The 57,671-nt window shown below is 46.8% G+C and carries 58 protein-coding genes and 1 other annotated feature; of the genes, 31 read left to right on the forward strand and 27 right to left on the reverse strand.

Going from position 1 to position 57,671, the window contains the following annotated elements; genetic code table 11:
- Window positions 1-269: 269 nt before the first annotated feature.
- The 3 genes from B4C70_RS12420 to B4C70_RS12430 all read right to left on the reverse strand — a co-directional run bounded on the left by B4C70_RS12420 (window position 270) and on the right by B4C70_RS12430 (window position 4,432).
- Window positions 270-1,385 (reverse strand): NADH-dependent flavin oxidoreductase, encoded by a 1,116-nt coding sequence (locus B4C70_RS12420; protein WP_023469665.1) that lies wholly within the window; start codon window positions 1,383-1,385, stop codon window positions 270-272.
- A gap of 92 nt (window positions 1,386-1,477) precedes the next feature.
- A complete protein-coding gene (locus B4C70_RS12425; protein ID WP_290779874.1) occupies window positions 1,478-3,568 on the reverse strand; it encodes an MMPL family transporter in 2,091 nt (696 codons plus the stop codon).
- Between the two features lie 69 nt (window positions 3,569-3,637).
- Complete coding sequence (locus B4C70_RS12430; protein WP_290779876.1) at window positions 3,638-4,432, reverse strand: hypothetical protein; 795 nt, start codon at window positions 4,430-4,432, stop codon at window positions 3,638-3,640.
- A gap of 115 nt (window positions 4,433-4,547) precedes the next feature.
- Between B4C70_RS12430 and B4C70_RS12435 the strand changes: the two genes are divergently transcribed.
- Complete coding sequence (locus B4C70_RS12435; RefSeq protein WP_069201452.1) at window positions 4,548-4,721, forward strand: YycC family protein; 174 nt, start codon at window positions 4,548-4,550, stop codon at window positions 4,719-4,721.
- A gap of 47 nt (window positions 4,722-4,768) precedes the next feature.
- Here the strand turns inward: B4C70_RS12435 and B4C70_RS12440 are convergent, their stop codons facing one another.
- Window positions 4,769-5,251, reverse strand: coding sequence for a site-2 protease family protein (locus tag B4C70_RS12440; RefSeq protein WP_290779878.1), 483 nt, complete (start codon window positions 5,249-5,251; stop codon window positions 4,769-4,771).
- A 181-nt stretch (window positions 5,252-5,432) separates the two neighbouring features.
- Complete coding sequence (pulA, locus tag B4C70_RS12445) at window positions 5,433-7,439, reverse strand: type I pullulanase (protein WP_290779881.1); 2,007 nt, start codon at window positions 7,437-7,439, stop codon at window positions 5,433-5,435.
- A gap of 111 nt (window positions 7,440-7,550) precedes the next feature.
- Here pulA and B4C70_RS12450 point away from each other — a divergent pair, with 111 nt between their 5' ends.
- The gene (locus tag B4C70_RS12450) at window positions 7,551-8,045 is read left to right on the forward strand and encodes a YajQ family cyclic di-GMP-binding protein (protein WP_023469671.1); all 495 of its coding nucleotides are present in this window, start codon (window positions 7,551-7,553) and stop codon (window positions 8,043-8,045) included.
- Between the two features lie 80 nt (window positions 8,046-8,125).
- Complete coding sequence (locus B4C70_RS12455) at window positions 8,126-8,719, forward strand: metallophosphoesterase family protein (RefSeq protein WP_290719432.1); 594 nt, start codon at window positions 8,126-8,128, stop codon at window positions 8,717-8,719.
- Window positions 8,720-8,781: 62 nt separating this feature from the next.
- Here B4C70_RS12455 and B4C70_RS12460 read toward each other — a convergent pair whose 3' ends face one another.
- Entirely contained in the window at window positions 8,782-9,387 is a 606-nt protein-coding gene (locus tag B4C70_RS12460; RefSeq protein WP_290779884.1) for a hypothetical protein, read from the reverse strand.
- Window positions 9,388-9,417: 30 nt separating this feature from the next.
- Window positions 9,418-11,100, reverse strand: coding sequence for an arginine--tRNA ligase (gene argS, locus B4C70_RS12465; RefSeq protein ID WP_290779887.1), 1,683 nt, complete (start codon window positions 11,098-11,100; stop codon window positions 9,418-9,420).
- Window positions 11,101-11,159: 59 nt separating this feature from the next.
- Window positions 11,160-11,378 (reverse strand) — a binding site (T-box leader).
- 129 nt (window positions 11,379-11,507) lie between these two features.
- On the opposite strand from argS, the gene B4C70_RS12470 reads away from it, so the two are divergent.
- A complete protein-coding gene (locus tag B4C70_RS12470; RefSeq protein WP_290779891.1) occupies window positions 11,508-13,184 on the forward strand; it encodes a GGDEF domain-containing protein in 1,677 nt (558 codons plus the stop codon).
- A gap of 15 nt (window positions 13,185-13,199) precedes the next feature.
- Window positions 13,200-13,982: an alpha/beta hydrolase gene (locus B4C70_RS12475; protein ID WP_290779894.1), complete on the forward strand. Its 783-nt coding sequence runs from the start codon at window positions 13,200-13,202 to the stop codon at window positions 13,980-13,982.
- A gap of 59 nt (window positions 13,983-14,041) precedes the next feature.
- Here B4C70_RS12475 and B4C70_RS12480 read toward each other — a convergent pair whose 3' ends face one another.
- On the reverse strand, window positions 14,042-14,956 hold the full coding sequence (locus B4C70_RS12480; RefSeq protein ID WP_396136368.1) for a rhodanese-related sulfurtransferase: 915 nt from the start codon (window positions 14,954-14,956) through the stop codon (window positions 14,042-14,044).
- 238 nt (window positions 14,957-15,194) lie between these two features.
- Between B4C70_RS12480 and B4C70_RS12485 the strand changes: the two genes are divergently transcribed.
- From B4C70_RS12485 to B4C70_RS12500, 4 genes are all read left to right on the forward strand, one after another.
- Window positions 15,195-15,842: a TVP38/TMEM64 family protein gene (locus B4C70_RS12485; RefSeq protein WP_023469681.1), complete on the forward strand. Its 648-nt coding sequence runs from the start codon at window positions 15,195-15,197 to the stop codon at window positions 15,840-15,842.
- 263 nt (window positions 15,843-16,105) lie between these two features.
- The gene (locus tag B4C70_RS12490) at window positions 16,106-16,432 is read left to right on the forward strand and encodes a DUF485 domain-containing protein (protein ID WP_023469682.1); all 327 of its coding nucleotides are present in this window, start codon (window positions 16,106-16,108) and stop codon (window positions 16,430-16,432) included.
- Complete coding sequence (locus B4C70_RS12495) at window positions 16,429-17,985, forward strand: solute symporter family protein (protein ID WP_214729068.1); 1,557 nt, start codon at window positions 16,429-16,431, stop codon at window positions 17,983-17,985. Before B4C70_RS12490 ends, B4C70_RS12495 begins: the two co-directional genes overlap by 4 nt.
- A gap of 114 nt (window positions 17,986-18,099) precedes the next feature.
- Complete coding sequence (locus B4C70_RS12500; RefSeq protein WP_290779900.1) at window positions 18,100-18,957, forward strand: sulfite exporter TauE/SafE family protein; 858 nt, start codon at window positions 18,100-18,102, stop codon at window positions 18,955-18,957.
- A gap of 55 nt (window positions 18,958-19,012) precedes the next feature.
- Here the strand turns inward: B4C70_RS12500 and B4C70_RS12505 are convergent, their stop codons facing one another.
- Window positions 19,013-20,389, reverse strand: a complete 1,377-nt coding sequence (locus tag B4C70_RS12505) for an alanine/glycine:cation symporter family protein (RefSeq protein ID WP_290779903.1) — start codon at window positions 20,387-20,389, stop codon at window positions 19,013-19,015.
- Window positions 20,390-20,533: 144 nt separating this feature from the next.
- Here B4C70_RS12505 and B4C70_RS12510 point away from each other — a divergent pair, with 144 nt between their 5' ends.
- From B4C70_RS12510 to B4C70_RS12520, 3 genes are all read left to right on the forward strand, one after another.
- The gene (locus B4C70_RS12510) at window positions 20,534-21,751 is read left to right on the forward strand and encodes a PucR family transcriptional regulator (protein WP_035395605.1); all 1,218 of its coding nucleotides are present in this window, start codon (window positions 20,534-20,536) and stop codon (window positions 21,749-21,751) included.
- A 121-nt stretch (window positions 21,752-21,872) separates the two neighbouring features.
- Window positions 21,873-22,997, forward strand: coding sequence for an alanine dehydrogenase (ald, locus tag B4C70_RS12515; RefSeq protein WP_023469687.1), 1,125 nt, complete (start codon window positions 21,873-21,875; stop codon window positions 22,995-22,997).
- Between the two features lie 173 nt (window positions 22,998-23,170).
- Window positions 23,171-24,031 carry a tetratricopeptide repeat protein gene (locus B4C70_RS12520; protein ID WP_290779906.1) on the forward strand — a complete coding sequence of 287 codons (861 nt, stop codon included), beginning with the start codon at window positions 23,171-23,173 and terminating at the stop codon, window positions 24,029-24,031.
- Window positions 24,032-24,034: 3 nt separating this feature from the next.
- Here B4C70_RS12520 and B4C70_RS12525 read toward each other — a convergent pair whose 3' ends face one another.
- Window positions 24,035-24,682 (reverse strand): diacylglycerol/polyprenol kinase family protein, encoded by a 648-nt coding sequence (locus B4C70_RS12525; protein WP_290779909.1) that lies wholly within the window; start codon window positions 24,680-24,682, stop codon window positions 24,035-24,037.
- 115 nt (window positions 24,683-24,797) lie between these two features.
- Between B4C70_RS12525 and B4C70_RS12530 the strand changes: the two genes are divergently transcribed.
- Window positions 24,798-25,421 carry a DUF1836 domain-containing protein gene (locus B4C70_RS12530; RefSeq protein WP_149428005.1) on the forward strand — a complete coding sequence of 208 codons (624 nt, stop codon included), beginning with the start codon at window positions 24,798-24,800 and terminating at the stop codon, window positions 25,419-25,421.
- 45 nt (window positions 25,422-25,466) lie between these two features.
- Here B4C70_RS12530 and B4C70_RS12535 read toward each other — a convergent pair whose 3' ends face one another.
- Window positions 25,467-25,943 carry a hypothetical protein gene (locus B4C70_RS12535; protein WP_023469691.1) on the reverse strand — a complete coding sequence of 159 codons (477 nt, stop codon included), beginning with the start codon at window positions 25,941-25,943 and terminating at the stop codon, window positions 25,467-25,469.
- 171 nt (window positions 25,944-26,114) lie between these two features.
- Window positions 26,115-26,642, reverse strand: a complete 528-nt coding sequence (locus B4C70_RS12540; RefSeq protein WP_214729078.1) for a restriction endonuclease — start codon at window positions 26,640-26,642, stop codon at window positions 26,115-26,117.
- A 162-nt stretch (window positions 26,643-26,804) separates the two neighbouring features.
- Between B4C70_RS12540 and B4C70_RS12545 the strand changes: the two genes are divergently transcribed.
- Window positions 26,805-28,940 carry an ATP-binding protein gene (locus B4C70_RS12545; RefSeq protein WP_290779915.1) on the forward strand — a complete coding sequence of 712 codons (2,136 nt, stop codon included), beginning with the start codon at window positions 26,805-26,807 and terminating at the stop codon, window positions 28,938-28,940.
- Window positions 28,940-30,004 carry an SDR family oxidoreductase gene (locus B4C70_RS12550; protein ID WP_290779917.1) on the forward strand — a complete coding sequence of 355 codons (1,065 nt, stop codon included), beginning with the start codon at window positions 28,940-28,942 and terminating at the stop codon, window positions 30,002-30,004. Before B4C70_RS12545 ends, B4C70_RS12550 begins: the two co-directional genes overlap by 1 nt.
- A 52-nt stretch (window positions 30,005-30,056) precedes the next feature.
- Here the strand turns inward: B4C70_RS12550 and B4C70_RS12555 are convergent, their stop codons facing one another.
- Complete coding sequence (locus B4C70_RS12555) at window positions 30,057-31,448, reverse strand: TrkH family potassium uptake protein (RefSeq protein WP_290779919.1); 1,392 nt, start codon at window positions 31,446-31,448, stop codon at window positions 30,057-30,059.
- Between the two features lie 160 nt (window positions 31,449-31,608).
- Here B4C70_RS12555 and B4C70_RS12560 point away from each other — a divergent pair, with 160 nt between their 5' ends.
- The 3 genes from B4C70_RS12560 (at window position 31,609) to motB (ending at window position 33,474) form a co-directional block, all read left to right on the forward strand.
- Complete coding sequence (locus B4C70_RS12560) at window positions 31,609-31,848, forward strand: hypothetical protein (protein ID WP_023469697.1); 240 nt, start codon at window positions 31,609-31,611, stop codon at window positions 31,846-31,848.
- A gap of 98 nt (window positions 31,849-31,946) precedes the next feature.
- Window positions 31,947-32,732 (forward strand): flagellar motor stator protein MotA, encoded by a 786-nt coding sequence (gene motA, locus B4C70_RS12565; protein WP_053452108.1) that lies wholly within the window; start codon window positions 31,947-31,949, stop codon window positions 32,730-32,732.
- Window positions 32,707-33,474, forward strand: coding sequence for a flagellar motor protein MotB (motB, locus tag B4C70_RS12570; protein ID WP_029342904.1), 768 nt, complete (start codon window positions 32,707-32,709; stop codon window positions 33,472-33,474). The genes motA and motB overlap by 26 nt, the downstream gene beginning before the upstream one ends.
- A gap of 42 nt (window positions 33,475-33,516) precedes the next feature.
- Here the strand turns inward: motB and B4C70_RS12575 are convergent, their stop codons facing one another.
- The 6 genes from B4C70_RS12575 to B4C70_RS12600 all read right to left on the reverse strand — a co-directional run bounded on the left by B4C70_RS12575 (window position 33,517) and on the right by B4C70_RS12600 (window position 39,249).
- Complete coding sequence (locus tag B4C70_RS12575; RefSeq protein ID WP_029342905.1) at window positions 33,517-34,050, reverse strand: DUF420 domain-containing protein; 534 nt, start codon at window positions 34,048-34,050, stop codon at window positions 33,517-33,519.
- 3 nt (window positions 34,051-34,053) lie between these two features.
- Window positions 34,054-35,481 carry a dihydrolipoyl dehydrogenase family protein gene (locus B4C70_RS12580; RefSeq protein ID WP_290779924.1) on the reverse strand — a complete coding sequence of 476 codons (1,428 nt, stop codon included), beginning with the start codon at window positions 35,479-35,481 and terminating at the stop codon, window positions 34,054-34,056.
- Window positions 35,478-35,855 carry a DUF1499 domain-containing protein gene (locus B4C70_RS12585; protein ID WP_290779927.1) on the reverse strand — a complete coding sequence of 126 codons (378 nt, stop codon included), beginning with the start codon at window positions 35,853-35,855 and terminating at the stop codon, window positions 35,478-35,480. The genes B4C70_RS12580 and B4C70_RS12585 overlap by 4 nt, the downstream gene beginning before the upstream one ends.
- A gap of 93 nt (window positions 35,856-35,948) precedes the next feature.
- Window positions 35,949-37,334 (reverse strand): sensor histidine kinase, encoded by a 1,386-nt coding sequence (locus B4C70_RS12590; RefSeq protein WP_290779930.1) that lies wholly within the window; start codon window positions 37,332-37,334, stop codon window positions 35,949-35,951.
- Window positions 37,331-38,023 carry a response regulator transcription factor gene (locus tag B4C70_RS12595; RefSeq protein WP_290779933.1) on the reverse strand — a complete coding sequence of 231 codons (693 nt, stop codon included), beginning with the start codon at window positions 38,021-38,023 and terminating at the stop codon, window positions 37,331-37,333. The genes B4C70_RS12590 and B4C70_RS12595 overlap by 4 nt, the downstream gene beginning before the upstream one ends.
- Window positions 38,024-38,043: 20 nt before the next feature.
- Complete coding sequence (locus B4C70_RS12600; RefSeq protein ID WP_251138014.1) at window positions 38,044-39,249, reverse strand: hypothetical protein; 1,206 nt, start codon at window positions 39,247-39,249, stop codon at window positions 38,044-38,046.
- Window positions 39,250-39,427: 178 nt separating this feature from the next.
- Here B4C70_RS12600 and B4C70_RS12605 point away from each other — a divergent pair, with 178 nt between their 5' ends.
- Window positions 39,428-40,258 carry a Cof-type HAD-IIB family hydrolase gene (locus B4C70_RS12605; protein ID WP_290755363.1) on the forward strand — a complete coding sequence of 277 codons (831 nt, stop codon included), beginning with the start codon at window positions 39,428-39,430 and terminating at the stop codon, window positions 40,256-40,258.
- 51 nt (window positions 40,259-40,309) lie between these two features.
- Here the strand turns inward: B4C70_RS12605 and ung are convergent, their stop codons facing one another.
- A complete protein-coding gene (ung, locus tag B4C70_RS12610; protein ID WP_197026245.1) occupies window positions 40,310-40,969 on the reverse strand; it encodes a uracil-DNA glycosylase in 660 nt (219 codons plus the stop codon).
- Between the two features lie 80 nt (window positions 40,970-41,049).
- Between ung and B4C70_RS12615 the strand changes: the two genes are divergently transcribed.
- Window positions 41,050-41,775, forward strand: a complete 726-nt coding sequence (locus B4C70_RS12615; protein WP_149428012.1) for a WecB/TagA/CpsF family glycosyltransferase — start codon at window positions 41,050-41,052, stop codon at window positions 41,773-41,775.
- Window positions 41,776-42,005: 230 nt separating this feature from the next.
- Here the strand turns inward: B4C70_RS12615 and B4C70_RS12620 are convergent, their stop codons facing one another.
- Complete coding sequence (locus B4C70_RS12620) at window positions 42,006-42,638, reverse strand: NAD(P)H-dependent oxidoreductase (RefSeq protein WP_290779938.1); 633 nt, start codon at window positions 42,636-42,638, stop codon at window positions 42,006-42,008.
- A 147-nt stretch (window positions 42,639-42,785) separates the two neighbouring features.
- Window positions 42,786-43,244, reverse strand: a complete 459-nt coding sequence (locus tag B4C70_RS12625) for a MarR family winged helix-turn-helix transcriptional regulator (protein ID WP_029342913.1) — start codon at window positions 43,242-43,244, stop codon at window positions 42,786-42,788.
- A gap of 171 nt (window positions 43,245-43,415) precedes the next feature.
- Between B4C70_RS12625 and B4C70_RS12630 the strand changes: the two genes are divergently transcribed.
- Both B4C70_RS12630 and B4C70_RS12635 read left to right on the forward strand, forming a co-directional pair.
- A complete protein-coding gene (locus tag B4C70_RS12630; protein WP_087681642.1) occupies window positions 43,416-43,676 on the forward strand; it encodes a hypothetical protein in 261 nt (86 codons plus the stop codon).
- A 17-nt stretch (window positions 43,677-43,693) separates the two neighbouring features.
- The gene (locus B4C70_RS12635; RefSeq protein ID WP_290779943.1) at window positions 43,694-44,647 is read left to right on the forward strand and encodes a LacI family DNA-binding transcriptional regulator; all 954 of its coding nucleotides are present in this window, start codon (window positions 43,694-43,696) and stop codon (window positions 44,645-44,647) included.
- Between the two features lie 54 nt (window positions 44,648-44,701).
- Here the strand turns inward: B4C70_RS12635 and B4C70_RS12640 are convergent, their stop codons facing one another.
- The 5 genes from B4C70_RS12640 to cbpA form a co-directional block, all read right to left on the reverse strand.
- A complete protein-coding gene (locus tag B4C70_RS12640) occupies window positions 44,702-45,355 on the reverse strand; it encodes a C40 family peptidase (RefSeq protein WP_050678422.1) in 654 nt (217 codons plus the stop codon).
- Between the two features lie 219 nt (window positions 45,356-45,574).
- The gene (locus B4C70_RS12645) at window positions 45,575-48,754 is read right to left on the reverse strand and encodes an efflux RND transporter permease subunit (protein ID WP_290779948.1); all 3,180 of its coding nucleotides are present in this window, start codon (window positions 48,752-48,754) and stop codon (window positions 45,575-45,577) included.
- A 14-nt stretch (window positions 48,755-48,768) separates the two neighbouring features.
- The gene (locus B4C70_RS12650; RefSeq protein ID WP_214729105.1) at window positions 48,769-49,326 is read right to left on the reverse strand and encodes a TetR/AcrR family transcriptional regulator; all 558 of its coding nucleotides are present in this window, start codon (window positions 49,324-49,326) and stop codon (window positions 48,769-48,771) included.
- A gap of 209 nt (window positions 49,327-49,535) precedes the next feature.
- Entirely contained in the window at window positions 49,536-50,306 is a 771-nt protein-coding gene (locus tag B4C70_RS12655; protein ID WP_214729119.1) for a pyrroline-5-carboxylate reductase family protein, read from the reverse strand.
- 60 nt (window positions 50,307-50,366) lie between these two features.
- A complete protein-coding gene (gene cbpA / locus B4C70_RS12660; protein ID WP_023469717.1) occupies window positions 50,367-51,005 on the reverse strand; it encodes a cyclic di-AMP binding protein CbpA in 639 nt (212 codons plus the stop codon).
- A 341-nt stretch (window positions 51,006-51,346) separates the two neighbouring features.
- Here cbpA and B4C70_RS12665 point away from each other — a divergent pair, with 341 nt between their 5' ends.
- The 9 genes from B4C70_RS12665 (at window position 51,347) to queF (ending at window position 57,504) form a co-directional block, all read left to right on the forward strand.
- On the forward strand, window positions 51,347-51,964 hold the full coding sequence (locus tag B4C70_RS12665; RefSeq protein WP_023469718.1) for a DUF47 domain-containing protein: 618 nt from the start codon (window positions 51,347-51,349) through the stop codon (window positions 51,962-51,964).
- Between the two features lie 16 nt (window positions 51,965-51,980).
- The gene (locus B4C70_RS12670) at window positions 51,981-52,985 is read left to right on the forward strand and encodes an inorganic phosphate transporter (RefSeq protein ID WP_023469719.1); all 1,005 of its coding nucleotides are present in this window, start codon (window positions 51,981-51,983) and stop codon (window positions 52,983-52,985) included.
- Between the two features lie 131 nt (window positions 52,986-53,116).
- On the forward strand, window positions 53,117-53,932 hold the full coding sequence (locus B4C70_RS12675) for a bifunctional hydroxymethylpyrimidine kinase/phosphomethylpyrimidine kinase (protein ID WP_290779956.1): 816 nt from the start codon (window positions 53,117-53,119) through the stop codon (window positions 53,930-53,932).
- A 61-nt stretch (window positions 53,933-53,993) separates the two neighbouring features.
- Window positions 53,994-54,362 carry a YojF family protein gene (locus tag B4C70_RS12680; protein ID WP_023469721.1) on the forward strand — a complete coding sequence of 123 codons (369 nt, stop codon included), beginning with the start codon at window positions 53,994-53,996 and terminating at the stop codon, window positions 54,360-54,362.
- The gene (bshB2, locus tag B4C70_RS12685) at window positions 54,359-55,009 is read left to right on the forward strand and encodes a bacillithiol biosynthesis deacetylase BshB2 (RefSeq protein WP_023469722.1); all 651 of its coding nucleotides are present in this window, start codon (window positions 54,359-54,361) and stop codon (window positions 55,007-55,009) included. The genes B4C70_RS12680 and bshB2 overlap by 4 nt, the downstream gene beginning before the upstream one ends.
- Before the next feature lie 171 nt (window positions 55,010-55,180).
- Complete coding sequence (queC, locus tag B4C70_RS12690; RefSeq protein ID WP_290779959.1) at window positions 55,181-55,837, forward strand: 7-cyano-7-deazaguanine synthase QueC; 657 nt, start codon at window positions 55,181-55,183, stop codon at window positions 55,835-55,837.
- Entirely contained in the window at window positions 55,834-56,289 is a 456-nt protein-coding gene (gene queD, locus B4C70_RS12695) for a 6-carboxytetrahydropterin synthase QueD (RefSeq protein WP_023469724.1), read from the forward strand. Before queC ends, queD begins: the two co-directional genes overlap by 4 nt.
- Window positions 56,286-57,002 (forward strand): 7-carboxy-7-deazaguanine synthase QueE, encoded by a 717-nt coding sequence (gene queE / locus B4C70_RS12700; RefSeq protein WP_290779962.1) that lies wholly within the window; start codon window positions 56,286-56,288, stop codon window positions 57,000-57,002. The genes queD and queE overlap by 4 nt, the downstream gene beginning before the upstream one ends.
- A gap of 13 nt (window positions 57,003-57,015) precedes the next feature.
- Window positions 57,016-57,504, forward strand: coding sequence for a preQ(1) synthase (gene queF, locus B4C70_RS12705; protein ID WP_023469726.1), 489 nt, complete (start codon window positions 57,016-57,018; stop codon window positions 57,502-57,504).
- The last annotated feature ends 167 nt before the right edge of the window (window positions 57,505-57,671 follow it).

A 57,671-nucleotide genomic window follows, 5' to 3' on the forward strand; every position in this document is an offset into this window, starting at 1 on the left:
TTTTGGGGAGCATATCAGAGTGGTGTGAAACGCGTTTTTTTCTAGAAGAAGGATTCGAGAAGCGTTTTGTTCACTCGACATCGCTTCCTAGGGAAAAACAAGCAAGAGCGACCCTGCAGCGAAGCGAAGCGGCGCGATGCTTGTCCCAGGAAAACGATGCGAGACGAACAAAAAAGCGCAATCCTTCTCGTTAGAGAAAAATTGCACTTTACCTTCAGTCTCAAAGCACTCTAGACACGAAATCTAGAGTGCTTTTTGATGCTGTTCTATTATTTGCTTGTTTGTTTGATCGGGAACCAGCCTGGACGACTTGTGATGCCTGCCCATAATGCATCTGGAACGACGAGTTCTGCTTGTGCTTCTGGATCAAGTTCGGTCCGGATTGACGCAAGGTCACCCGCTTCGACTTTTTCAACCCATTTCGGTTCCATGATCAGTTCACGACCGAGAGCGATCATTGGAACGACAGCCAAACCTTGTTCGACTTCGTCCGCTGTGTGCAGCGATCCGACACCGATGACAGGTACTTGTTCGCCAACCCGTTCTTGGACGAGCGTGATTGGTGATGTCGTTGCATTTTCGTCACGAATCGAACCTGCGAAGAAGTCCATCACGGAAACGTGCAAGTAATCGAGGTCTTTTTTCGCTAGCTCATCGACGAGGCGCATCGTATCATCGAGTGTGATTCCTGGATTTTCGATCTCTTCTGGAGAGAAACGGTATCCGACGATGAACGAAGGATCCTGTTTCGCGACAGCTTCGACTGCATCTACGACCGCTAATGGGAAGGCGAGACGTTTTTCTAAGCTACCGCCCCATTTGTCTTCGCGACGGTTTGAGTGTGGTGAGAAGAATTGTTGAATCAAGTACGTGTTCGCACCGTGAATCTCAACACCATCAAATCCAGCTTCCATCGCACGACGTGTCGCTTGACCGAATGCTTCAATGATTGCTTCAACTTCTTCCGCCTCTAGCGCACGAGGTGTCATTGCCCCTTCACGTACGGGTGCGACAGCACTTGCACTGACTGTTTGTCCACCGACGAGTTCTGGTGGTGCCATACGACCAGCGTGGAAGATTTGTAAGATCGCTTTTGCGCCTTTATCTTGAATCGTTTTTGCGAGTCGCTTCAGACTTGGAACGAGATCGTCACGATGCGCACCGAACTCATTCGGGAATCCTTGACCGTCTGCCGTGACGTTCGCACATGCTGTAATGACCGCACTGACGCCGCCTGAACGTTCTGCATAGTACGCGAGTTCCGCATCCGATACTTCGCCGTTCTCTTGTGCCGCATAGTTCGTCATCGGTGCCATCAAGACGCGGTTTTTCAGCGTCACACCGTTTGGTAATGTAAATGGTTCAAACATTGCTTGAGTTGCCATGAGTGAAGTGCCTCCTCTAGTTTCTTGAATTGAATATCGACAGTATACGCTCGTCTTCCTCTGAATAGCTACTGATGTGCTTACGCAATGTGTCACTTGCGGATTGCTTTACGGCGCCCCCCCGGCCACCACCAGTTCCAGTGACCAAATAGTTTCATCAGTGCGGGGACGAGGAGCATCCGGACGATCGTAGCATCAATAAAAATCGCAAGCGCGATACCGACGCCTAGTTGTTTGATTGGACTGACGCCCGTGAAGGCAAACGCTCCTGTGACGACGATCATGATCAAGGCAGCAGACGTAATGATCTTACTCGTCTTCGCAAGCCCCATCTCGGTCGCGTAATCGTTATCGCCTGTCTCGTCATAATATTCTTCCATTCGCGAGACGAGGAACACTTCATAATCCATCGATAAACCAAAGACGAGTGAGAAGATGAAGACTGGTGTCAGAATGCCGATCGTCTCCTGCGGAAGAACTGCGCCGGACTCGAACAAGATGACGAGTAACCCGAATGTCGCTCCTAGACTAAGCAAATTCATCAGAATCGCCTTGATTGGGATCAAGATGGACCGGAACGCAATCAGCAGGATGATGAACGTTGCCAAGACGACGACACCGACTGCTAGTGGGAGTTTCGATTCAATGGCATCATAAATTTCCTGATTGAAGGCTGCCGGTCCCCCGACAAGATAACCGTCCGCTTGCATCTTTCGCACCCAGTCTTGCGAAGCAGCATCGCCGGGATCTCCTTTTAAGTTAACATCAATTCGTGCTTGGTCGTTCTCTGATAGAAATGCCGTCAAAGCTTCGCGCCCGGCCGGAACAGCGACTAACTGCTCGAGCGGCACTTGTTGCTGTTCGGTAATCGTTGCGGCGGATACGACGGAACGTACATCGGGATCCGACTCGAGTCGAATCGTCACGTCTTCGATTTTTTCTCGTCCCACCTCTGAGGAAGCATCAGCAGATAAGATGAGGACGGCGTCCGTTCCATCGTTTCCGAATGTTTTTTCCCACGACTCAAAGGCGAGACGCGACGGATAGGATTCCGGCAAGGCAGTTGCTTGCGGAATGTTCAACGTCAAGTCACGTAACGGCAATAAACAAGGTAACAACAGCAATAAGGACAAAATCGTAACTGCGACCGGGCGCTTCATGACGAAACGTGCGAGGCGGCGCCAACGATCTTCTCCACGACCTGCTTGTTGCCGGAAAAGTCGTCCTTTTTCTATTACCTTCCCGAAAACGATTAATAGTGCCGGTAATAATGTCAACGCACTGACGACTGCCCCGAGTACCGAAACGAGTGTCCCGATTGCGACAGCGCGGAAGACATCAACATCAATCAACAACAATCCGGCAAGTCCGACGAATACACAGATTCCGGAAAATAAAATCGAGCGTCCTGCCGTCTCGACCGAACGAATCGCTGCCGACCGAATCCCTTGTCCGTCCTGCCGTTCTTCACGGAACCGATTAACGTATAACAACGAAAAATCAATGCCGAGTGCCAGCGAAATCATTGCGACCGCATTCAAGACGAAGATCGATAACTCTTGTTGTCCGGCAACGAAATAAAGAATACCGGCTCCCAAAACAAAAGTGACGAGTCCCATGATCAAGGGTAAGATGGCGGCAACGGGTGTACCGAAAACGAGTAGTAAGACGATCAATGCTGCCGGAATTCCGATTAACTCAGCTCGGATGAGGTCATTTTTGGACGCTGTATTCAAATTATCAACGACGACCGGTTCACCCGTTAGCCGAATCATCCCGGTACCATCCAGTTGACGTGTGACCGCTGTTGCCCATTTCGCATCAAGTGTTGGTACACCGACTGTCACGTATCCCTTATCGTCCCGCATCGCTCGCGGATTTTCGACGGGACCAATGACGTTCCCGACTCCTTTGATGTCACGGAAGCGCTCGACATGTTGTACCATCGTTTGTCGTAGATTCTCTTGATTCTCAAATAGGACGATGATCGTATGTGGATCCTGCCCAAAATCTTGAGCGAGCACCGTTTCGACACGTTGAAAATCACCGTCACGTGTAAATCCATTTCCTTCTAGACGATCGGGTAATTGATATGCAAAATAACCAAGCACGACGAGTAGAAGCCCCCAAACGATCAACACTCCTCGAAAATACGCACTAATCAGATGACCAAGCCGTTCCATGATGCGTCTCCTTCCTGTATAAACGTACAAAAAACATCCTTCTTGCTGAAAAGCGAAAAGGATGTTTCATTACGTCTTTTGAAAAATTTGAATCCATGTGTTGCCGAATGTCGCCGATGTCGACACGATCGCAAGACGCCGCGCCTCTTCATCGAGTAACACACTTTTGAGTAAAACGGAGGAGTAGCATCCCTCGAACTTATATTTCAGCTGACTCTTTTCATACAAGTAAAACCGAGAGGAATCGGTGATCGAAAACAATTGGTGCCGGTGGTCAACGAGTGAATACTCCGCGTAATCCGAAAAAGGAATGATTGATTCCTGATTCGTCGCGGCATCCCAAATCACATACCGTTCTTGTAGATCATCATAGGAGATGATCGTCGTAGGTGCGATGAATCGCTCGAACGTCAAACGTGTATCATATCCTCGCTCAACTAATCGTCCGAACAGCGGCGCCTCTTCATAGTTTGAGTACCGCCAGTCCCCTGTTTGAACGTTCACACAGACGACGTCCGTTTCTGCCGTGTATAGGAAGATTTCATCATCTTGCCACAAGAATAAATTACTGAACCATGCTTCGGAAAAAGCAGCGGGTCGCTTAATGTAATTTAAATGCCCTTGCTCTAAATCCAATAAACCAAAATAAGCTGACTCTTCAAATACGATGAACAATCGTCCACCGCCTGGCTCAATGTACCAGGAGAATGGAACATACGCACATGCTGTTTCCCACAGTGGTCTTAAATCCGCATCACATTTCATAAATCCGTGGCGATCTCGAAAAAGAAGCAAATCCTCCCCGATGCGATCAAACAGTGAGACGGATTCATGGAGTAACAGCTCTGCAGCAGGTTTATACATATGCATCACTTCCTACTTCATACGGTATCAACCTTCTCAGTTTCTCGCTACTATTGATGCGCTCGGCTTGCACCTCCTGTTATACTAACTTCATGGAAAAAGGAGGACGAACACGATGAAACCTTTACAATTATCCGCAGAGACAGCTGTCGAACTTGCGAAACGTCTGAACGTACCACTTGAACAACTAATGCATATGCCACGCCATATCTTGATTCAAAAGCTCGTCGAACTCGAGCAGGAACAAGCGAACACGGAACCTGATTCGTCTAGCGAATCGGAATCTTGAGTAAGTAGCCTCTTTTCCAACGGTGGAAGGAGGCTTTATTTTTCACCTTAGGATTGCGGATGATATTCTGATTTACCATACTGGAAGACGTTAATGATTGCTTTCCCATCACTCGGATAACCGTTCGGATGATCGATCGGGAAGAGGGAGAAAAAGACGAAATAAAACGAAAAATACGCGAATTGATAGGTAAAGATTGATGCTTCGAACACACCGGCGTAAATCAGACCATTGATTGCTAAGATACTCGCCACGTTTGCAATCGATCCACCGGCATAAACCAGAATGTTGGCGAATTTCGTCTCCTTACGTAGTGCCTCATATTGACACCAACCATCCCAAAAATAGACGCGATTCAAACGAATCGGACCAACACGAAGCAACGACTTTCCTGAACCGATATTGATCTCCATGTTTCCGCCGAATAATCGGGCAAAAAAGTAATGTCCCATCTCATGAATCAATGTCACGATAGGCAATAGTAAAAAGAACGACAAAAAGAATTTCCATAAATCACCGAAACCGAACATACAACGTACATCCTTTCACGTCAAAACAACATTTAAAATACTACATATGAATTGTTCCCGAAAGATGTATGTTCAAACAATCTTTCAATGATTTTCGTAAATCAATTGTATGACAGGCTGACATCGGACTGTCATCCACGCAAAAAAGGACGAAGCCTTATAGCGCTTCGTCCTTTTTGATTTAATCGGTTTTCTTACGACGCTTGTTCGCTGCGTACAACAATCCGATGATCGTCAGTGCTGCACCACCTGCTACCGCGTATTTCTTGTAATCTGCTTTTCGTTCCGCAATAACCGTAGTCGTCAATGCTGGAACGACTAACTGTTTTTCTTCGTGCAACCGTGGTGCGTGTAATTTAACGGCACCCGACTCCACTAACACCTCGAATTCACCATTTGGCAATTCAATCGTGATATCTTTTTCCGTCGCATTGTGATAGACACGCTGCCGTTCGACGTATCCTTCATATGTTCGCTTCAGTTCAAAGGCAATGACACCTTCCTCTTCTTCAAGGAAACGAAGATGTTTTTTGATCATCGCCGCGTTTGCGAGACGGAACATCGGATACTGACGACGAAGGGCAATCAATCCTTTGACGTACTCGACTGCTGGACGCTCTGTTTCTGCCCGTTCATAGTCGAGACGATTCACGACCTCTCCGGCATTGAAGCTGTCACGAATACCGTCTTTCGTCCGGAAGAACTCTTGTCCGGCATGGAGGAAAGGAATCCCTTGTCCCGTCAAAATGATCGCATTTGCAAGCATTTGCCGTTTCCGACGAATCTCTTCCGTGTCTTCTGGACGAGACACCGTCAATTTATCCCAAATCGTCAAATCATCGTGCGCCTCGACGTACGAGACGACTTGATTCGGCTCATCGGCAAACCCTTGCGAAGAGACGTTACCAGCGATTCCCCGTTTGACTTCACTCGTCCGGTCAAATGCACCACTGATGAAACCACGGTCTTCTGGCGTTTGGACGTCGCCTTTGACCCCGTCCCGTAAACCGTTGTTGAAATGAGCGATTCCTGGCATCTTCGGTGCGTTGAAATAGTTCGCTTTTTCTTCCGGATCAAGTGGCGTATCGAGATCCCAGCCTTCACCGATGATCAGAATCGATGGATCAATCCGGTCAAGTGCATGGCGCACTTGATTCATCGTCTCGACATCATGAAGTCCCATTAAGTCGAAGCGGAACCCATCGAGATGGTATTCTTTCGCCCAGTACGTCACACAATCAAGAATGAACTTTCGCATCATCAGACGTTCAGATGCAGTATCATTTCCACAGAAACTACCGTTTGAGAGACTCCCATCCGCCTCTTGACGATAAAAGTATCCAGGAACGAATTGACCGAGCGGAACCGTTGCTGCATCATACGTATGATTGAAGACGACGTCCATGATGACACGGATCCCACGATCATGTAACGCTTGTACCAATTGCTTTAACTCAAGGATCCGCGTTCGTGGATCATCCGGATTCGATGAGTACGAACCTTCCGGCGCAAAGTAGTTCATCGGATCATACCCCCAGTTATAGTTATCCGGGTCGTTCGGCGCTGTCTCATTGACTGAGCCAAAATCATAGATCGGCAGCAACTGGACATGCGTCACACCAAGATCCGCTAAATAATCAAGTCCTGTCAATCCGCCATTTGGTGTCCGTGTCCCTGCTTCCGTCAATCCAGTGAACGTACCACGTGCGACGACACCACTAGCCGGATGACTCGTTGCATCGCGTACATGTAATTCATACACAACTGCGTCTTGCGAAGAATGGAACAGTGGGCGTTCTTCGATCCATCGTTCTGGTGTCACACTTGTCGGGTCGATCAACGCACCGCGTTTTCCATTCGTTCCGACGGCTTTCGCATACGGATCGACCGCCTCGACCTTTTGTCCGTTGATGCTCGCTTGAAACGTATAGAAATAACCTTCATATGCCGCTCGATCGAGTTCAACGACGTACGTTCCCCGTTCGCCTGCCACCATCTCGACCTCTTCGACTTTTCGTGCGCGTAGTGTCTTGTAGAGACGAATCACGACACGTTCTGCCGTCGGCGCCCACAAGCGCACGCGAATTGCTGTCTCTGAGAAGGTCGCTCCTAAATCATTTCCACTATAGGCAAATCGCTCATCCAGTTCTTGCGGTGTGAGCGTCAACATGTCTGCTGTTTGTTTCAAAGCTAAGCACCCCTTTCATTTCATGGTTTTTATTATAACAAAATTTCAAAGCAGTGGACGCTTCCGGTATTCCTCTCTAAAATAGAGAGTGGAATGAAAGGGGAGATTAACATGGCAGCAAAAGATAATTCATTTGATATCGTGTCACAAATCAACATCGAGGAAGTCAAGAATGCCGTTCAGATCGCACTAAAAGAAATCACGAACCGCTTCGACTTCAAAGGTTCAAAGAGCGACATGAAGCTCGAAAAAGAGGATTTGATTCTAATCTCAGATGACGATTTCAAACTCGATCAAGTCAAAGATGTCTTAACAGCAAAATTGATTAAGCGCGAAGTCCCGACAAAAAACCTGCAGTACGAAAAAGTCGAACAGGCTGCTGGCAATACGGTTCGCCAACGCGTCATCCTTAAGAGCGGGATTGATCGTGACGATGCGAAAAAGATCAACAATGCCGTCAAGGAATCGAAATTAAAAGTGAAGACACAGATCCAAGATGATCAAATCCGCGTCACAGGTAAATCACGTGACGACTTGCAACAAGTCATGCAAATCGTTCGTGAGCTTCCATTATCGGTCGACGTTCAATTCATTAACTTCCGTTAATCGATTGATCTGAACGCTCATATTCAAAAGATAGGCATAGCGCATTTTCGGGTATCTCCTTAACAAAGGAGTGGTCGATCATGCGTTATGCCCTTTTTGCGGATCTTCATAGCTCATTAGCCGACACAGCGGCTGTCCTAGCTGACATACGGCGGCTCGCTCCCGATGCGCATTTGTTTTGTCTCGGTGATGTTCATGAATGCCATGTCGGTAAAAAGCGAGCGAAGCGCTATTCTTTCGAATCGCTCTCCCTCGTCGTGACGCTCGATGATGATTTTTTAAAGCTGATTGATTTTAAGACGTTACTTGGTAATCAAGAAGAGCGCATCCTGTCGCTCGTTCCACCACATCTATCTCCTGTCATCGATGCATTACGCGATTGCCCTCGAAAACAACGGATCGAGGGGGCGTTATTGATTCATGGAGATCAACTCAGTTGGTCGCGGGATTTTCTACCCGACCTGTCACAACAACGCGAACCGTTACTCTTTTTTGGTCATAGTCATATCAGAGGTTTGTTTCGAAATGGCATCGCGAAACCGAGCCCACTAGGTCAAACTTTATCCATCAAAGGAGGACGGTATGCCGTCAATCTAGGTCCCGTCATGTTCGAACGAGAATGGTGTCTTTACGATTCAGAGCAACAAACGATCGTATTCTATCAGGCGAAGTAAGAAGATACGACAAAAGCCGTCGGGCACAGGGCTCGACGGCTTTTGTTCGTGTATCTTATTGATCAGAGATAACGGACAAGCGATGCCTTAACAACATCCACTTGTGTGAAGTTCGTCTCTTCCGCGAATGTTTCGATGACTTGACGGACATCCCCTTGACGACGTACGAAGCTCGTCGGGACTGGTGTTGTACCGACAAGTTGCTCATGCAAACTCGTCAATCGATGATCATCGATGATCGTCGTCATCAAATCAAGGAACAGAAGAACATGCAGACGGTTCAAATAATCCCATGGCTTGTCTTCCGAACGGAATTCATTACGAGCGAGCCATTTTTTCAATCCGATCGCATCGATTTGACTCAACGTCTCTGTCGTGCGCGCCGACTTCCAAAGCGTCAACAGTTCGCCGAGTTTTTTTCGTGTCTGTTTTTTACGCATGAAGAATTCAAAATTGTCTTTCGTGCGCAACGCGTCTCCTTCGATCGGAGCAATCAAATCAGCTTCCGGCGCCGTCACGAAATCGTGAACGAAATCGACAGACTCTCCCGGTAACCAAGCAGCGAGTTTCCCGTGAAAATCAGCCATGAAGGCGACGGTTTCTGCCAAAGGCTCCTGCTTCATCCGTGAAGCAGCTTGCTGTAATCGGTCTTTCGTCTCAGTCTTCATAATCTACCTCTTCTTATTCGTGGATTGGTCTTACATTTCTTCCGGAGCGCCGACACCAAGTAAACGAAGACCTTCTGTCAAGACGATCGTGACGGACTTGACGAGTGCAAGACGCGATTGTTTTGCTGCGTCATCTTCGAGAACACGGACGTGTCCGTAGTATTTATTAAAGCTTTGTGCAAGATCTAAGACGTAACGGCTGATGATTGACGGCTCGCGACGTGTGAACGCGCGATCGATGACCGTCGAGAATTGGTTCAGCATCGATACGACACCCCATGCATGGTCATCGGCACTGCCAGCGAATGGTGTGCCATCATAGCTACCTTTACGGAGCAATGAGTGCGCACGAGCATTCGTATACTGGACATACGGTCCTGTTTCACCTTCGAATTTCAACATCTGCTCAAGATCGAACTCGATATTGTTCATCCGTTCATTTTTCAAATCATGGAAGATGACGGCGCCAACACCTACTTGACGAGCTGTTGCTTCGGCATTCGCTAAGTTCGGATTTTTTTCCGCGATGTTTTGCTTCGCGACGTCGATTGCTTCTTGTAGTACTTCTTCAAGCAAGACGATCCGACCTTTACGCGTAGACATTTTCTTTCCGTCTTTCATAATCAAACCGAACGGTACATGGTGCATTCCGTCGACATTCTCAAATCCAAGTTTCTTCAGGACTGCGAACAATTGCTTAAAGTGAAGCGCTTGTTCGCCGCCAACGACGTAGAATGCTTGCTCAAAACGGTACGTTTCGAGACGATAGACAGCAGCGGCTAAGTCACGTGTCGCATAAAGCGTTGCGCCATCCTTCTTTTTAATCAAAGCAGGCGGCATACCTTCTGCTTCGAGGTCGACGACCATTGCCCCTTCTGATTCGACGAGTAAATCTTTTTCTTCAAGCAAATCGATGACGTGTTGCATCTTGTCGTTGTAGAAAGCTTCTCCGTTCAAGCTATCGAATTTAACTCCGAGCATCTCATAAACACGATTGAACTCAACAAGTGAGACTTCACGGAACCACGTCCAAAGCGTTGTTGCCTGCTCATCACCTTGTTCGAGTTTTTTGAACCAGAGACGTCCTTCGTCTTCAAGTGCCGGATTTGTTTCCGCTTCTTCGTGGAACCGGACATATAATTTCAACAATTCCTTGATTGGTTCTGCACGGACCGCTTCTTCCTCACCCCACATCGTGTACGCAACCATCAATTTCCCGAACTGTGTTCCCCAGTCCCCTAAATGGTTGATCCCGACGACGTCGTACCCTTTTTTACGTGAGATTTGGTTGAGCGCGTTTCCGATTACCGTTGAACGTAAGTGACCCATCGAGAATGGTTTCGCGATGTTTGGTGATGAAAAATCAGTGACAATCGTTTTTCCATTGGCTTCACTTGATCCGAACGCCTCATTTTCCGTCAGAACTTGGTTGACGATTTCTTGCGAGACGACTTCCCGATTCAAGAAGACGTTGATGTAAGGACCTACAGCCTGAACGTTTGAGAACAATGGCGCGTCGATTTTTTCTGCGAGGTCCGAAGCAATCATATTGGGTGCTTTACGGAATGCTTTCGCGAGCATGAAGCATGGGAATGCTAGATCTCCATGATCTTCATGTTTCGGTTGCTCGATTAGTTGTTCGATTTGTTCAATCGATAAGGCACCTTCCATGACTTGATGTAATACTTCTGCGTATTGCGTTTTATAACTCATCTTTATTTCCTCCTGCTTCACTGATTTTTGGCAATAAAAAACGCCCCTTGCGCCACGCGCAAAGAGACGGAATGACCGCGGTACCACTCTTCTTGGTGTCCTTTTGACACCCACCTTGTTCGGGGATAACGGGGTTCCCCCGGCTACGCCTTTTCCTTCAGGAATCGGGTAGCGTCTCAGAAGTGCGCTTCACGACCGGTTCGTCCTCAGGCTTCCACCATTCCCTGATTCGCTAGTTGACGAAAATCAACCGTTACTCTCTTCATCATCGACTGTATTCGATATCTTTCACATTATACGCAATTCTTTCTTTTCTCTCAACCTTATTTTTTTGGTAAATGGCTTATCAAAATTTCCACAATTCGGGTATAGGAATAAAAGATACTTCTCAGGGAGAGGGATGTTTCATGCGCTACTACCAACAGGTAGCCCGGACGAGCTGGATCGTTTTCAGTCTCGTCGCCTTGACATTGTTATTGATTGGCATCGTTCATCCACCTACCTTCCCTCCTTCCATCTCCATCGTCAATACCCTTTATTTGTTTGGGCTCGTTCTCCTGTTTCAGTTCGATAATGTCCGTCGTGGCGGCATTTATTATACGTTTCAAGAAGGAATCATTTTATTTTTATTCCTCAATTACGGTTTGACGTACGCTTTGATTTTAAGCCAAGTCGGTATTCTCGTCTTTCAATTCATGTCTCACCGAAAAGCGATTCGCTGGAAACGTTTCGCCTATCTCTACCCAATCAACGCCTTGTTTGATTTAGTCTACATCTCGCTTCCGGTATTTGCGTATGAAGCGCTCGGTGGACCGATCGGCTCAAGCTTTACGTATACAAAAGCTCTGATTCCCTTCATCGGCTTTTTGATCACAGTCTTCCTTGTTTCTTACTTCCAATGTCTGCTCGTCAATCGCTTTCTTTTCTTGAAATACGATTGGCAACGTCTTGTGAAGCTTCAGTCCCTCGTCTACGGAATCAGTATGTTAAGTGCTCTACTTGGGATCTGGTTCTACGATGAAAGTCCTCTTGTCGCGGCTACAGTCTCCGCCTTGATTCTCTTTTTATTCAAACGTCTGTTGCAAGAACGTGGTGACTCACTTGAAGCAAATGATAATGCTAAACGATTTGATGATGCGAAGGAACACTTATTGATCTCCCGCTTCGAACGCGAGACGATCGACTCGTTACTTCTCGATTTACCGCATCTGCTATCGTTTTCTGAAGGCTGGATTTCGATTCAACAACAGCGGAAACAAGTCATCTATGACATCCGGACGAAGCAACCGATCGATGTGTTACCGCTGTTTCACTCTTTGACAGCCGACGATTTGCATACCCCGATCATCTATGGTCTTCGTTGCGACTGGGGAAACGATATTCAAATCGGATTGCCTGTCGATCGCCATTCAATGCTAGCAATTCCTTCGATTACGAGCGGAGAAGTCGATGTCTCGATCATTCTGTTCCATCAAGTCGCAGACGCCTATGATGCGACGAATGCCGACGAATTATCTCGTCTACTCCGTATCTTTTGTCGCGTCCTAGAACGCTCTCGTGAAACGGTTCAACTCTATACAGAAAGTCGGACTGACGCCTTAACGGAATTACCAAATAGTCGCGCCTTTTACGAACACGGTCGACAAGAATTCGCTGCTGATTGCTATCCGCTTTCCGTGATTCTGTTTGATATCGATCATTTCAAACGCGTCAACGATACGTACGGGCATAAAGTAGGCGATCTCGTCCTCCGTGAACTCGGTCGACGCATCCAGGTGATCCAACTGCAACATGATGATGTCTTCGCTGCTCGTTATGGCGGGGAGGAATTCGTACTTTTGTTGCGAAATCGTAGTCAAGAGGCTGCCATTCAGATTGCCGAGACGGTCCGCCATGCGGTCATGGATCGCCCCTTCCTCGTCGATGGTCACCGACTTTCCTTAACTATAAGCCTCGGAATTGATACAGTGGAAGAAAGATATCAACGGACGTTCGAAGAATCGCTACGTCAAGCCGATCATGCACTCTATGTCGGCGGAAAACACAACGGACGCAATTGTACCGCGCACTATGCAAATCTTTGAAAGGTCGTGACTCTATTGTCGATTACGGAAATTGAAATGACGCTACCGACATCACAAACCCACCGGACGATTCGAATTCATCGTCCGCCACATTTTGATCCTTCTGAAGCTTTACCAGTAATTTATATGCATGACGGACAAAACGTCTTTAGTGGAGAAACCGCCTCGTTCGGAAAAGGCTGGGAGATTCATCTTGCACTACAACAGACACAGATTCCGGCAATGGTCGTCGCGATTGACAGTCCAGAAGATGGAATGGATCGGTACGATGACTATGCTCCTTGGAGTGACGAAGCCTTATTGATGCGGAGCGCCTATCCTTCGCACCGGACGTCAATCGGTGGCAACGGTAAGGTCTATATGGACTGGATCATCCGCGAGTTAAAACCATACATTGATGCCAACTACGCGACACGCCCTGACGATACGACGATGATCGGCAGCTCGATGGGTGGCGTCATTTCGCTTTATGGATTGTTCGCGTATCCGGAAGTCATCACGCGTGTCGCTGCCCTGTCGACGGCCGGATGGGCAAATTTCTCCTCACTTCTTGAATTCATCGAGCGCAGTCCGTCGCTGTCTACTGCCCATCGCTGTTATATGGATGTCGGCACAAAAGAAGTGAGTGGTCCGATGACCGAGACGGATTATTTACACACGAATGATGTCTTAGCGCGAGCGGTCGAACAGAAACTCGCTCAAAGTCGCTATACGATCATTCCGGAAGCAATCCATCATGAAACGGCCTGGGCCAAACGTTTGCCAGATATTTTACGTTACTTGTTCCCATCCTCTTGAATACACAAAAAAGCCGGACGGTTTCTATTAAAGAAATCATCCGGCTTTTTACGCGTGCCTTATACTAATTCTTCTTGTTGCTCTTTTTCATAACGGTTGCGCGGATGCTCCCGGCATTCATCGGAACACGAACGCATGACTTTTGGTTCGCATTCTTCACAGCAGAAGTGCTGTCGATTGCATTCCGGGTTTGCGCAATTAACGTAGCGCGTCTCCGGTTTTCCACAGTAGTAACATTCTGAGACGACAGAAGGATTGACGGCATTGACAGGAACTTGTACACGCTCATCAAAGACGTATAGTTCGCCTTCCCAGTCCTCTCCTTGTGTCTGTTCATCTTTTCCGTACATGACGACTCCGCCTTTAAGGTGGAAGATATCATCACTCTGTTGCCGTTTACGGAAGTACGCCGTAAATTTTTCACAACGAACACCACCCGTACAGTATGTGAGAACCTTTTTTCCTTCAAACAAATGCTCGTTCTCGTCAAGCCACTCCGGGAATTCCCGTGAAGCATTGACATCCACTTTTACAGCATTCTTGAAGTGTCCGAGGTCGTATTCGTAGTTGTTGCGTACATCGAGAATGACGACGTCATCTTGTTTCATCATTTCTTTCCACTCTGCTGGTTCAAGATACGCAGCGTGTTCTTCTGGTACGTTGAATTCGTCCTCAAAACGCCATGTGACGAGTTCTTTTTTGTAACGGACGAACGTCTTTTTGAAGGCATGCTCCTCGACTTCATCGATTTTGAATTCGATGTCAGCGAATCGTGGATCCGCCGTCAAGTCCTTCATGTATTGTTCCGTTTGTTCGACCGTTCCAGAGAGTGTGCCGTTGATTCCTTCAGGTGCAATCAAAATCCGACCTTTGATACCGAGCTCTTTACAGTAAGCAAGATGCTCTTTCGTTAGCTGTTCCGCATTTTCAATTGGAACATACTTATAAAATAATAGTACGCGATAAGGTTTCATATTCCTCATTAGCCCCCATGTCAGTTTTTTGCAGTAAAACGAACGTTGGCAAACGAAGCGTCTAGCTATTGACTAGCTGGGAACGCCTGCAAAACGCACCCATTTAAGTATAATACCAACTCCCTTTCGAATGTACAATCCACAATTCCTGAATCCCTTTCAAGGAATTTCATTCCCTTTCTGAATCCGAAAGAGGTAAAATAAAACACAGTAGTACATCTCGCAAGGAGGATTCCGAATGCTCCATACACTTCGTGACTGGATCGAGCAGATGATTTTCTTTCTCCAAGACTTACCTGGAGGAGCTGCCACCGGTTTGATTGCCCCGTTTCTTGAGTCTCTATTTCCTTTCCTGCCACTCGTCCTGATCATTTCCGCGAATGCGGCAACCTATGGTTTTGGTATGGGTGTTCTCGTATCATGGGTCGGGAGCATGCTTGGATCACTCGTCGTCTTCGCTTGTATTCGATATCTATTTCGTCGTCCGGTTACGCGTTGGCTTGAAAAACACCATGCCGCACAACAGTGGATCGAACGTGTTCGTCACATGAGTCCCATCTCACTCGGATTCTTTTTCTCGCTTCCGTTCATGCCTGCGTTCATCATCACGTCCATTTCCGCCATGATTCAACTATCGCTGCGGACGTATTTGATCGCTGCTGGTGCCGGTCGTCTGATCGTCGTCATCATCTTCTCGCTAATCGGAAAGGAATGGTCCACGTTCCTTGAACGTCCGATGCGTCTTGTCCTTCTATTTTTGATTTTACTCGCCATCTGGGGAGTCAGTCGCGGTACGGAAGAATGGCTGAAGCGTCGTGCGCTCTCAAAACGTGCGGATCATTTACGGGAAATCGAAGATAAGATTGAACGTCCATCTGAAAAATGACTCAAGCCTGTCTATGATTCCATAGGCAGGCTTTTTAAGTTGTTCTCATTTTCCGGGCACTAGGTCTTTTGAATCATTTTCCGACATAATTAATATATAAAAATAACGTTCAAACAATGTTCAATATTGCAAACGCTTACATTAAATTGGTATGACCAATATTAATATAATAATGAGTTTTTCTTCTTAAAAATTAGGATAGCTTTTCCAGAAACGACATCCTTATAATGAATTTACATTCATTCCTTAAAGGAGGCGTCCTCATGCATCAAGTGTCCGAAGTTCAAAAAAATGAAGCGACTCAATCCGCTCCAGCAATCGTCGAGAGCGCTACCTTTCAACAATTGATGCGTCAAAAGAATGGCTTCATTCTTCCAGCCATCAGTTTCTGTCTTATTTTTTATTTTACGCTTCCGATTTTAACAAGCTATTTCACGATTTTAAATCAGCCGGTGTTCGGTGATATTACGGGTGCTTGGATCTTCGCTTTTGCTCAGTTCATCATGACGTGGACGTTCTGCATGATGTACAGCAAAAAAGCACGTGCCTTTGATCGACTCGTCGAACAGATCAAGGAGGAGTCGAAATGAATTATACTGCCGTTGCCTTATTTGCGGCGATCGTCGGTTTGACGCTCGTCATTACATACTTTGCTGCTCGTAAAACAAAAACTGCTAACGACTTTTATACAGCGGATGGCGGACTCACTGGTGCACAAAACGGGATGGCGATTGCCGGCGACTATATGTCCGCTGCCTCGTTCCTCGGAATTGCTGGGATGATCGCTTTAGCCGGATTTGACGGATTCTTCTACTCGATCGGCTTCCTCGTTGCCTATCTGGTTGTCTTGTACCTCGTTGCCGAACCACTTCGGAACCTTGGGAAGTACACGATGGCGGATATGATTGCCGCTCGTTTCAATGCTTCAAAAGTTCGAGGAGTCGCCGCCATGAACTCCATCGCGATCTCGATTTTCTATATGATTGCGCAACTCGTTGGTGCGGGTGCCTTGATTGAACTGTTATTAGGAATTCCTTACACGACAAGTGTCATCATTGTCGGTATCTTGATGACAGTCTACGTCGTCTTCGGTGGTATGACAGCGACCTCATGGGTCCAAATCATCAAAGCGATTCTCTTGATGGCAGGAACAGCTGTCATTTCGTTCATGGTATTCGCCAAGTTCGATTTTTCGATCTTCAAGATGTTTTCAGAAGTCAAACAAGCGACACCGCTCGGTGATTCATTCTTGAATCCCGGAAACAAGTTCAAATTACCGCTCGATACGATTTCATTGAATCTCGCACTCGTTCTCGGAACGGCTGGATTACCACATATCTTGATTCGTTTCTTTACTGTTAAGGATGCTCCGACTGCTCGTAAATCCGTCGTATATGCGACGTGGATCATCGGTGCCTTTTATATCTTGACGATCTTCCTCGGCTTTGGTGCCGCTGCTTTCGTCGGTTCTGAAGATATCATTGCTGCCAATGCTGCTGGTAACATGGCGGCACCACTTCTCGCTCAAGCACTCGGTGGTGATTTACTCTTCGCGTTCGTCGCTGCAGTCGCCTTTGCGACGATCCTCGCCGTTGTTGCGGGACTTGTCTTATCCGCAGCATCCGCCTTTGCCCATGACTTCTACAGTCATATTCTTCGCAAAGGACAAGCAACGGAAAAAGAACAGATGACGGCAGCACGACTCGCTTCCATCGCCGTCGCCTTGATTTCGATGGTACTGGCATTGTTCGCACAAACGATGAACGTCGCGTTCCTCGTTTCGCTTGCCTTTGCTGTCGCGGCAAGTGCCAACTTGCCAGTCATTCTCTTGACGATCTTCTGGCGCCGTTTCAATACTGGCGGAGCTGTCACAGGTATGGTCGTCGGGTTATTCTCTTCACTGATTCTCGTCGCACTCAGTCCAAATCTTTGGGCAGTCGACGGTTCAGCCTTGTTCGTCGGGGAAGCCCTCTTCCCGCTGACGAATCCAGGAATCGTCTCCATCCCACTTGGCTTCCTCGGAGCCATCGTCGGGACATTGTTGACGAAATCGAACGAAGTTGCCGGTAACTTCGAGCGTATCTTAGTCAAGGCCAATACCGGTATCGATGCAGCCACGGAAGTCGCCGCGTCAAAAGAATAAGTTCCCCTTAACGGCTCCTTCAACCCCCTTGAAGGAGCCGTCCCCTTTTACATTCTTCTCATTCATTGCCATACTAAGTGGATAATAGAGAAGAAAAGGAAAGGAAGACTGAACATGGATCTCGCTTTTTATTATTTCTTAATCCTCGGATTTTTCATTGGAATCATCTCCGGCTTTTTCGGAATCGGTGGCGGTATCATCTTGACGCCCCTACTACTCATTTTAGGATATGCTCCAAGTGTTGCGATCGCGACCAGTCTCATGTTGACTCTCGGATCAACGGTTTCAGGTACGATCTCTCACTTACGTCTTAAAAATGTCGTCTGGCGCGATAGTCTTGTCGTCGGGGGCGTTGGAATCATCGGTTCGACGATCGCGACACCACTTGTCCTTCGTTTAGAGGAGGTCAACGGTGCTCATCTCGTCATCTCGATCGTTTATATCGGACTCTTACTCTATTTCGCGAATAAGTTCTTACGTCCGAAAACAACGACCGGTGAACAGACGGGTTGGAAAAATCGATATCTCGCTCTTGCCTTCACTGGTCTGTTCGCTGGATTCATCTCTTCGCTTCTCGGTGTCAGCGGTGGATTCATCATCACACCGTTACTCGTCGGGATCGTTGGCTATGAGTTGAAACGTGCAGTCGGAACGAGTATTGCTTCCGCGTTACTGATCGTCCTATCGGGACTCGTCAACTATACGGTCGCGAGCACTAATATCGATATCCTCGTCGGGATCATGCTGATTGTCGGCGCCTTGCTCGGAGCACCGATTGGCGCGAAACAGTTGACGCATTTCGAAAGTCCGTTCGTCAAAAAGTACCTTGGTATCTTCTATTTGACAGTTGCGGTCAGTGTCCTACTCGAAGTCATCGGCTGGAACGTCGCTTCACTTTCCGTTCTCGTTGCGCTTAGTTTGATTTTCTTACTGACACTCCTCGTCTACAGCCGTCGTCGAACGAATGGATGAATCGTCTCATCAGAAAAGCGGTGATGCCCCTATCAGGCATCACCGCTTTTTTCCGTTAAGCCACTCGTTTGTGACCGGCTCGTTCATAGTCTCTCGTTTGTTCAATGACTAAGTGCGACAAGAACAACATTCCAATCAAGTTCGGAATCATCATTAATCCATTTGCAATATCTGCGACCAGCCACAACGGTTCTAATTGCGCGACCGCACCATAACAGGCTGCGAGCGCAAAGAACACGCGGTATCCTTCGTTGAAGCGTGTCGTACCGCTCAAGTACTCCAAGCACTTCTCTCCATAGACATACCAACCAATGATCGTTGAATAACCGAAGAAGAAGACGGAGAAAGCGACCGTCCATTCTCCAAATGATCCTAGAACACTCGCAAAGGCGGTTGCTGTCAGTGCTGCCCCGGAAAGATTCGCATCATGCATCATACCTGAATGTAGCCCACCTGACGGATCCCAAAAACCTGTCGTCAGAAGGACGAGTGCCGTCATCGTACAAACGATCAAGGTCACGATGAAGGTACTCGTCATCGAAATCAACCCTTGTTCGACCGGACGCTCACTTTTTGCAGATCCAGCAATCAAGGCTGCCGTCCCAAGTCCTGCTTCGTTCGTGAAAATCCCCCGTGCTACACCGACTTGCATCGCCATCATGATTGATACACCGGTGAAGGCTCCCGCTGGCGCAAGCGGCTGGAAGGCGTACTCAAAGATTAAACCAAAGGCTGGTAGAATCTGATCTGCCTTCAATACTAAAAGGACACAAGCGGCACCGATATAGAGTAAGCTCATGATCGGAACGAAGATCGTCGAGATCGCACTGACGCGTTCGAGCCCACCACGAATCGATACGTAGACCGCAATCGCGAGCAGAATGCCGAACACTAGCAGCGGCACACGGAACGATTGCTCAAGCACCGTTGCCATCGCATTCGCTTGCACCGTATTCCCAACACCAAACGATGCGATCAAACCAAATACCGCAAACAGGATGGCGAGTAGTTTAAATTTAGGTCCTAGTCCCTTCTCGATATAATACATCGGTCCACTGACGGCTTCGCCGCGTTCGTTTCGACTTCTAAAGAGAATGGCAAGGAGGCTTTCTGCATATTTCGTCGCCATTCCAATTAAACCGATGACCCACATCCAAAAGACTGCGCCCGGTCCGCCCATCGTCAAGGCGACTGCGATCCCTGCGATGTTTCCGTTTCCGATCGTCGCCGCGAGGGACGTCATCAACATCTGAAAGCTACTGATTTCACCTTCACCTTGCCCTGATTTTTGAACAGATAATTGAAACGCTTGTTTTAAACGCCGAAACTGAAGACCACGTAAGCGGATCGTAAAGTACACTCCTGTTCCTACCAACAACATCATACTCGGAATCCCCCAGACCCAAGTCGATATCAGACGTAACACTTCCATGCTATTTCATCCTCTCTCTCTTTTCCGAGGCTTACCGTAGCATGTAGTTGTGTTTTCTTACAATACAAAAGAATACTTTTTGTGATTTTACACAATAGAAGATATACTAAAACTATCGAGTGAAAGAGAAAGAAGGGAAACCTCATGTTAGAAGCTTCATATCATTCCTTAGACGACTTAGCGGAAGCGATCGGTATTGCCTTGAATGCCCCGATTACGATTGAAGATCGCAATCACCGCCTTCTTGCGTATAGTACGCATACGGCTGATACAGACCCTGCCCGTGTCGCAACGATCATTGGTCGCCGGGTACCGGAATCGGTCATCGACCAACTCTGGAAAGATGAAGTCATCCAGAGCCTTGCTACACAAGATGATCCACTCATTATTTCGGCACGCACGGATGTCGGACTGAATGACCGTGTCGCCATTGCGATCAAGCAAGATTCAGAAATTCTCGGCTATATTTGGTCGATTGCTCGAAGCACGCCGTTTACTCCTTCGGAACTAGCGGACTTAAAGAAAGGAGCTCTACTTGCTCAACGTCAGTTACTGGCGATCGACATGCAGAAAAAACGGAAGGAAGAGCAGACGGAACAGTTTTTCTTCGAGTTATTACATGAAGAATTATCCGAGTCGGAAATCCTGAAGATGTTCTCTAAACTCCATGTCGCACCACCCGGCATTAGTCGTTTGACGGTCATTCGGTTTTCAGAGGCAATTACACCGCGTCTCGCCGATCGCCTGCGCTATTTATTGACGATTCAGCAGACGGTTCGTCCGTTACTTTATGCGTATGATGAAACAGATTTCATCTTGTGGATCAGCACAAACGACCGGGACGCAGAACAAGAGCGTCTGCAGTTCGACGCCTTCATCCAGTCGTTTCGACAATTGCTCGCGGAGCGGTTCGATTATACGGACTTCGTCGCAGCAAGTAGTGAAGTCTTCACGGGCGTCCAAGCGATTCCGGAGCGTTATGAAGAAGCTGGCATCGTCTTACGTTTAAAGGACGCCTTTCCATTTGAGCTGAAGAATGTGACCCGTTACGAACGCCTCGGCTTATTCCAGCTCTTACCGATTTTCTCGGAGCGTCTGCGACGGCGGACGGTTCGCTTGGAAGAAATCGAACGGCTGCGTGCTTACGATGTGAAACATGCCTCCTCCTTATGTGAGACGCTAGAATGGTTCCTTCATTATGATGGAAACGTCAAACAAGTCGCTTCCCATCTCCATGTCCATCCGAATACGATCCTCTATCGGATGCGACGGATCGAGGAGGAAGCGGGCATTCGAATGGAATCTTTACCTGAACGCTCCTTACTTTATTTGTATCTAAAAGCAGACCGATATCCTTTGTGATTTTTCACAAAGGATATCGGTTATTTTTGAAAACACCGATAAAGTAGAACGCTTTCATTTCTCGTATACTGAAGATGAAGAGAAATTGATTTGTTTATTTGCGAAAGGGGATCGCGTTCACATGATCATTGGAGTATTAAAGGAAATCAAAAACAACGAAAACCGTGTTGCATTAACACCTGCCGGGGTAGCAGCGTTACATGCACAAGGACATCGTGTCATCATTGAATCGATGGCAGGTATGGGGAGTGGCTTCACGAACGAAGAGTACGTTAAAGCAGGTGCTGAAATCATCGCGACTGCTGCTGAAGTCTGGGCAACAGCCGAACTCGCTCTAAAAGTTAAAGAGCCGATCGCTTCAGAGTACCAATACTTCCGTCCGGATCTGACATTGTTCACGTATCTTCACTTAGCGGCTGAGCCAGAACTGACACGTGCACTTGTTGATTCGAACATCACAGCAATCGCTTATGAGACGGTTGAAAAGAACCGCACACTTCCATTGTTAACACCAATGAGTGAAGTCGCAGGACGTATGGCATCGCAAATCGGTGCACAGTTCTTGGAAAAACCACACGGTGGTATGGGCATCCTGCTTGCAGGTGTTCCTGGGGTTCGTCGTGGAAAAGTCACAGTCATCGGCGGCGGTGTCGTCGGAACGAATGCTGCGAAACTCGCGGTTGGTCTCGGTGCGGATGTCACGATCATCGATGTCAGCCCAGAACGCCTTCGTCAGCTCGATGATATCTTCGGTAACTCGATCAACACATTGATCTCAAACCCGTACACGATTGCTGAAGCGGTCGCTGAAAGTGATCTCGTCATCGGTGCTGTCTTGATTCCAGGTGCAAAAGCACCGAAACTCGTCACTGCCGACATGGTCAAACGCATGAAGCCGGGCGCTGTCATCGTTGACGTTGCTATCGACCAAGGTGGTATCTTCGAAACGGTCGATCGTATCTCGACGCATGATGACCCAACGTACGAAAAATTCGGTGTCGTTCATTACGCAGTCGCGAACATGCCGGGTGCCGTTCCACGCACGTCTACACTTGCATTGACGAACGCAACGCTCCCGTATGTCCTTGAACTCGCGAACAAAGGCACACACCGTGCGCTTGCTGAAAACGAGGCTCTCGAAAAAGGATTGAATGTCGCACAAGGATTCGTCACGTACGAAGCGGTCGCACGCGATCTCGGATACACGTACAAATCCGTTGAAGATGTGCTTCACCTACATGCATGATCTTGAAAGTAGAAATAGTCGATGATTCCTTTTTGAGGAACCATCGACTATTTTTTATGAAAAGAAGGAATCCCAGGCGAATCTCTTCATTACTTCTTGAGGCACCACCTGGCTTATCATATGATGAGAAACGAAGACTTATGATTTCGAACTAGTAGAGGGGATCTCATTACATGACACAAACCATAACCGCCCATTCTCATGAACTTCAGAGCCACGTCGCTGAAGTCGCGTTACTCGAAGCACTGACATCCGATACAGAAGAGAGCGTACGTATTGCCGCAACCGAGCGCTTACGTATTCTCGTCCCATCTCATCCATTGCTCAACATTGCTACAGCTCATTCCCTTTACTTCAAGAACGAACACACTCAAGCGCGCCGGCTGATCGAAGAGACACATCAGCAACTCGGTGAGCATGTGCACGGATACATCCTCCTCGGTATCATCAGTGAAGATGAAGGATATATGCACGAAGCAGAACAGTTTTTCCTTTCAGCCATCACACGGTTCCCTGAAGAGCCAGCAGGACATCGTTTCCTTGCCGTCCATTACAATCATCGTCAATTTTATGGGGAGTCAGCTATTCATGCGTTTACATATTTAAAGAAGGTTGGCGCATCTGGAATCGATACGCTGATGGCCATTGATTCCATCCAACAATTAAACGGTCATTCGATTGACATGTTGGAAGCACTCTATGCATTAATCCTTGGCGTACCCCATCTCGACAAAACCACCGTCTTTCATGCGACAGCTTCTGTCAATCAAAGTATTCAATATGAGAAGCTACATGCTACATTGCGCGAAGACAGCGACGAGACCCTCTACGCTAAGCTCGACGAATGTCTTTCCAACATGCTCGAGCATGGCTTGTTCGCAGCTGTTTATGACGATTCCGAAGAAAAGATCTATCGTCATGTCTTTCAGGATATGTGTCGGGATATGACCATCCGTCATGCAGGTTGGCGTGCGTATCCGGACTATATTCGATTACGCTTTCTCTATTTCAAACAATTGTTGTTACGCGACTGAACGTCAAAAAGCAAACGCGACGAGTGCCGCGATCGTCCATGGCAAGATCAAGTTGTCGAGATCGCGATATGAGATGGCTTCGATCAAGGCTGCGATATTCGCAAGCAAGAAGCCATAACTGACAGCGAGCCAAACCGGTTGTTCATAAAACAAGAACGTCACGGTCAACACGAGGAATGACGCCAAAAATAGGGCGATACTTCCTTCAAAGGATCGTTTCGTCTCACCACGGACGTAAAACGTCTTTCCGTAGCGTTTTCCGACGAGAGCCGCGAGACCGTCGCCCCAGGCAAGCACCATGCTCCCCGCAACGAGTGCCATCGGTTGTCGTTCGAAGAAGAATAGGACGAGTCCCGCTAGAGCGAGTGGATAATAGACCGTTCCGTAAGAAGGACGATCGACGTCGTGCATCTGGCCGATTCCTTTTCGTAGTGTCACTAGATTCACGACAGCAAAGAATAACAACGGTACGATCGCCACGTACCAGTGATCCAGCCAGAGCAGCGCAAGAAATACCCAGTGACCGACAGCAATATGAATCCATTTCCGAACCGTCTCGGGAGAAAAGCCGAAACGGCGTCCAATGACTTCCAGGATGACGAGAACTAGCCCGACGATTCCAATCGTGCCAAGAGCAGCTATCCATTCCATCGTCATTCCCCCTTTCTTTCCTATTATTGTACGTTGTTTCAGTTGCCATTTGCCCTATTGAACCTTCATTTGATAACATAAGGTCAAATGACGTCCTAGAGAGGAAGTTTTGGAAATGTATGATGCTCAAGCAGTCCAAACATTATCAAGTTGTCTGCAACGCTTGAACGAAGGAAAAGGAATCGAACCCCTCGTCGCAACGGAAGGCATAGAATTGCCGAAGGTCATCAATCGCTTGAAACAATTCGATCCCTTAAAAAATGGTCTATCTATCAATGAAATCGTTCATTTGGCAAATGCCCTGATCGGCGAACATATGTCAGCGACGACGATCCAGAACTGGACGAAACGTGAAGTCCGGGACATCATCGGCGTACCGCATCGCGGAAAGAAGTACTCGATCAATCAGGCTTCGATCATCTATCTACTGGATGATTTAAAACACCTCTTCTCGTTAGAAGAAACACGGGAACTGCTGACGATCGTCTTCAAGAATCCGAATATTGATGAGGATGATTTAATCAGTCCGCTTAATTTTTATCTCGTCTATACGCAACACGCAGAAACAAGTGGTCCGATCGAATTAACGGAGAAGCGTCTCAGACGCTCGCTCGAGCGTATTAACGCTTACCGCCCTGAAACTGTCCACGTTCTCCAACTGTGTCTCTATGCCCGTCGTGTATCGCATTTGACGCACGAAGCGAAACAACGTCTCCATCATGTTCTGCAAACGACATGATGAAAAAAAGATGCCATCCATGTCATGGAAGGCATCTTTTTTTATTTAGACGGCTGTCAGTGATTTATAGTGGACGTTGTTCGTCAGACTTTTCAAGACAGAGAGTAGTTCGTACATCGAGAGTTTGTCCGCATCCTTGACGAGACGGTACTCATCACCGTCTTGCAACAATTCCGCAACGACTTCTCCAGCTGCACTCCGTACGGAGAATTTTCCTTTTGTCAGGTCGAAGGAAATCGTGAATGTACCACGCTCATACACGTTGTACTCACATTTCTTCGAGAAGAGCGAAAACTTCTCACGCATTTGACCTACCTCTTGTCCATCATGGTTCATCACGACCCACTTCTTACACGTCGGAATGAACTTACCAAACGCTACCCCTCTACCTTCACCATTCATTACTTGAACACGACCATTCTCGTCGTGTTGAACCGCACCGATCATTTGGTGCGCTTCATCATAAATCGCGGCATGACCTTGCGAAAAAACGCAACCCTGCACATAGACAACTTTGCGCAACAGAAATTCTCCTCTCACTGCTAAAACGTGCTGGTTTTTCGTCCCCAGTTTATTTAGACATCCTGTATAGTTTAACTTTCTTTATCTGTATGATATTTCGTTAACGAAAATGATTATTGCACCGTTTCTCCAAATTGACAACCCCCTTTTGTCGACAATCATTCGACATGTTCAATGCAGGTTCATCTCCTTTGCAAATGCGAGCAATTCTTCCCGATCAATGAGGCGAACCTGATTTGGTTCCGCTAGCTGATACGCAGCTTCCGTAAAGGTCGAATTCGTAACGACCCACCCCTCGTCCATCCCGTAGAATGGAACCGAGGCAGCGACCTGTTGAACCGCTTCGAGCCCTACAGCCGCACTATATCGCTTTGCCTGGATGGCAATCTTATACCCTCGTTCATCCTCTATCAACAAATCTGCTCCGAAGTCGCGTGAAGCAGGTGTCAACTCGACCCGATATCCTGCTGTTTCAAATAAATCGGCAAGCCATTCTTCAAATTCTCGTCCTTCCATTCGATCGAGTCGTTTTTCAAGCGACGGCGTTAAAATGGACAAAAGAAGAAAAAGGATACACCCTAATATACTGATGATTAAGATTAAAGGTTCCCAAGAACTCGAAAAAAAATAAGTTCCGAAAATTCCTATCATTGCAAACAAAGCTGCTAGTAACAATCGTTTTCGTTTTAATCGTTTCATCGTGCTTTTCCCCTCTACTTCGTCGTGACCTTTTTTTCACTATACTAAAATTCTTCGTCGGTTGCTTCCTTCAACAGGAAACACGACTCGTCTTGCAGAAGTAAACTAACGAGGAAAGACTGTCTTAAAATCCATGGTCGAAGACCAGTCAGGAGGTAGCTCATGGCAGAACATTCATCTCCTTCATCGCTACGAATCATTCACGCGACGTTACGTGCTATGAAAGACCCCGTTCTTCTTATCGATGCAAATGGAAGGATTCAATTTCATAATGACGCGTTTCAACACCAGTTCATGAACACTCCGAATATCGAAACCGTTCAGGAGCTGTTTCCCATCACGGATGATTTCTTTCCATTACAGAAGGAAGCCGTCATTTCAACGACACATCAATTAACAGTCACAGCGATTGAAGCAACGGACTATTTTCTTGTCCATGTCGCTCCCCTGAAAATCGAGGACTTATTCAATTCAACACTAGATACCGCTCTATTCATCACCGACTCGGAGTTTCGGATTCAAACTTGTAACGAAGTGGCAAGCACCTTATTCCGTTTCGAGCATGCCGAAGACATCATTGGTCTCCAAGCGACGGTTCTACATGATGCGAAGGAAATCGCTACCCGCCGTCAACATCTCGAACAATTGAACTTAAAAGACTTATCGGACGCGCAACTGTTTTTACTGCATGGACGGGAAGCCGAAAATGAATGGACCTATCATCGCTTGGATGGCTCAACGTTCCATGGACGCCTTTATATGACACGGTTGCCAAACGATACGTACTTCCTGCTCATTCAGGACATCACACCGCAAAAACAAATCGAATGGCATCTGACAAAAAGCGAACGCCGCTTCCGACTCTTCTCGGAATCCGTCGTTGAAGCCGTTATCTTTCATGACCACGGAATCATCATCGATGCCAATCGCGCAGCAGAAGTCATTTTCCGGACGAAACTCGAGAAAATGAAAGGCAAGACGACGCTTGAATTGATTCATCCGGATCATCACGCGCGTGTCTTGCAACGCATCGAGGAGCATCGAGAAGAACCGTACGAAGTCCTCGGTCAACGTGCCGACGGAACTTCTGTCGAAATCGAAGTGTTTCCGCGTGAAATCATCTACAACAACATCCGGATGCGTGTCGCCGTCGTTCGTGATATTACAGAACGAAAAAAGATTGAGAAAATGCTTGAACGCGAAAAAAATGCCATCATGCGTCAGCGTGATATCACACAATCGATTCTTCAGGCATCCAATGAAGGGTTCCTACTGACAGAAGAGGATGGGAGTTTCATCTTCATGAACGTCAAAGCACGCAAATTACTCGATGTCCCAGGCATTGCACCAAGTAAGATTCAAGAACGAATCAGTCTGATTCCGAATCTCGATTTGAACACTCGATTCGAGATGCTCCGACAAGTAGAAGAATTACTCGCCGGAAAACATTCTGAACTATCGTTTCGTTTCACGTTACAGCGACCAAATGAGTCCAGTCCACTTTATTTCGAATTTTATGCGACTGCGATCAAAAAGGAGAAGAGCCGCATTTCTCGTCATGGCTTCCTATTTGTTTTCCGTGATCGGACAGAGGAAGCAAAGATGGATCAAGTAAAGGACGAACTCGTCAGTACAGTATCGCATGAGTTGCGTACGCCGCTGTCCTCCATTCTTGGCTATATGGAATTACTACGATATAAAAAACAATCGGCTGATCGAATCGAACGGTATGTTGAGATCGTCCACGAAGAGACAAAACGATTGACGACGCTATTAAATGAGTTTTTAGACATTCAGCGTCTAGAAGGTGGAAAACAGGAGTATACCTTCACGTCGTTCTCGTTACGCGATCTTCTTGCATCAACCGTCGATGCCTATGGCGAAACCGTCGAGACGCATCGGATTGATCTAGAACTACCAGAGGATCCTGTTCTGATTTTTGCGGACGAGCACAAAATCAAGCAGGTGATCTTGAACTTGCTTTCGAACGCCATTAAGTATTCTCCACAGGCGGATCATATTCGAGTCATTCTTTCAGCCAATCCGGAACAAGCAACGTTCTCTGTGACGGATCACGGGCTCGGTATTCCACAAAATGCTTTTGAAAAGCTCTTTACGAAATTTTACCGGGTCGATAACTCAGACATCCGGAAAATCGGCGGAACCGGTCTCGGACTTGCCATCTGTAAGGAAATCATCGAATCGCACGGAGGTGCGATTTCCGTTGAATCAGAAATCAATGATGGTTCGACTTTCACCGTTGTACTCGAACGTGATCCAAGAAAGGAATGGAATTGATGCGGACCTATTTCATGACGGGTTTCCCCGGTTTTTTAGCGACCAAACTGATCGAACAACTGGCACGTGTTCCGGACCAAATCGCTTGTTTTCATTTGCTTCATTTATCGTCAGAACGAAACGCAGCTGTTAAGCGACGCCAGGATCTTCTAGAACGTACATCCTTACGATCGGAGCAACTTGTATTGCACGAAGGCGATATCACGGTCGAACAGCTTGCTTTATCATCAGAGGCGCGGATGATGTTGCAACAAGACGTCACACACATCTTTCATCTCGCGGCGCTATATGATTTAGCAACAGCATATGAACCCGCCTTTCGAATCAATGTAATCGGTACCGCGAACGTGACACAGTTTGCTCATACGTGTCGTGCTTTAGAACGCTACATCTACTTCAGTACAGCGTATGTCTCGGGTCTTCGTTCCAGAATGGTTCTAGAAGAAGAGTTACAAGCAAGTGCCTTTAAAAATGCTTATGAAGAAACGAAATATTTAGCAGAGGTACGTTTCCGTAAAGAAATCGGAACGATTCCCTATACAATCATCCGTCCTGGGATCGTCGTCGGTCATTCCGAAACGGGCGAAACACCGAAGTGGGATGGGGTGTATTTCGTTCTGAACGCGATGCGTCTCCTGCAATCCTTCGCCCCTCTTCCGTACCCAGGTCGAGCAAACGCACTCGTCAATCTCGTGCCCTATGATTACGTCATTGAAGCGACCGCTTATCTCAGTCATGCACCGGTCGGAAGAAATAAGACCTATCATCTGACGGATCCATTCCCACATGGCGCACGCGCGATTTTTGAGATGTTACACGTCACCTATTATGGGCGTTATCCGCGCGGAATCGTTCCGTTTCGACTCGTTAGCACGGCATTGACTCCAGCTGTCGCGAAACGACTTCAGATGCAACGGCAGACACTTGATTACTTCATTCATCCCGTTCAATATGATACGACACATGCCTTACGTGATTTACGGGACACTGGTATTATTTGTCCAGACCTTGCAGAAACGATGCCTCGACTCGTCCAGTATTACCAAACACACGCAACACACTAAAAAAGTCCAATCGTTCTTCCACAAGGGAAGTCGATTGGACTTTTTTTATCGGTTACCCGATCAACATATTTTCTTTTGGATAACGAATCGTGCGGTCTCGTTGCGTCGCGAACGTGAACAGAATCGTCAAGGAGCCGACACGTCCGAGTAGCATCATGAACATGATCAAAAACTTACCAAAGCTATTGAGTTCAGCTGTTACGTTCAAAGAAAGACCAACTGTTCCAAATGCCGAAACGGTCTCAAAGAATAGACCAATAAAGGAAATATTCGGCTGGGTCAATGCCAGGAACGTCGTGATCAAAGCGATGAACAATAAACTAAAGACAGCAATCGCATATGCCTTTTGAATCGCTTGCGTCTGAACAGTCCGTCGCACCAGAACCGTTTCACGCTGTCCGCGTATATACGTCCAGACATTCTTCAAGATGACCGCTGCCGTCGTGACCTTGATTCCGGAACCTGTTGATGCGGAACCTGCCCCGATGTACATCAAAACCATCATCAAACCGATCGAGAGCGGCACCATCGTCGTTAAATCGATCGTCTGGAAACCAGCCGTTCGTGTCGTGACGACTTGAAAGAACACGATATGGAGCGCACTGAAGAACGATTCATCTTTTAATGAACCCAAGTTCGAAACCCACTCGTAGAGCATCATTGCTAAAACACCTAGTCCATTGATGACGAGTAGTGATAGCACCATCAATTTAGAATGGAGCGAAATTTTCTTGAAGTTTCGTTTACCAGCGATATCCGCGATGACCGTAAAACCAAGACCACCAATCATCAAGAGCGCTGCAATCGTCAGAATGAATGTCGTATCTTGTTGGAAACCGATTAGATTATCACCCCATAGTGCGAATCCTGCATTGTTGAAGGCAGATACGGCGTGGAACAAACCGTAATAGAGTGCTTTTCCGAAGCTGTATTTGTATTGAATGAACAAATCAAGCGCAATCAAAAACATACCGACGATCTCAACGAGGACCGTCGTGACGATGATATTACGAACGAGACGAATCGTTCCGCCCGGACTATCGAGATTAAACATCTCTTGGATAATGATCCGCTGACGAATCCCGATTTTTCGTCCCGTGACGCTGAGCAAGACGAGCGCAATCGTCATGAACCCAAGCCCACCGACTTGGATTAAAAGCATCATGATGATTTGACCAAGTAAATTATAGGATTCGGCAATATTGATCGGTGACAGTCCTGTGACGGTTCCTGCCGATGTCGCGACGAATAGGCAATCGATGAAAGATACATCTTGCCCCTCTTGTTGTGAAATCGGAAGCCACAATAAAAAACCACCTAGTAAAATCGTCAATGTAAAGCCAGTCGCGATGAAGCGTGCCGGTTTATCGAATAGCTGATGGTACATCAATTCACCTAAACGCCCGAAGCGTGCGAGTCGTGAACGTCTTTTATGCGAGAACATCTTACTCCCCCTAGATTGTTTTCAGACAGAATTGTCTTTATCATACTCCCTCGAATTAAGAAGTTCTATCGAAATATGCAATCGACTAAACGTTTTCGAATTTTTTTGGTAAACTAGATAAAAGTGGACGTGTAATCATTAAAGGAGGTTGAGGGAAACAGTGGACCCTAAGACGGCTGATCATTCGATTGAGGATGTCTGGCGAAGGCTGGAACGACAATCACAATGGATGCCTGCGCAATTGTATTATCAATTCGAGGAACTCTTATCATTACATTTGGAGCAACCGATTCTAAATGAATTGTATCAAGTGTTAAAAAAATACGACGTACTGACCGATATAGAGCGTGACGAACGAAACGAAAGCATTCAAATGCTAATCGACGAAAACGGCGCTTGATTCTCGGTTTTTGGATTTCCGAGCAGAAGAAGTGTCTTCTGCTCTTTTATTTTTCGTTCCTATACGGATTACATACAGAAAGGTGGCACACATCAATCATGGATATCGTGTCGATCATCGGGATCATCCTTGGTCTCATCACACTAGTCGGAGGTATGATCTTAAAAGGTGCGCCTCCAGTCGCTCTACTCAACCCTGCAGCCCTTGTCATCATCTTTGTCGGAACGGCAGCTGCCATCATGATTTCCTTCCCGAAGGAACGATTGAAAGTCTTACCTGCCTTGTTTAAAGTCATCTTTTTCGAACAAAAATTAATGACGAAACAAGTCTTACTCGGACAGTTTCTGACACTCTCGACGCAAGCACGTAAAGAAGGTCTGTTATCTCTCGAATCAGCACTTGAAGAAGTCGATAACGCCTTCATGAAGCGTGGCGTCATGATGGTCATCGATGGACAACCATCCGAATATGTCGAGGACGTCATGACACGTGACCTCGAAAATATGACAGAACGCCATCATGCGAATGCGAACATTTTCACGCAAGCCGGTACCTACGCACCAACGCTTGGGGTTCTCGGTGCCGTTGTCGGTCTCGTTGCCGCCCTATCCGATTTATCGGATATCGAAAAATTAGGTCACGCGATTTCAGGTGCCTTCATCGCAACACTATTCGGGATTTTCACCGGATATGTCCTGTGGTTCCCGTTCGCAACAAAGCTGAAGCAAAAATCAGCAAGCGAGATTCAGTTATATGAAATGATGATTGAAGGGATTCTCTCGATTCAAAACGGTGAATCCCCGAAGAACTTAGAAGATAAGCTACTCGTGTACCTGACACCGAAGGAGCGTGCGAACTATGAAGCGGAAAAAGAAGCCGCATGACGAACATATCTCCGAAGGCTGGTTAATTCCCTACGCCGACTTATTGACCTTGCTTCTCGCGCTCTTCATCGTTCTGTTTGCTTCGAGTAATGTCGATGCTGTGAAACTAAAAGCAATGTCCCAGTCGTTTAGCTCCGTCTTCAACGGTGGCTCAGGGATGATCACGAACAGCTCGCTCTCCACTCAAGAAGAAGAGGATTCAAAAAAACTCGATGCCCGGACGAAGGCACAAAGCTATGAAATCGCAGAACTCGAAAAAATCAAAGAAGAAGCCAATCAATACATTAAGAATGAGAAACTTGAAAAAGACATCAAGGTCGAAATCACGAATGAAGGACTCGTCTTTACGATTCGTGACCGAGCACTGTTCTCGCCAGCCCAGGCAGAAGTAAGGGGACGCTCGCTTCAAATTGCCGAAGGGATGAGCGCACTGCTCGTCAAGGCAGGACAACGTCAGATTCAAGTGTCTGGACATACAGATAATATTCCAATCAACACAGCACAGTATCCCTCGAACTGGGAACTGAGTGCGGACCGGGCGATCAGTTTCATGCGTGCCTTACAACGGAATCCAAAGCTTGAACCAAAACGCTTCACCGTCAGCGGTTACGGTGAATTCCAACCAATCGCGTCCAATCAAACGGAAGCAGGTCGCAGTCAGAATCGACGCGTCGAAGTGTTGATTCGACCATTGATCGACTTAAAAGCGAATGTACTCGACGAAACAAAAGTCGAATCCTGAACGTAAAAAAACTCCTTCGTGGTTGCCACGAAGGAGCTTTTTTTAATAATACGGACGAATCATGATATAGACGATGACACCGGTCAAACTGACGTATAACCAAAGCGGCATCGTAAAGCGTGTCCACTTTTTATGCTTCTCGAAGTTTTGATTCACAGCGTGCGCGAGTGACATCAAGACAAGTGGAACGATGACTGCAGCTAGGATGATGTGCGTAATCAGGATAAAGAAATAGACAGGGCGAACAAAACCTTCGCCCCCGAATTTCGTCGATTCACTGACGGCGTGATACGTGACGTACGAAATTAAGAATAAAGTCGTCGTCATCATCGCACCACCAATGAAGCGACGATGGTTCACCCGATTGCCACGACGAATGGAAATCCAAGCGCCGAGCAACAGCATGAAGGTAAAACTATTGAAGATGGCATTCAAAAAAGGAAGCAACGTCCAATCGAATCCTGAATCAACTTGTACTGGTGGCGCAAAGAATAAAAGGGCCACGAGCAAATTGATGACAAGCGTCAGCAGGATGACGAGCGGAACGAAATTCCGTTTAGTAGCAGGTTGTTGCATGAATCATTCTCCTTGTTTCCAGTCGAAATAACGTTTCAACCATTTTGGGATCGGACCAGCGAATAGACGTTCACGCCAGTAGACATCAGCAGCACGCTGAACAGCAGCACCACGGATCGGATATGGGTGGACGACACGCGACAATTGACCGACCTTATCTTTACGTGCCATCGCATAGACGACTTCTTGCATCCACTCACCCGCTTGTTCTCCGATTGCATGTGCTCCAATCAGTTTTCCACGCTTATCGGCGATGAGCTTGACGCGCCCTTCTGTCTGACCATTGATGACGAAACGATCGACTTCATCGAGACCGGTCTGATAGACCTTGATCTCCCCATGTTTCTTGCGTGCCTCGTCTTCCGTCAATCCGAGATGGAATAATTCAGGCGTCGTGAATGTGACCCATGGAACCGCCCGATAATCCGGCTTCGTCCGTAGACCGAATAAAGCATTCGTGACGACCGTTTTTCCTTCAAGCCCTGCGACATGCGTAAATGGGAGCGAGTTGATCGTATCTCCGACCGCAAAGATGTGTCGTTGACTTGTGCGAAGTGAACCATCGACCTGAACGAATCCTTTTTCGACGTGTACACCGGCTCGATCGAGACGTAGTGCTTCGATGCGTGGCTTACGACCGACCGCGACAAGAACGGCATCCGTTTCGATGACACGTGATTCCCCATTTGCTTCGACCGTCACTTCGATGCCTCCAGCTGACTTGCGGACATGCGTGACCTTCGTATCGAGATGCAACGTCAATTCTTGCTCGAGCTGACGTTGAATGACTTCGACCATGTCACGATCTTCTTTTCCGAGCAGCGTCTTCATGCCCTCGATAACTGTGACTTCCGTTCCGAGGTGCGCGTAAGCTTGCGACAGCTCAAGACCGATCGCCCCACCACCAATAACGAGCAGCCGCACAGGACGCTCTGTTAATTCAAAGATCGTCTCGTTCGTTAAATAATCGATCGTATCTAGCCCATCAATCGGTGGAATGATCGGTTGGGATCCTGTTGAGATCGCAAACTTTTCACCAACGACAAGCTGTCCCGCTACTTCGACTTCATGTGCACTAAGGAATGTCGCTTCTCCGATATAGACATCGACACCAAGATCTTCAAATCGTTTCGTTCCATCATGGGATTGAATGATGTTACGCGCACGATCAACGCTTGCTTTCGTTTTAGAATAGACCGCGTCTCCGTTCAGCGTCACGTTGTATTTTTCAGCCGTCCGCTTCATGACGTGCACGTCGTGTGCGGCTTCAATCAAAGCCTTTGAAGGAACACAACCATAATGGAGACAATCTCCACCTAGATGTGCATGACGTTCAATCAGGGCAACATGTGCACCAAGACTTGCTGCACCGGCAGCAATCGTCATTCCGGCTGCACCACCACCGATGACAACTAATTGATAGGTCTTCATCGCAAACCCTCCTCATACCGACGTGTGATGTCTTCCATCCGTTTACGGTTGACGCCCCAGTCAGAGTATCCGACACGTGATGCCGAACGGAAATGAATCACTTGTGCGGCTTCATCGAAGTAAAATTCGACGTCATCCTTGAAGCGAAAGACTTTACTCGTGAAGATGGCATGGATGTATGTTCCTTCCTCCTTAACGATTTTGACTCGGTCGAGGCTTTGTAGAATACGTAAGAGGTGGAACTTCGAATCCGCAAGCGTTTCTTTGAACGGGAGCGGACGCATTTTCATATCCTGTAGATCGGTTTGAGTAGATACCGCATTCGGTTTTCCGGAGAGCGGTTGAAGCGTACCATTTGAAACACCAAGTGCCATGACTGATTCCTCCGTTTCCTATCATCTGATCCATTTCGTACTATAATCCACTTTACTTTACCAGTTTCTGTTTCACTCTGCCTGTCTGAGTGTTTACGCTTTCGTGACAGGGAGCAGAATCGTCGCGATGACGCCGCCTTCTGGCTGATTATCAATAAATAGCTTGCCTTCATGTGCTTCAACAAGCTCTCGACAAATCGATAGCCCGAGTCCCGTTCCGCCCTTTCCTTTTTGCACTTGATAGAACTTTTCTGTGACGTGACGTAAGTGCTCTTTCGGAATGCCAGGTCCTTCATCACTGAAGGAGAGGAACAACACACGCTCTGAACGAACGAGTCGAATCGTGATCGTGCCACCGACTGGAGAAAAGCGGATCGCATTATCAAGCAGGTTCAAGAAGACTTGTTTCAATCGGTTTTCGTCGTATAGACCAATGACTTGCGCCGGTAACTTTTGCACGATCTGAACATTTTTCTCTTCCAGCTTTTGACGAAGTTGCGCTGTTACGGTCTCGATGATTTCCGTTAAGTTGACTTCCTGACGGTATAGGACGAGACGACTCGTCTCGAGTTTTGAGAAATCGAGTAACTGCTCAACGAGCGAAATCAAACGCTCCGTCTCTGAATGAATGATGCCCATCCCAAGCGACGCCTCTTCCGGCAACTGATCCTGTTCGACGAGTAATGTCTCACTCCAGCCTTTGATCGATGTCAACGGTGTCCGTAATTCATGGGAAATACCAGAAATGAATTCATCTTTTAATGTTTCCTGCTGTTTGATCTGTTGTCCCATATAATTGATCGTCCGGGCTAGTTCTCCAAGCTCGAACGAGTATTCCTCGTTCACCTTGACGTCGTAATGCTGTTTCGCAATTTGATCCGATGCTCCGATGACTTCTTGAATCGGTCGGACGATCGACGAGACGAGACGTGAGGAATAGATGAAGGCAAGTCCCCAAATTACTGTACCCAGGAGGACGATCGCTAAACAAATTTCGATCACACGTCGATCGATTCGCTCAAGCGACGTCGTATAACGAAGCGCTCCCGTCGTCTGACCAAACGACACGACAGGTTCTGTTACTTCCAGTAAATGTTCTCCCGTCGCCTCATCGTCATATCGTTTCGTGACGGTCTGTCCCGCTCTTACTTGATTGATCGCCTCTAGCGTCAACTTACGTTCCGAGATGAATCCGGTCGAAGAGTAACGTGGAATCCCTGTCGCATCCAACACTTCGATCTCAGCGTCTGGATAAGCATAAGAATCAAGTACATCATGGATTGTCGCTTCTGAATCAGCGTAATCATAAGCAAGGCCACTATTCGCAAATAAGACAGCACTCGCATTCGCATGGCGTTTCAAGACATCCGTCGCCGTCACGTAGTAATAGTTATAGGTCACGAACGAGAGGATCCCGATGACGAGTAAGACTGTCACCGTGATAATCGTCATGAACCGCATCAATATCTGGCGCTTCATTCTTCGTTACGCCACTTGTATCCATGTCCCCACAATGTCTCAATGAACTTCGGTTCCGCTGGATTCTCTTCGATTTTTTGACGAAGACGGCGAATGTTGACATCGACCGTCTTCCGATCACCAAAGTAATTCTCACCCCATACCGCATCGAGTAATTCATCTCGCGACATGACTTGATCCTCATTTTTAATGAAATGACAAAGTAAATCATATTCAGTCGGCGTCACTTCGACGTCAATGCCGTCTTTTTGGACACGCTTCGCTCCTAAATCAATTCGGAACGGTCCAGAGATGAGTTCACGCGGCTGTTTTCTGCGGCGTAATGTCTCTACCCGTCGCAGGAGCGACTGGATACGTGCGAGTAATTCTGCTGGACTGAACGGCTTCGCGATGTAGTCATCCGCCCCTACGCTTAGTCCCATGACTTTATCCTCTTCTCGCGTCCGTGCCGTCAGCATGATGATCCCGACCACTTCATCCTTCGCCCGCGCCTGTTCACAGACAGCGAAACCATCGACTTCCGGCATCATGATATCCAGTAACAGAATATCAAAGGTTTGTTGATCAAATTGCGCGAGTGCCTCTTTTCCGTTTTCTGCTTCAATGACGTCATAGCCTGCCCGTTTCAAATTGATGACGATGAAACTGCGAATCGCGTGTTCATCCTCGGCTACTAGTATTTTGGTCATTCTTTTCTCCCCCTGATTCTTTATTCCACGAGTGTGACACGATTGACGAACATTTCATAATCCTTCGTCGCATCGATCACATAGACATAATCGATGCCCTCTTTAATTTTTCGTTTTTGGTCACTAGCAATGTATTGATTCTTTGGAATGATCTCTAATTCAAAATCAACCTGCTTCGTATCCCGATTGATGAAACGAACGCGATTTTCACGTTTTTCGATCGTTTCCCGTGTCGCCCAATTGGCCGGGAAACGCATAACGAAATTGTATTCCTGATCAATGTACTGCTCTTCCCGTAGTTCGAATCCACTCTCAAGAAATGGCGGATTGTCCGATCCATTCCATGTGTAGTACGCGGTAATACGTGGTTTCGGCTCACCTTCACGCCCTTCACTACCGCCCGGCGTATATTGATGACCGAACTCGACGATTCCGTCTTGATCGACATCCTTCGGAAACGTATACATCGGTTCAACGATCTCATCGACTTGACCGAAGCGCACTTGTTCCAACGTATCGTTCGCTAAACGGAATAATGCGATGTGCATCTTAGCATCACGTGTATAAGAGACAATCAAGCCTTTATTGCGCGCAGCATTGATCGTATCGACTTCAAATAAATCATGTTCTGCGAATAAATCGCCATCTTTTGTCGCTAGCGTCGTCTCTTGACGCTTTTCCGACAAGATATCCTTATAATAGATCAAACGAGATGGACTTCCCTTTTGTAGAAGCACCATATCTCGCTCGCGATCTTGATTCAAATCATTCACCGACAGGCGGTCATACCGATCCACCTTCGTGACATCTCGTTGCTTCGACAACAGCTGTTCAATGATATATAACGTGTTTTCACCATAACTGGTAATCCCGATGACTAAATGGTTTTGTTTATGTTGCGCGTCAGATACGACTTCGAGTCGATCGATGGCTCGCCCATCAGCAACTGTCTGCCGTGTCACAAGTCGCCATTTTTCACCTTGTCGTTCATGAACGAGAAGATGAATCGTGAAACGTCCATCCTGCTCACTACGGTAGAAGGTGATCGCCTCATCCTTACCGTTTCGATCTAAATCAACGAGTTCATATAGACGGGATACTGCTTGATTTCGTGGCGCCACGATTTCTGCCTGTTTCGGCAAATCGCGGTCAATCCGCTCTTTCAACGACTGCTCCCATGCCGGAAGGGACGGATGTTCGAGTAGAGAGGCGGGATGCGGAAACATCGTACTGCATCCTGCTAATAATAGACTTGATATGATCATGAAGAGATATTTCATAAAGTTGGAATCCTTTCCGTACTGGCTCTGTTTCCACTTTATCATACTCTCTCAATGGAGAGTATATTGTCGAATGGGACACAAGTTGTTACGATATACAGATAATTGAAAGGGGTTTGAATGTATGACGTACAAAATGATTGTTCTCGATTTAGATGATACCTTGTTGACAAGTGATCATACGATTTCACCACGTACGAAAGAAGCCTTACTTGCTGCGCAACGTCGCGGGAAGAAAGTCGTTCTTGCAAGCGGTCGTCCGACATATGCGATGCTTGATCTTGCAGAAGAACTAGAACTCGCACGATACGGAAGCTACATCCTGAGCTTCAACGGAGCTTCGATCATCGATTGCAAAACGAACGAATCACTTTTCCTCAGTACCCTCTCTCCGGAGACGGTCCATCGTCTTTATGATGTAAGTAAACGGGAGGATGTCTACATTCACACGTATGTCGGACATGAGATTCTGACAGAACAACCGAACGAGTATACGACACTCGAAGGACAATTGACTGGTATGGACGTCATTCCCGTCGCTGATTTTAAAACAGCGATTCAAACACCTGTCGTCAAGTGTTTAATGATGGCAGAAGAGACACACCTCGCGCGGGTCGAGCAGACGCTTCAACAAGAGCTTGCAGGGGAACTCGCGGTTGCTCGCTCAAAGCCATTTTTCCTTGAATTCACGGAAGACGGTGTCACAAAAGGCACAAGCCTTGCCTTACTGTCTGAGAAGCTTGGTATCGCTCAGGAAGAAGTCATTGCTTGTGGAGACGGCAACAACGATCTATCGATGATCGAATGGGCAGGTCTTGGCGTCGCGATGGCGAATGCAGCCGATACCGTTAAAGAAAAAGCCCAGTATATGACCGCTTCGAATGATGAAGATGGTGTCGCCCTCGTCGTCGAAAAGTTCATGATGGATGAAGAACCGACTATCTCAAGTCACTGAGTAACTCAAAAAAGCGTGTATTCCGCATTCAACGGAACACACGCTTTTGATTTACGATAAACACCAGTCAATTGGCTCTCTTCCCTGCTCTTTCAGCCAAGCATTCGTTTGCGAATAAGGTTTGCTACCGAAAAATCCTCGGCTCGCTGATAAGGGACTTGGATGAACGGCTTCGAGAACAAGATGACGATTCGTATCAATCAGCACCTTTTTACTCTTCGCGTGATTTCCCCATAGGATGAACACGATCGGTTGTGTCTGTGTTCCTAGGACTTCAATGACCCGATCCGTGAATGATGCCCAGCCTTTTTTAGCATGCGATCCCGCTTTTCCTTCTTCAACCGTGAGCGACGTATTCAGTAAAAAGACACCTTGTCGTGACCAAGCTTCGAGATTTCCGGATGTCGGAGCCGGACAACCGATATCCGCGACGAGTTCCTTATACATGTTTCGAAGGGACGGCGGGATCGGAACTCCGTCATGGACAGAAAAGCTGAGTCCATTCGCCTGACGTGGACCATGGTAGGGATCTTGCCCTAAGATGACGCACCGGACATCTTCTGGCGCGACTGCATCGAACGCATGAAAAATCCGCTCTTTCGGAGGGTAGACGGTCGTCGTTTGATAGGCTTCCTTCAAAAAAGCCCACAGTTCTTGAAAATAGGGTTTTTCCTTTTCTTCTTTTAACACGGTTTGCCAAGATGGATGCACGTGAATCCGCTCCTTTTTCAGTCTCAAGTCGCTGTTCGTCCGTCTTGATTCTGCTATGATGGATGATGAGGTGGAAAACTATGATTCAGACAAAACAATTATTCGGACTACCATTCGTCGATGCGACACCTTCGCAATGGTATACCCATATTAAAACAATCTTACACGACCGCGGAAAAGCCTTTCTTGTCACAGCGAATCCCGAGCTCGTGTTGCGTGCATTACGCGAACCTTCTTACGATGCCATCTTACGACGGGCGACGTTCATCACACCAGACGGAATCGGTGTGACGGCTGCCAGTAAACGGATGGGAGCACCGCTCACTGCGACATTGCCGGGAATCGAGACGGCACGTGAACTATTGCGGACGGCAGACGCACTCGAGAAGCGTGTCTTTTTACTCGGTGGACGTCCGGAAGTCATGAAATCGTTGATCCGTCAGTTATCGATTCGTTTTCCGAACATCCACTTCGTTGGAACGTTTCATGGTTTTGGAAAGACAGAAGAAGCAACGCAAGCCATTACAGAAGCAGACGCTGATCTTGTTCTCGTCGCACTCGGTGCGCCAAAACAGGAAGAATGGATCGCTTCCATCTATGATCAAGTCGATCACGGCATCTTTATCGGTGTCGGTGGTGCGTTCGACGTCTGGTCCGGACACAGTAAGCGCGCGCCTAAATTATTCCGTCGCTTCAAGCTAGAGTGGCTCTATCGTATCTCGACGCATCCTCGTGGATTCGAAAAACTCAAGGATTTGTTACTTTTCCTGACGCTTGTGCTTCGTAAAAAATCAACGCTCTCTTGAGCACACACAAAAAGGGCTGACTTAAAAAATGACGCGTCCTTTCACGCCCTTTCCTCAGGCGAGACACAAGCAAGAGCGACCCTGCAACGAAGTGAAGCAGCCCGATGCTTGTCCCAGGAAAACGATGCGAGATGAACAAAAAAGCGCAATTTTTCTCGTTAAGAGAAAAATTACGCTTTGTCTTCAGTCTCAAGGCTCCCGACACGGCGGGAGCCTTTTTGACGCTTATCTTATGCGTTGACAGTCGAGAATGAACGACCGAGTTCTTTTGCTTTAGCGATTGCTGCTTCTTTGATCTCTTCTGCTTTTTCTGGGTTCATTGCCATACCTTCGATGAAGAGTGCATCGTAATCTGTTACACCAGTGAAAGCAAGCGCTTGACGGAGGTAGTCATCACCGAAGTTGAGACCAGATCCTGTGTAGACGCCACCTGTTGCTTGGATGTGGAGTGCTTTTTTGCCTTCCATCAAGCCTTTTGGACCTTCTGCAGTATAAGCGAATGTTTTACCTGCAAGAAGAACGCTGTCGATGTACATTTTGAGACGTGCTGGGAAAGAGAAGTTCCACATTGGTGTGACGAAGACATACTCATCTGCTTCCATGTATTGCTCGAGATGTTTTGTCATCGTACCGACTTTTGCGATCTCCACTTCTGTTAACTCTTCGCCTGTTGCGAATTTGCCCCATGCGCTAAGAACATCTGTATCGATTTCTTGGACTGTTTCGTTATATAGATCAAGAACTTCTACTTCAGCTGAAGGATTCGCTGCTTTGTAGCTTTCGAGGAATGCTTCACCGACTTGAAGGCTGAAAGAATGTTCTGTAGCTTTCGGGTTAACAGTTATATAAAGTAATTTAGTCATTATTATTTCTCCCTTTTATTTAAAGTAAATTCTGTAACTAAACATACCAACCACCTTTTCGTTTGTCAATCAGTTTGACTTCTAAACAAATAAAAAAAAAGCTCAAGTCCGTGACCTGAGCTTTCTTGATCTTATGAGTGCTAATCCTTACACATTTTCGAGTGGCGTATAATGTTCGGCTCGTAAACCGATTCGTTTCAACTGATCAATCAACTGTTCCTTTTCAGAAACCGACAAATCCTTAAATAAGTCTGCTAAAAAGGCTTCATGCTTCGGGAATGTCTCTTCCATTAGTTCGCGTCCAGCTTCCGTTAATGTCCCAAACGTGACACGACGATCCGTCGCACATGATTTTCGCGCAATCAACCCACGCTTTTCAAGTTTATCCACGACATACGTCACACTTCCGCTCGTTAATAGAATCTTATCGCCAATTTGTTGTAGAGGCGTGTCCCCTTTGTGGTACAGCAATTCAAGAACTCCGAATTCCGATAAATTCAACTGATGTGTTTTGATGTCTGCCTTTACTTGCTCCGTCACCGCATGCATCGTCCGAGATAGAACAACGAGCATTTTTAATGCCAGCTTCGAGTCTGTCGATTCCATTTTACGTTCGCCCCTCTTTGTGTTGTATCGTCACAATCATAGACTTCTTTGTCTACTCGGTCAATTCTTGCTGAATTTTCTCAATCAATCCATTGCTCAAAAATAGTTCTTGCCGTGAAACGCGTTTCATACCCTATCGTCTTGATATACACTAAAAAGGAGGTAATCATCATGTCGATCCATACTCGGTTAACCCAGCTATTCAAGCGGAATGTTGCTTTTGAATGGGCGATTGAACAATTGCACACACCAGCAGGTTATTATTTGTGTCAGCACACGTTGGTTGATCAATACCCTGATTTGTCTCCTCAAGAAAAAACGAGACTGCTCTCAAAGATCAATGAACTGGCTGAGCAGACAGCTCCATTCTCGGCTCCCGTCTCTCGACAGGATTGGCGCCGACTTGAACGACGATTATCTCGTAAGATGTAATCCAGGAGGGATGCGCGATGACGAACATCCGAGACTTGGCACGTGAAGCCAACGTGTCCGTTACGACAGTCTCACGTGTACTAAATGATCATCCTTACGTTGCGAACGAGAAGCGACAAGCTGTTCGAGAAGCTATCGAAAAACTCGGATATATCCGTAATCAGACTGCCGTCCATCTATCGACGGGTATGACAAAAACGGTCGGAGTCATGCTTCCGTTCGTTGATCATCCATATCACGCTGCCATTCTCCAAGGCATCGCGCAAGCCGCCTTTGACGCGAGCTATCGGTTCTTGACGTGGCAAACGAATTATGTGGAAACGCATGAACAACTGGCACTGGATGCGCTGGCGCAACAGGAAATCGACGCACTCATCGTCGTGTCGCACAGTCTTCCCTTATCAGCGATTTTATCGTATGAACGCTATGGACCGATTGTCTTTTGTGAACACCACGAAGACGTCGCTGCTGTCTATATCGATCACTATACGGCCTTTCAACAGGGACTTGCACATCTACGACAACAAGGACATACAAGCATTGGTATTTGTCTCTGGCGCCCCGACAGTACGAATAGTTTGGCGCGTAAACATGCGTATCAAGAAGTTGTCAGTGACGCGTTCGTCTATGAACAGACATTGACGATCGAAGATGGTGCGAACGTCGCAAGGCGCTGGATGCAACAGAAACAACGACCGAGCGCCATCTTGACTGCCAGTGATCACGTTGCCGCGGGACTGATCTTGGAACTACGAAAACAAGGCTACCAGGTCCCGGGAGATCTCTCTGTCATTGGCTTTGATGGAAGTGAGCTTGCTGAAGTCTTATCGATGACGACGATCGCGATTCCGTATGCCACGATCGGACGACATGCTTTTCAGCTAACAGTTCGAAACGATATGAATATTCGTCCGCAAATCGAAGTACCGTCAACGTTCATTGCTGGAACGACCGTTCTTCCTTATACCTGAATCCATATAAAAAAGCGACGAGTTCATCGATTTGAATTCGTCGCTTCATTTCGTTTAAAGAGTTCCTGCCGCTACATACCGTGATCCCCAGTAACCGCCACGGAACGATTCTTTGACGACTCTTCCATAATACGAGTTCGCATTGATCATCGTACCGCCATCGACAGCGATTCCAACGTGTTGAATCCCACTTCCATGTGTAAAGAAGACGAGATCCCCAGCGCCAGGTGCCGTACGTTTTGTTGCTGAGTATTGAGCCGCTGCCGTACGTGGGAGTGATTTTCCTAATGCTTGATAAACGTAACGTGTAAATCCAGAGCAATCAAAGCTAACAGGACCTGTCGCACCAAAAACATAAGGACGTCCTTTGAGACCTTCTGCTACCGAAACGATCGTTGATCCTGTTTTACTAAGACCTTTCGTCGCTTTAGCGTTATATGCTTTCGTGTATGTAGAGGCGATGTATGCTGATTTCCCTTGATGACGAATTTGATACCATTCTTTAACCTGACCTACGACGGTTACAGCTTGTCCAAGTTTCAATTGCCCGACTCGTTTACTTGATACAGCAGCTTTTGCACGAATATTCAGCACATCCACTGACACCACTACTTTTTTACTTGTTGCAGCTTGCGTTGATGCTGGGACGAGTGTCCAACTACTGATGAGTAACGTTAAGGTTAACAAAACACGAGTGACAGCTTTCATCGATTCATTCTCCTCTTATATATGAATGTATTGTACGTCTGAATTGTCAGATAATTTCTGTATTTATCCTATCATGTTCCAGATTTTCATCATATTACAGTTCTTTAACGCGCATTATTTTTCGTAATACTTTTGTAACAAAATAAAAAAACAGGTTGTAGAACGGCTTAGGATAGCCATTTCTACATACCTGTCAGTTTGAGTCACTTAATCGTTTTTTCAAGAATCAATTGACTTCTTTTTACGGAAACGTGCTAAGAATTCATAGACGATCGGCACGATAAGGAGTGTCAACAACGTCGAACTTGTCAGTCCACCGATGACCGTCACACCTAACCCTTTTGAAATCAATGCGCCACCTTCGAGTCCAAGCGCAAGTGGTGCAAGTGCACCAATCGTCGCAAGTGCTGTCATCAAGATTGGACGTAAACGTGTACCTGCTGCATCGAGTAGTGCTTCACGCGTCGATAAACCTTCCGCTTCTTTATGAATGACACGGTCGATCAAGACGATCGCATTCGTCACGACGATTCCGATCAACATCAAAGCACCAATCAAGGATGATACAGAAATCGTCTCTCCTGTAATCAACAGAGCAACCAGTCCACCGATGATTGCGAATGGAAGTGAGAACAAGATGACGAGTGGTGTCAATGCTCCTCCAAACGTAATGACGAGGACAAGATAGACGATCGCTACAGCTGCTGCCATTGCTAGACCAAGTTGTGTGAACGACTCTTGGATCTGCTCTGTGACTCCGCCTTGCTCATACGAGACGCCTGTCGGACGATCAATGTTTTTAACGGACTTTTCAATCGCTTGAGAAGCCTCTGTTGCTTTATCCGTTTTTAGTTCTGCTGTAACGGTAGCGACGAGTTTTCCATCACGTTCGTTGAGCGAATCAGGAGTCGTTCCTTTCTTCACTTCAACGAAATCGGACAATTTGCGAACGCCAAGCGGTGTCACGACATCCGTCTCTTCCAAATCTTGAACGGAATCGTATGTCGTTTGTTCGTTTGGAACGATGACATCGAGTTCCTTCCCATCTACCTTAATAGTAGAAAGTGGTTTTTCTTCTCCTTGGACATTAGCAATGCCTTGCGCAAGTTGTGCTGTTGAAACGCCGAATTCAGCCGCTTTTTGCTGATCGACTTCGAACGTATATTGCGTATACGCTTCTTTTAAATCTGTCGTTACTTTTCGAACATACTTCGATTCACCTTCGATCGCATCAACGAATTTCGGTGTTACTGCTTCTAAATCTTCAATATTATTCGCAAAGATTGAATACGAGACGCCTGACGAAGCTGCGCCACCACTAAAGTCTTGCTCTTTCCATTCTCCTGTCGGAATGTCAGCATTCAGCTGTTTGATGGCTGTCTGTTTAACATCTGCGAAATCTTCCGTGTCTGGATCGTATTGGACGATGAAGACCCCTTGTTTCGTATTCCCTGGATTCAATGGATTTTCTCCACCGACGGTAAACTGAAGATTATCGATATTTTTTTGTTTGTTGAAATAATCTTCTGCTTGATCAGCTGCTTTTAACGAATCATCCAACGTTTGACCTGGTTTTGGATTGTACGTGACGTAGAGTGTCTTTTCTCCTTCTTGATTCAAGAAGTTGACACCAATCGTTGGTACGAGAGCAAAACTACCGATCAAAAGCAAGACTGAAAGACCAAAGACGATGAGTTTATGGTTAAGAGACCAATTCAGCATACGGCGATACCCATTCGCCAACTTTCCGCCCTCTTCTTTTTCCGGTTTTGGTGCTTTACCACGCTTAAAGAGCGAATCCGCGAACATCGGAACGACCGTAACCGCAACGATCAAGGACGCGAACAGTGCAAAGACGACTGTCAAAGCGAATGGTAAGAACAGCTCACCAACGAATCCCGTAACGAATCCGAGTGGCAAGAAGACCGCGATCGTAACGACTGTCGACGAAGCGATTGGAATGAAGACCTCTCGTGTTGCACTGATGATCAGTTCTTTTCCTTTTAACTTTTCCGCCGGATCCGTCAAACGACGATAAATATTTTCGATGACGACGATGGAATCATCAACGACTCGACCAATCGCGACCGTCATCGCTCCGAGTGTCATGATGTTCAAGGAAATATCCATCTGCTTCAAGACAAGAATTGCCATCAGAAGGGATAACGGAATCGAAATAACAGCAATGATCGTTGATTTAATGTTTCGTAAGAACAGCAAGATGATGACAATCGCAAATAACGCACCAATCAATGCTTTACTGATCATCGTCGAAACGGATTCCTCAATTGGTTTACCTTGATCAAGTGTCACAGATGCATTGACCGAACCGTTTTCTTTTTCGAAGTCTTTGATCGTCTGCTTGACTGCATTGACGACATCGACTGTATTCGCATCTTGCGACTTTGTTACTTGAACACCAATCGATCGTTCACCATTCGAACGCGAGATCGATTCCTCGATCCCTTTATCCTCAATCGTCGCAACTTGCGACAACGTGACAGTTGGTACTTGCGTTGGCGCCGTCTGTGTTGCCTGACCGGACGTTGCGCCTGTCGCTGGTGTCGTTTGGGATGCCGCAGGGGCTGACGATGGAGCTTGTCCTGCTTGTCCTGCTTGTCCTGCTTGTCCTGCTTCAGGAGTATTCGATACTGGCGGCGTATATGGAAGACGAAGATCTTTTAATTCCTTGACCGTCGTTGCTTTTCCATCTAATACGACTGCTTGTTCCTTATCTCCCAACTCGTACAAGCCAAGCGCTAAACGGGAATCATTAGCTTGAATTAATTGTTTCGCATTCTCTTCGGTTAGACCGTAACGTTCGAGTTTTTTCTCATCGAAGCGAATTTCGATCCGGCGAATCTCTTGACCCGCGACTTGAACCGTCTGCGCCCCTTCGATTCCTTCAAGCTTTGGTTGAAGTTCGTTTTCAACGAGTTTCGTCAATTCAGATAGGGATCGTTCCTTATCCGAAACGGCAAAACCGATGACTGGGAATGCATCAAAGGAAATCCGTGATACTTGTGGTTCCTGAACACCTTCCGGCAATTCGACGTTTGAAAGAGCTTCTTTTACTTTTTGCTCGGCTTCTTCCATATTCGTACTGAAGTTATAGTCGATTTGTAGGTTCGATGCATTTTGGAAGGACGTCGAACGTACAGTATCGACTCCTGATAAATTTTCGACCTTACTTTCAAGTTCTCGACTGACTTCATCTAGAACTTGTTCTGGTGTAGCACCTGGATAAATCGTCGTCACCGACACGGTCGGTGTCGTGATGTCTGGCAATGTCTCGAGCTTCATCGATGTTCCCGCATAAATACCGGCAACCGTGATGATAATCGTCATGAGCCAGAGGGCAAACTTATTGTTCACCGAAAACTGGATGATCTTTTTCATCGTATGGTTCTCCCTCACTCTTCAATTTGTTTATCTAGTCGTCGTGCACGTTCTATTAATTGCTGAATTAATCGTTCTCGCACATCTGGAGACGGTGCGCCGAACTGAAAATGCTCCGACAATTTCAAACCGTCTAATGTAAAGCGAATCGATAACACTTCAACCGGATCCATCTGTTCTGTCAGTTGGCGGAAGAACTGCTCCGCTTGTCGCTTTCGTTCCTCGACGAACGTCGCATGATCCTTTAACAAGGACAACAAGTAAAGAAGCGCATCCATGTCGAGATGGAACTCCTCTTGTTGCTGGATTTGCAACGTCACGAACGCTTCCATCGGTCCCATCGTCAACTGATGCTGTTCATATAGTTCAAATTGTCGTGCTTCTTGCGCCTCGATGACCCCCATTAATAAAGCTTCCTTCGAAGCGAAATGATACAATAGTCCACCTTTTGAGACATTTGCTTGTTTCGCTACTTCTTCAAGCGTCAATTGGGTGAATCCTTGTTGCAAAATAATCGTCGTCGTTGCTTCAAGAATCCGACGACGAGTCTCTTGCGCTTTTGCACTGGCCAATAGTCTCCCCCTTCCCTCATATTTACTGTACCGTCTGGACGGTTTCTTTTTACAGTGTACGAATTCTTATTTGAAGATGCAATCGCTTTGTTTATGTTTCACGTGAAACTTTCGTGAACAAAAAAAGACTGACTCAAATGTCAGTCTCTACAAAGATAAGGGCGTAAAAAGACGCGTCATTCTTTTTGAGTCAGCTTCTTTTGAATCCATTATTCGGCTGTTTCGCGTGCACTCTCTCGTAGTGCCGCTTGCATCGTATCGAATAAGTGACGCTCTCGTAGCACTTGGACGCCACGATCCGTCGGTCCACCAGGTGCCGCAACATCAGCAATCAGACGATCCGTACTTGCGTCGGAGCGCATGAGAATTTCAGCTGAACCTTTCATCGCTTGAGCAACGATTCGACGTGCATTTCCTTCTTCAAAACCAGCATCCGTCAAAACCGGCACCATGCCAGCTACGACTTCATAGAAGAAAGCAGGACTACATCCTGCTGCCGCCATGAATGCAGGCATCGTCGATTCATTTGCTTCCGCAATTTCTCCGACACGTCCAAATAATGCCTCGACTACACTTCGGATCTCTTCATTCACGCGTGAGCCGAACCATAGTCCAGTCATTCCTAAACGGTGTGCGACTGGAGTATTCGGCATGGCAGCGACTGTCGGACGTTTTGCCAACTGTTCGATTTCATATGGTGTAATATGTGCAGCAATCGAAACAATCGTCTGATTCGTCCATTGTTGATTCGCTACATAGTCGAGTACACCATCGGGTTGCATGCCCAGCATGACGATATCGTATAAGGAGACGTCCTCCTGCTCGACCGTTTGAACACCGTGTCGTGCTGCGACTTCTGTCAAGCGTATCCCGCCACTCCGATTCGTCATCGTGATATCTTCTCGTGCAAATCCAGAAGCGACCCATCCTTGAACGAGTGCCTCACTCATCGCACCGGCTCCTACTATTAATAGTTTCATCATCTATCCTTCCTTTCCCTCAAAAAAAGACCAGTCATGAACTGGTCTTGTGCGGGTCCATTATACACGAACGGCTAAATCTTCGACAGCAACGACTCGAAGTCCCTTATCGTCAAGTTTCTTGACGATTTTTTTCTTCGTCTTCTCGTCACAATCCGTCGGTAATGTAATCAATACACGACGCATGACGCTACTCTTCGCATCGAGTGTCATCAGACTCGCGACCGTTGAATATTTGTTGACGATCTTCGAGATCTTCTCAAGTGCCCCTTTTTGTTCACTTAGGGCTACTGTCAGGACGTAACTTCCAGAATCACGGTTCCACGCTTCTTCAAGCATTCCAAGCATTTTTCCGTGAGGTAGAATACCGAAGAAATGACCATCGTCATTTAAGACCGCGATATACGGTAATTCCTTGATCGAGAAGAAGACTTCAAAGAAATTACTTCCTGTATAGATGTATTTGGATGTATTCTTAATCAGCGACATGACGTTGTCGTCTAAGCTGCCACCATTCATCCCATGCCGGTAGATGTGCATCTTATAGATGTTGCCCTTGAAGTCCTGTCCTGATTGGTCAAGGACCGGGACACAGCGGTATCCGGTTTTTTCAAGTGTGTCGAGTGCTTCACGAATCGTCGCTGTCTCGGAAATCGTGACACATTGATGCTTCGGAATACATAAACTTTGTACGAGCATAATAAAATCCTCCTCTTTTAACTGATTACGCAGACTTAATCATATCATTCGATTTTCATGCGCCATATCCTCTTTTCCCACTTCTGATGCGCTTTTATTCTTACAATCACAAGACAATCTCTTGCAATTACAACGTAATCCAACTCATTTCAATCAAGTACATTTCAATTTTTCCATTGTCAGACAATTTATTAAATCTACAATCACCTTCATATTAAGATTTATTAAGATTTCGTAAAGACGCTTCATAAATGTATTCATTTACAATACCGTCTGCTACAATCGAACTCGTGAAGTTACTTCACTATTCTATTCTTGTTCTTAATATGGAGGCAGAAGAAATGTTTAGTAAAAAACAAGATCCATTCGCAGTGAAATTATCCGAAATCGCAGGACACTTAAAAACGACTTCGCAATTCTTCGTTGACTTTAAAATCAACGGCATCGCGGATGTAAAAGAATTTGCACATAAAGTAAAAGACTTCGAAACAGCTGGGGACGATTTGATGCACCAGTTGATCATCGACTTGAACAATGCGTTCATCACGCCGATCGACCGTGAAGACTTACTCGCACTTGCTAACGCACTTGATGACGTCTTAGACGGTTTTGAAGAATGTTCAGCGATCTTCGAAATCTACAATATCGTTCAAGCAGACGAGCACATGATCAAGTTCGTCGATGAAATCAACATCGCTGTCACAGAACTCGCGATGTCAATGGATCTTCTTGTTGCACGTAAATTGCAACCGATGCGTGAACACGTCATCAAAATCAAAGAACAAGAGACGATTTGTGACAACCTACGCCGTAAATCGATCAAAGCATTGTTCGCAACAGAAACAGATCCAATTAAAATCATCCAATATAAAGAAATCTATGAATCGCTCGAATCAATCGCGGACTACTGCCAAGATGCAGCTAACGTCATTGAAACGATCATCATGAAAAACGCTTAAGTGAGGAGCTAACGAGATGGATAGCCTGTTTATCATCACCGCCATAATCGTGATTCTCGCACTTAGCTTCGACTTCATCAACGGTTTCCACGATACAGCGAACTCGATCGCGACTTCGGTGTCGACTCGTGCTTTGAAACCACGTCATGCCATCATCTTGGCTGCATCGATGAACTTCCTAGGTGCAATCACGTTCACTGGAGTCGCAAAAACGATCTCTGGTGACATCGTTGACCCGTCAACACTTGAACATGGTAGCTACGTCGTCATCGCTGCCTTGATTTCAGCCATTGCCTGGAACCTTTTGACTTGGTACTTCGGTATTCCGTCAAGTTCTTCGCATACACTGATTGGTTCGATTGCTGGTGCTGCTGTTGCCTCTGTTGGATTCGGAGGAATCGAAGCAAAAGGCTTCTTGAAAATCGTTCAAGCCTTGCTCATTTCACCAGTACTCGCATTCACACTTGGTTTCATCGTTTATGCAATCTTTAAAGTCATCTTCAAAAAAGGAAACTTGGCGAAGACGAATCGTCGCTTCCGTCATGTTCAAATTGCAACCGCTGCTTTGCAGTCGTATACACACGGTACGAACGACGCACAAAAAGCGATGGGGATCATCACGCTTGCTTTGATCTCATCTGGTTATCAAACAGATCACGAAGTTGCGACTTGGGTTAAACTCTCATGTGCGATCGCGATGGGTCTCGGAACATCTGTCGGTGGATGGCGGATCATCAAAACAGTTGGTGGTCAAATCATGAAAATCCGTCCGGTCAATGGGGTTGCAGCTGACTTAACATCAGCAGCGATCATCTTTGGAGCGACAGCGATTCATCTTCCGGTTTCGACGACACACGTCATCTCTTCTGCCATCTTGGGTGTAGGTACATCACACCGTAAGAAAGGTGTAAAATGGGGAACTGCACAACGTATGCTCATCACATGGGTCATCACATTGCCGATTTCGATGGCTTTCGCTGCCTTGATCTACTATATTCTCGACTTCTTATTCATTAAATAAGTACTTGCCTCGCCTACTCAAAAGAGGTGGGGTTTTGTGTACGTTAGAAGCGTCGACAGTTGTTGTTTTTCCCATAATTCGCTATGATGAAGAACAAGAAGGATTGTCTATTTCTTTAGGAGGAATGCCCCATGACAAAACGTAAAGCCTTAACGATTGCTGGTTCCGACACGAGCGGTGGAGCTGGTATTCAAGCTGATTTGAAAACATTCCAAGAACTTGGTGTCTATGGAATGAATGCTTTGACGGTCATCGTCGCCCAAGACCCTGATCACTCTTGGCACCATGCGGTTTACCCAATCGACACAGAACTCGTCCGGACACAAATCCACACGGTCCTTGGAGGTATTGGTGTTGATGCGATGAAGACGGGTATGCTCCCGACTGTCGAAATCATTGAAGCCGTAGCTGAGAAAATCAAATCATCCGGCGTTCAAAACGTCGTGATTGATCCTGTCATGGTCTGTAAAGGTGAAGACGAAGTACTGAACCCTGATACGGCAAACGCACTTCGTGATGTCTTGACACCACTTGCGACGGTCGTCACACCGAACGTCTTCGAAGCCGGACAACTGTCGGGCCTTGGTAAGACACCAGCAACGATCGACGAGATGAAACTTGCAGCAGCACGAATTCACGAAAAAGGTGCGCAATACGTTCTTGTCAAAGGTGGCAGCAAGATTGACCATCCACAAGCAGTTGACGTGCTTTATGACGGAAAAGAGTTTATCCTGATTGAGGACGAACGAATCGAGACACCGTACACGCACGGTGCTGGCTGCACGTACTCTGCAGCAATCACGGCCGAACTCGCAAAAGGTGCATCGGTAGAAGCTGCTGTCCGTACAGCAAAATCTTTCATCACTTCCGCGATTCGTCATTCATTCCGTTTGAATGAATACGTCGGACCAACTGATCACGCTGCACATCGTATAGTCCAGTCTTGATCCGCTTAAGAAGTCCGCGATATCCGCGGACTTCTTTCTGTATAGGAGAGGAGAAAAGTTTATGCAAGCCATTGATGTACAAGAAATACAGCGTTATATCGACGAACATGCGAATACACCGTTATATGTACACGTCGAGACGACGAACGGTGCCTACGCGACGCACCAAGATCCAACTTTCCATAGCGCGGGGATGTTTTTCCGTAATGCGGAAATCACTTACGAACGTGGTCTGATCACAGGAAACGGACCTTACCGGATCGGTTTGAAACTTGCCCACGGCTGGTTATACGGTGAAGGATTGACTGACTTCGAATTTGCTGGGGAACAATTGTTGATTGCCGGTCACGATATCGAAGGACGTCTTGCGATTGCTTTTGAACTTAGCCCGACACCATTCGCTCAAGGTGCAGAGGAGGTAGACGCATGACACACGAAGATCATTTACTCGTCGTCTTCCCTCACCCGGATGACGAAGCTTTCAGTTCTGCCGGTACGATCATCGAACACGCTGAAAACCGTGGTCCTGTCACGTACGCTTGTCTAACACTTGGTGAGATGGGACGTAACATGGGACGACCTGTCTTTACGAACCGGGAACAGCTCGCAACGATTCGTAAACGCGAGTTGATTGATGCTGCTGCAAAAATGAAGATTTCGGATCTCCAAATGTGGGGACTTCGTGATAAGACCGTTGAATTCGAGGATGAAGCAGCACTTGCTGACCGTATTCTTGCCTTGATTCAACAGACACGACCAACTCGTTTGATTTCGTTCTATCCGGGTTACGCGGTCCATCCCGATCATGAAGCGACAGCTCGCGCCGTCGTTCGTGCCCTTCGGATGATGGATCCTGCTGATCGCCCAGAGTTTCTTGCGGTCGCTTTCGCGAACAATACGAAAGAAGAGCTCGGGGAAGGAACGTTCATTCATGATGTCAGTGCCTATACGGATCAAAAGATCAAAGCACTCGAAGCGCATGCTTCACAAACAGGTGGTCTGATGAAAGTCATCTCGGAAGATTCGAACATTCGAGATCTACTCGTCAAAGAACGCTACTATCACTATCCACTTTAATCTTCTTGCAAGAGATGCGTACCGTCCGATCGACGATACGCATCTCTTTTTTTGTGTTCATCAGAAAACGTCGACTTTTTCAATGGCTTCTGCTAGTGTGAATAGTTGAGACTATGTCTCCGGAGTTCGTAACCTCCTCCGTTACAAAAACTAGGAATGGAAGTGTACATTATGAAAAACGAACGTGCTCTTGTCGTCTTTAGTGGCGGCCAAGACTCAACGACTTGTTTGTTTCAGGCACTGAAACAATACGAAGAAGTCGAAGTCGTGACGTTTAATTACGGACAACGTCATGCACAAGAACTCGAAGTCGCACGCGACATCGCCTCTGAGCTTGCTGTCAAACACCATGAGCTTGATCTCTCTCTTCTCAGTCAACTGACGAGTAACGCCTTGACTGACCACAGCCAAACCATCACGACGAATGAAGATGGTCTTCCTTCTACTTTCGTAGATGGACGAAATCATCTGTTTCTTTCGTTCGCAGCCGTCCTTGCGAAAGGACGCGGAATCCGTCATATCGTCACTGGTGTATGTGAAACGGACTTTTCCGGTTACCCTGACTGCCGTGATGCCTTCATCAAGTCACTCAACGTGACATTGAACCTTGCGATGGACTATCCATTCGTACTTCACACGCCACTCATGTGGCTCGACAAAAAAGAGACGTGGGCACTTGCCGATTCGCTCGGTGCGTTTGATTTCGTTCGAAATCGCACGTTGACGTGTTACAACGGCGTCATTGGAGATGGTTGTGGCGAATGCCCAGCCTGTGAATTACGGAAAAATGGATTAGATGCATACATCAAGGAGGTTCAACACACATGACATTCAATTACGAAGCACCTGAAACGGTCGAGCGCCCGACTGGCGACTCGCTTATCTATACGAAATCTCGCGTCATGATCGTTAAAAAACTGACGTTCGACGCAGCGCACCACCTATATGATTATGATGGAAAATGTCGTGCCCTTCACGGTCACACGTACCATGTCGATATGGGAATCAGCGGTTTTCTGGATCACCGCGGTATGACACTCGATTTTGGTGACCTCAAAAAAATCTTCAAAACACATCTCGAACCACTGTTGGATCACCGCTACCTGAATGAATCGTTACCATACATGAATACAACAGCTGAAAACATGGCAGCCTGGATTTTCGAGACACTCGGACAACACCTTCCGGATGAGCGTGGACTCCGTGTCGAATTCGTCAAGCTCTATGAGACACCGACTGCTTTTGCTGAAGTCCGTCGTGAGTGGATGAACGAAGCATGAGTGCCTTAACAAAAATACCAAAAATTCCGGTTCTCGAAATTTTCGGACCAACATTTCAAGGAGAAGGACGATCGATTGGTCAAAAGACGATGTTCGTCCGGACCGGTGGTTGCGATTACTCCTGTTCGTGGTGTGACTCCGCCTTCACATGGGATGGTTCTGAAAAATCCGAACTCTTGACGGCAGAGACGATCATAGAACGCCTCGATACACTCGGCTCTTACGGACATGTGACGATTTCTGGTGGGAACCCGTTACTTCATGCATCGATCGGCACACTGGTTGCGGCACTAAAAGAACGAAATATCACGATGTCCGTCGAAACCCAAGGTTCTTACTGGCAAAATTGGTTGCTTGATATCGATGACATCATACTCAGTCCTAAACCACCTTCAAGTGGGATGAAGATTGATTTCGATCGTTTGGATGTCTTTTTTAAACGTTTACCGGAACAACAGCGTGCTGTTAAAATCGTCATCTTTAATGAGGAAGACCTCGACTTCGCAGCGATGATTTCAGAACGATATGCGCTAAAGACACTTTATCTATCGCTCGGTAATCCTGATCCGCATGAAGAAGGAACGATCGCTCCACGCATGCTACACGATTTAAAAACACTTTGGGAACGCGTCGCCCGTGATGAACGCTTCAATCATGCGCGCGTCCTACCACAACTACATGCCCTCGTTTTCGCGAACGATCGTGGCGTCTAAGGAGAAATGATTCATGCGACCTGAAGATTTAAATGACTTATCGTTACTCGGCCAAAAAGCCGTACCATATATTTTTGAATACCAACCAGAAGTTCTCGAAGCATTCCCGAATCGTCACCCAGAAAATGATTACTTCGTGAAATTCAATGCACCAGAGTTCACGAGTCTTTGTCCGATCACGAATCAACCGGACTTCGCGACGATTTACATCTCGTACATCCCGGACGAAAAACTCGTCGAATCAAAATCACTGAAGTTGTACTTATTCAGCTTCCGTAATCATGGTGATTTTCATGAGAACTGCATCAACGTCATTGGAAAAGATCTCGTGAAATTGATGGAACCTCGTTACCTTGAGGTATGGGGTAAATTCACGCCACGTGGTGGAATCTCAATTGATCCGTACTACAATTACGGCAAGCCTGGTACAAAATACGAACAAATGGCAGAGCATCGTCTATTCAATCACGATCTCTATCCTGAAACGATCGATAATCGTTAAGACGACTAAAAGAGGAACAAGGGGAAATCCCTTTGAGACTGAAGACAAAGTGCAATTTTTCTCTAACGAGAAGGATTGCGCTTTTTTGTTCGTCTCGAACCGTTTTCCTGGGACAAGATCGCGCCGCTTCACTTCGCTGCAGGGTCGCTCTTGCTTGTTTTTCCCAA

The organism is Exiguobacterium sp. UBA5002, assembly GCF_002396765.1.
Lineage (GTDB): Bacteria > Bacillota > Bacilli > Exiguobacteriales > Exiguobacteriaceae > Exiguobacterium_A.

Bases quoted from the DNA above. Each gene is read 5' to 3' on its own strand.
- B4C70_RS12420 (WP_023469665.1), bottom strand. From the start codon at position 1,385: ATGGCAACTCAAGCAATGTTTGAACCATTTACATTACCAAACGGTGTG.
- B4C70_RS12425 (WP_290779874.1), bottom strand. From the start codon at position 3,568: ATGGAACGGCTTGGTCATCTGATTAGTGCGTATTTTCGAGGAGTGTTG.
- B4C70_RS12430 (WP_290779876.1), bottom strand. From the start codon at position 4,432: ATGTATAAACCTGCTGCAGAGCTGTTACTCCATGAATCCGTCTCACTG.
- B4C70_RS12435 (WP_069201452.1), top strand. From the start codon at position 4,548: ATGAAACCTTTACAATTATCCGCAGAGACAGCTGTCGAACTTGCGAAA.
- B4C70_RS12440 (WP_290779878.1), bottom strand. From the start codon at position 5,251: ATGTTCGGTTTCGGTGATTTATGGAAATTCTTTTTGTCGTTCTTTTTA.
- B4C70_RS12450 (WP_023469671.1), top strand. From the start codon at position 7,551: ATGGCAGCAAAAGATAATTCATTTGATATCGTGTCACAAATCAACATC.
- B4C70_RS12455 (WP_290719432.1), top strand. From the start codon at position 8,126: ATGCGTTATGCCCTTTTTGCGGATCTTCATAGCTCATTAGCCGACACA.
- B4C70_RS12460 (WP_290779884.1), bottom strand. From the start codon at position 9,387: ATGAAGACTGAGACGAAAGACCGATTACAGCAAGCTGCTTCACGGATG.
- argS (WP_290779887.1), bottom strand. From the start codon at position 11,100: ATGAGTTATAAAACGCAATACGCAGAAGTATTACATCAAGTCATGGAA.
- B4C70_RS12470 (WP_290779891.1), top strand. From the start codon at position 11,508: ATGCGCTACTACCAACAGGTAGCCCGGACGAGCTGGATCGTTTTCAGT.
- B4C70_RS12480 (WP_396136368.1), bottom strand. From the start codon at position 14,956: ATGAAACCTTATCGCGTACTATTATTTTATAAGTATGTTCCAATTGAA.
- B4C70_RS12485 (WP_023469681.1), top strand. From the start codon at position 15,195: ATGCTCCATACACTTCGTGACTGGATCGAGCAGATGATTTTCTTTCTC.
- B4C70_RS12490 (WP_023469682.1), top strand. From the start codon at position 16,106: ATGCATCAAGTGTCCGAAGTTCAAAAAAATGAAGCGACTCAATCCGCT.
- B4C70_RS12495 (WP_214729068.1), top strand. From the start codon at position 16,429: ATGAATTATACTGCCGTTGCCTTATTTGCGGCGATCGTCGGTTTGACG.
- B4C70_RS12500 (WP_290779900.1), top strand. From the start codon at position 18,100: ATGGATCTCGCTTTTTATTATTTCTTAATCCTCGGATTTTTCATTGGA.
- B4C70_RS12505 (WP_290779903.1), bottom strand. From the start codon at position 20,389: ATGGAAGTGTTACGTCTGATATCGACTTGGGTCTGGGGGATTCCGAGT.
- B4C70_RS12510 (WP_035395605.1), top strand. From the start codon at position 20,534: ATGTTAGAAGCTTCATATCATTCCTTAGACGACTTAGCGGAAGCGATC.
- ald (WP_023469687.1), top strand. From the start codon at position 21,873: ATGATCATTGGAGTATTAAAGGAAATCAAAAACAACGAAAACCGTGTT.
- B4C70_RS12520 (WP_290779906.1), top strand. From the start codon at position 23,171: ATGACACAAACCATAACCGCCCATTCTCATGAACTTCAGAGCCACGTC.
- B4C70_RS12525 (WP_290779909.1), bottom strand. From the start codon at position 24,682: ATGGAATGGATAGCTGCTCTTGGCACGATTGGAATCGTCGGGCTAGTT.
- B4C70_RS12530 (WP_149428005.1), top strand. From the start codon at position 24,798: ATGTATGATGCTCAAGCAGTCCAAACATTATCAAGTTGTCTGCAACGC.
- B4C70_RS12540 (WP_214729078.1), bottom strand. From the start codon at position 26,642: ATGAAACGATTAAAACGAAAACGATTGTTACTAGCAGCTTTGTTTGCA.
- B4C70_RS12545 (WP_290779915.1), top strand. From the start codon at position 26,805: ATGGCAGAACATTCATCTCCTTCATCGCTACGAATCATTCACGCGACG.
- B4C70_RS12550 (WP_290779917.1), top strand. From the start codon at position 28,940: ATGCGGACCTATTTCATGACGGGTTTCCCCGGTTTTTTAGCGACCAAA.
- B4C70_RS12555 (WP_290779919.1), bottom strand. From the start codon at position 31,448: ATGTTCTCGCATAAAAGACGTTCACGACTCGCACGCTTCGGGCGTTTA.
- motA (WP_053452108.1), top strand. From the start codon at position 31,947: ATGGATATCGTGTCGATCATCGGGATCATCCTTGGTCTCATCACACTA.
- motB (WP_029342904.1), top strand. From the start codon at position 32,707: ATGAAGCGGAAAAAGAAGCCGCATGACGAACATATCTCCGAAGGCTGG.
- B4C70_RS12575 (WP_029342905.1), bottom strand. From the start codon at position 34,050: ATGCAACAACCTGCTACTAAACGGAATTTCGTTCCGCTCGTCATCCTG.
- B4C70_RS12580 (WP_290779924.1), bottom strand. From the start codon at position 35,481: ATGAAGACCTATCAATTAGTTGTCATCGGTGGTGGTGCAGCCGGAATG.
- B4C70_RS12585 (WP_290779927.1), bottom strand. From the start codon at position 35,855: ATGGCACTTGGTGTTTCAAATGGTACGCTTCAACCGCTCTCCGGAAAA.
- B4C70_RS12590 (WP_290779930.1), bottom strand. From the start codon at position 37,334: ATGAAGCGCCAGATATTGATGCGGTTCATGACGATTATCACGGTGACA.
- B4C70_RS12595 (WP_290779933.1), bottom strand. From the start codon at position 38,023: ATGACCAAAATACTAGTAGCCGAGGATGAACACGCGATTCGCAGTTTC.
- B4C70_RS12600 (WP_251138014.1), bottom strand. From the start codon at position 39,249: ATGTTTCCGCATCCCGCCTCTCTACTCGAACATCCGTCCCTTCCGGCA.
- B4C70_RS12605 (WP_290755363.1), top strand. From the start codon at position 39,428: ATGACGTACAAAATGATTGTTCTCGATTTAGATGATACCTTGTTGACA.
- B4C70_RS12615 (WP_149428012.1), top strand. From the start codon at position 41,050: ATGATTCAGACAAAACAATTATTCGGACTACCATTCGTCGATGCGACA.
- B4C70_RS12620 (WP_290779938.1), bottom strand. From the start codon at position 42,638: ATGACTAAATTACTTTATATAACTGTTAACCCGAAAGCTACAGAACAT.
- B4C70_RS12625 (WP_029342913.1), bottom strand. From the start codon at position 43,244: ATGGAATCGACAGACTCGAAGCTGGCATTAAAAATGCTCGTTGTTCTA.
- B4C70_RS12630 (WP_087681642.1), top strand. From the start codon at position 43,416: ATGTCGATCCATACTCGGTTAACCCAGCTATTCAAGCGGAATGTTGCT.
- B4C70_RS12635 (WP_290779943.1), top strand. From the start codon at position 43,694: ATGACGAACATCCGAGACTTGGCACGTGAAGCCAACGTGTCCGTTACG.
- B4C70_RS12640 (WP_050678422.1), bottom strand. From the start codon at position 45,355: ATGAAAGCTGTCACTCGTGTTTTGTTAACCTTAACGTTACTCATCAGT.
- B4C70_RS12645 (WP_290779948.1), bottom strand. From the start codon at position 48,754: ATGAAAAAGATCATCCAGTTTTCGGTGAACAATAAGTTTGCCCTCTGG.
- B4C70_RS12655 (WP_214729119.1), bottom strand. From the start codon at position 50,306: ATGAAACTATTAATAGTAGGAGCCGGTGCGATGAGTGAGGCACTCGTT.
- cbpA (WP_023469717.1), bottom strand. From the start codon at position 51,005: ATGCTCGTACAAAGTTTATGTATTCCGAAGCATCAATGTGTCACGATT.
- B4C70_RS12665 (WP_023469718.1), top strand. From the start codon at position 51,347: ATGTTTAGTAAAAAACAAGATCCATTCGCAGTGAAATTATCCGAAATC.
- B4C70_RS12670 (WP_023469719.1), top strand. From the start codon at position 51,981: ATGGATAGCCTGTTTATCATCACCGCCATAATCGTGATTCTCGCACTT.
- B4C70_RS12675 (WP_290779956.1), top strand. From the start codon at position 53,117: ATGACAAAACGTAAAGCCTTAACGATTGCTGGTTCCGACACGAGCGGT.
- B4C70_RS12680 (WP_023469721.1), top strand. From the start codon at position 53,994: ATGCAAGCCATTGATGTACAAGAAATACAGCGTTATATCGACGAACAT.
- bshB2 (WP_023469722.1), top strand. From the start codon at position 54,359: ATGACACACGAAGATCATTTACTCGTCGTCTTCCCTCACCCGGATGAC.
- queC (WP_290779959.1), top strand. From the start codon at position 55,181: ATGAAAAACGAACGTGCTCTTGTCGTCTTTAGTGGCGGCCAAGACTCA.
- queD (WP_023469724.1), top strand. From the start codon at position 55,834: ATGACATTCAATTACGAAGCACCTGAAACGGTCGAGCGCCCGACTGGC.
- queE (WP_290779962.1), top strand. From the start codon at position 56,286: ATGAGTGCCTTAACAAAAATACCAAAAATTCCGGTTCTCGAAATTTTC.
- queF (WP_023469726.1), top strand. From the start codon at position 57,016: ATGCGACCTGAAGATTTAAATGACTTATCGTTACTCGGCCAAAAAGCC.